This is a genomic window from Nostoc sp. (assembly GCF_036917655.1).
In the GTDB taxonomy this organism is placed as follows: Bacteria; Cyanobacteriota; Cyanobacteriia; order Cyanobacteriales; family Nostocaceae; genus Nostoc.
Genome location: NZ_JBALCY010000003.1, coordinates 1 through 57,671, shown reverse-complemented (window position 1 = coordinate 57,671; position 57,671 = coordinate 1). Strand labels below are relative to the sequence as shown.

At 42.1% G+C, this 57,671-nt stretch carries 44 protein-coding genes and 1 pseudogene (1 of these 45 running past the window's edge); 22 read left to right on the top strand and 23 right to left on the bottom strand.

The window, feature by feature from the left end:
* From V7K30_RS01795 to V7K30_RS01785, 3 genes are all read left to right on the top strand, one after another.
* Positions 1 to 276: the 3' portion of a zeta toxin family protein gene (locus V7K30_RS01795; RefSeq protein WP_334996526.1), read on the top strand. The gene continues 243 nt to the left of window position 1, outside the view; 276 of the gene's 519 nt are visible here — the last part of the coding sequence; its start codon lies beyond the left edge, outside the window; the stop codon is at positions 274 to 276.
* A gap of 69 nt (positions 277 to 345) precedes the next feature.
* Complete coding sequence (locus V7K30_RS01790; protein WP_334996524.1) at positions 346 to 534, top strand: hypothetical protein; 189 nt, start codon at positions 346 to 348, stop codon at positions 532 to 534.
* A 29-nt stretch (positions 535 to 563) separates the two neighbouring features.
* Positions 564 to 2,042 carry a class I SAM-dependent DNA methyltransferase gene (locus tag V7K30_RS01785; protein ID WP_334996522.1) on the top strand — a complete coding sequence of 493 codons (1,479 nt, stop codon included), beginning with the start codon at positions 564 to 566 and terminating at the stop codon, positions 2,040 to 2,042.
* 363 nt (positions 2,043 to 2,405) lie between these two features.
* Here the strand turns inward: V7K30_RS01785 and V7K30_RS01780 are convergent, their stop codons facing one another.
* From V7K30_RS01780 to V7K30_RS01765, 4 genes are all read right to left on the bottom strand, one after another.
* Positions 2,406 to 2,753, bottom strand: a complete 348-nt coding sequence (locus V7K30_RS01780) for a cupin domain-containing protein (RefSeq protein ID WP_334996520.1) — start codon at positions 2,751 to 2,753, stop codon at positions 2,406 to 2,408.
* Positions 2,750 to 5,668, bottom strand: a complete 2,919-nt coding sequence (locus tag V7K30_RS01775; protein WP_334996518.1) for a glycerol-3-phosphate acyltransferase — start codon at positions 5,666 to 5,668, stop codon at positions 2,750 to 2,752. Before V7K30_RS01775 ends, V7K30_RS01780 begins: the two co-directional genes overlap by 4 nt.
* 175 nt (positions 5,669 to 5,843) lie before the next feature.
* Positions 5,844 to 6,020: a hypothetical protein gene (locus V7K30_RS01770; protein WP_334804539.1), complete on the bottom strand. Its 177-nt coding sequence runs from the start codon at positions 6,018 to 6,020 to the stop codon at positions 5,844 to 5,846.
* A gap of 230 nt (positions 6,021 to 6,250) precedes the next feature.
* Positions 6,251 to 6,385, bottom strand: a complete 135-nt coding sequence (locus V7K30_RS01765) for a hypothetical protein (RefSeq protein ID WP_334996516.1) — start codon at positions 6,383 to 6,385, stop codon at positions 6,251 to 6,253.
* Here V7K30_RS01765 and gatA point away from each other — a divergent pair.
* Complete coding sequence (gene gatA, locus V7K30_RS01760) at positions 6,384 to 7,844, top strand: Asp-tRNA(Asn)/Glu-tRNA(Gln) amidotransferase subunit GatA (protein WP_334996514.1); 1,461 nt, start codon at positions 6,384 to 6,386, stop codon at positions 7,842 to 7,844. The two genes, V7K30_RS01765 and gatA, sit on opposite strands and share 2 nt — an antisense overlap.
* 190 nt (positions 7,845 to 8,034) lie before the next feature.
* Here the strand turns inward: gatA and V7K30_RS01755 are convergent, their stop codons facing one another.
* Positions 8,035 to 8,493: a helix-turn-helix domain-containing protein gene (locus V7K30_RS01755; RefSeq protein ID WP_334996511.1), complete on the bottom strand. Its 459-nt coding sequence runs from the start codon at positions 8,491 to 8,493 to the stop codon at positions 8,035 to 8,037.
* 194 nt (positions 8,494 to 8,687) lie between these two features.
* On the opposite strand from V7K30_RS01755, the gene V7K30_RS01750 reads away from it, so the two are divergent.
* Both V7K30_RS01750 and V7K30_RS01745 read left to right on the top strand, forming a co-directional pair.
* Positions 8,688 to 9,638 (top strand): alpha/beta hydrolase, encoded by a 951-nt coding sequence (locus V7K30_RS01750; protein ID WP_334996509.1) that lies wholly within the window; start codon positions 8,688 to 8,690, stop codon positions 9,636 to 9,638.
* A gap of 148 nt (positions 9,639 to 9,786) precedes the next feature.
* Positions 9,787 to 10,413, top strand: a complete 627-nt coding sequence (locus V7K30_RS01745; RefSeq protein WP_334996507.1) for a PadR family transcriptional regulator — start codon at positions 9,787 to 9,789, stop codon at positions 10,411 to 10,413.
* 213 nt (positions 10,414 to 10,626) lie between these two features.
* On the opposite strand, the gene V7K30_RS01740 is transcribed toward V7K30_RS01745, so the two are convergent.
* Positions 10,627 to 10,758 (bottom strand): hypothetical protein, encoded by a 132-nt coding sequence (locus tag V7K30_RS01740; RefSeq protein WP_334996505.1) that lies wholly within the window; start codon positions 10,756 to 10,758, stop codon positions 10,627 to 10,629.
* A gap of 44 nt (positions 10,759 to 10,802) precedes the next feature.
* Positions 10,803 to 11,489, bottom strand: coding sequence for an HAD family hydrolase (locus tag V7K30_RS01735; protein ID WP_334996503.1), 687 nt, complete (start codon positions 11,487 to 11,489; stop codon positions 10,803 to 10,805).
* Positions 11,490 to 11,703: 214 nt separating this feature from the next.
* Here V7K30_RS01735 and V7K30_RS01730 point away from each other — a divergent pair, with 214 nt between their 5' ends.
* Entirely contained in the window at positions 11,704 to 12,477 is a 774-nt protein-coding gene (locus tag V7K30_RS01730) for a glucosamine-6-phosphate deaminase (protein ID WP_334996501.1), read from the top strand.
* Positions 12,478 to 12,783: 306 nt separating this feature from the next.
* On the opposite strand, the gene V7K30_RS01725 is transcribed toward V7K30_RS01730, so the two are convergent.
* Positions 12,784 to 13,434, bottom strand: coding sequence for a pentapeptide repeat-containing protein (locus V7K30_RS01725; protein WP_334996499.1), 651 nt, complete (start codon positions 13,432 to 13,434; stop codon positions 12,784 to 12,786).
* A 123-nt stretch (positions 13,435 to 13,557) separates the two neighbouring features.
* On the opposite strand from V7K30_RS01725, the gene V7K30_RS01720 reads away from it, so the two are divergent.
* Entirely contained in the window at positions 13,558 to 15,618 is a 2,061-nt protein-coding gene (locus V7K30_RS01720; protein WP_334996497.1) for a potassium channel family protein, read from the top strand.
* Between the two features lie 296 nt (positions 15,619 to 15,914).
* On the opposite strand, the gene V7K30_RS34150 is transcribed toward V7K30_RS01720, so the two are convergent.
* Together V7K30_RS34150 and V7K30_RS01710 are read right to left on the bottom strand one after the other, a co-directional pair.
* A complete protein-coding gene (locus V7K30_RS34150; RefSeq protein ID WP_442941036.1) occupies positions 15,915 to 16,661 on the bottom strand; it encodes a WGxxGxxG-CTERM domain-containing protein in 747 nt (248 codons plus the stop codon).
* A 1,280-nt stretch (positions 16,662 to 17,941) separates the two neighbouring features.
* A pseudogene (locus V7K30_RS01710) lies at positions 17,942 to 18,037 on the bottom strand (ABC transporter ATP-binding protein); the annotation flags it as partial.
* Positions 18,038 to 18,649: 612 nt separating this feature from the next.
* Here V7K30_RS01710 and V7K30_RS34145 point away from each other — a divergent pair.
* From V7K30_RS34145 to V7K30_RS01685, 4 genes are all read left to right on the top strand, one after another.
* On the top strand, positions 18,650 to 20,605 hold the full coding sequence (locus V7K30_RS34145) for a PAS domain S-box protein (RefSeq protein ID WP_442941035.1): 1,956 nt from the start codon (positions 18,650 to 18,652) through the stop codon (positions 20,603 to 20,605).
* Between the two features lie 12 nt (positions 20,606 to 20,617).
* Positions 20,618 to 22,132, top strand: coding sequence for a hybrid sensor histidine kinase/response regulator (locus V7K30_RS01695; RefSeq protein WP_334996495.1), 1,515 nt, complete (start codon positions 20,618 to 20,620; stop codon positions 22,130 to 22,132).
* Between the two features lie 149 nt (positions 22,133 to 22,281).
* The gene (gene argJ / locus V7K30_RS01690; RefSeq protein WP_334996493.1) at positions 22,282 to 23,445 is read left to right on the top strand and encodes a bifunctional glutamate N-acetyltransferase/amino-acid acetyltransferase ArgJ; all 1,164 of its coding nucleotides are present in this window, start codon (positions 22,282 to 22,284) and stop codon (positions 23,443 to 23,445) included.
* A 640-nt stretch (positions 23,446 to 24,085) separates the two neighbouring features.
* Positions 24,086 to 25,288: an AAA family ATPase gene (locus V7K30_RS01685; protein WP_334996491.1), complete on the top strand. Its 1,203-nt coding sequence runs from the start codon at positions 24,086 to 24,088 to the stop codon at positions 25,286 to 25,288.
* 131 nt (positions 25,289 to 25,419) lie between these two features.
* On the opposite strand, the gene V7K30_RS01680 is transcribed toward V7K30_RS01685, so the two are convergent.
* Entirely contained in the window at positions 25,420 to 26,232 is an 813-nt protein-coding gene (locus V7K30_RS01680) for an SDR family NAD(P)-dependent oxidoreductase (protein WP_334996489.1), read from the bottom strand.
* 208 nt (positions 26,233 to 26,440) lie between these two features.
* Here V7K30_RS01680 and V7K30_RS01675 point away from each other — a divergent pair, with 208 nt between their 5' ends.
* On the top strand, positions 26,441 to 27,415 hold the full coding sequence (locus tag V7K30_RS01675) for a threo-3-hydroxy-L-aspartate ammonia-lyase (RefSeq protein WP_334996487.1): 975 nt from the start codon (positions 26,441 to 26,443) through the stop codon (positions 27,413 to 27,415).
* Between the two features lie 275 nt (positions 27,416 to 27,690).
* Here the strand turns inward: V7K30_RS01675 and V7K30_RS01670 are convergent, their stop codons facing one another.
* Positions 27,691 to 32,709, bottom strand: coding sequence for a CHAT domain-containing protein (locus V7K30_RS01670; RefSeq protein ID WP_334996485.1), 5,019 nt, complete (start codon positions 32,707 to 32,709; stop codon positions 27,691 to 27,693).
* A gap of 207 nt (positions 32,710 to 32,916) precedes the next feature.
* Here V7K30_RS01670 and V7K30_RS01665 point away from each other — a divergent pair, with 207 nt between their 5' ends.
* Positions 32,917 to 34,863, top strand: a complete 1,947-nt coding sequence (locus V7K30_RS01665) for a ShlB/FhaC/HecB family hemolysin secretion/activation protein (RefSeq protein WP_334996482.1) — start codon at positions 32,917 to 32,919, stop codon at positions 34,861 to 34,863.
* Positions 34,864 to 35,046: 183 nt separating this feature from the next.
* Positions 35,047 to 36,831 (top strand): diguanylate cyclase domain-containing protein, encoded by a 1,785-nt coding sequence (locus tag V7K30_RS01660; RefSeq protein ID WP_334996480.1) that lies wholly within the window; start codon positions 35,047 to 35,049, stop codon positions 36,829 to 36,831.
* Between the two features lie 462 nt (positions 36,832 to 37,293).
* Here V7K30_RS01660 and V7K30_RS01655 read toward each other — a convergent pair whose 3' ends face one another.
* From V7K30_RS01655 to fraC, 4 genes are all read right to left on the bottom strand, one after another.
* The gene (locus tag V7K30_RS01655; protein ID WP_334996478.1) at positions 37,294 to 37,950 is read right to left on the bottom strand and encodes a pentapeptide repeat-containing protein; all 657 of its coding nucleotides are present in this window, start codon (positions 37,948 to 37,950) and stop codon (positions 37,294 to 37,296) included.
* A 266-nt stretch (positions 37,951 to 38,216) separates the two neighbouring features.
* The gene (locus V7K30_RS01650) at positions 38,217 to 38,996 is read right to left on the bottom strand and encodes an ABC transporter permease (protein ID WP_334996476.1); all 780 of its coding nucleotides are present in this window, start codon (positions 38,994 to 38,996) and stop codon (positions 38,217 to 38,219) included.
* 100 nt (positions 38,997 to 39,096) lie between these two features.
* A complete protein-coding gene (gene fraD, locus V7K30_RS01645; RefSeq protein WP_334996474.1) occupies positions 39,097 to 40,104 on the bottom strand; it encodes a septal junction protein FraD in 1,008 nt (335 codons plus the stop codon).
* 64 nt (positions 40,105 to 40,168) lie between these two features.
* Positions 40,169 to 40,708 carry a filament integrity protein FraC gene (gene fraC, locus V7K30_RS01640; RefSeq protein WP_334996472.1) on the bottom strand — a complete coding sequence of 180 codons (540 nt, stop codon included), beginning with the start codon at positions 40,706 to 40,708 and terminating at the stop codon, positions 40,169 to 40,171.
* A 236-nt stretch (positions 40,709 to 40,944) separates the two neighbouring features.
* Here fraC and V7K30_RS01635 point away from each other — a divergent pair, with 236 nt between their 5' ends.
* The 3 genes from V7K30_RS01635 to V7K30_RS01625 all read left to right on the top strand — a co-directional run bounded on the left by V7K30_RS01635 (position 40,945) and on the right by V7K30_RS01625 (position 43,657).
* Entirely contained in the window at positions 40,945 to 42,081 is a 1,137-nt protein-coding gene (locus V7K30_RS01635) for a cob(I)yrinic acid a,c-diamide adenosyltransferase (RefSeq protein WP_334996470.1), read from the top strand.
* Between the two features lie 89 nt (positions 42,082 to 42,170).
* Positions 42,171 to 42,497 carry a type II toxin-antitoxin system RelE/ParE family toxin gene (locus V7K30_RS01630; protein ID WP_334996468.1) on the top strand — a complete coding sequence of 109 codons (327 nt, stop codon included), beginning with the start codon at positions 42,171 to 42,173 and terminating at the stop codon, positions 42,495 to 42,497.
* Positions 42,494 to 43,657 carry a helix-turn-helix domain-containing protein gene (locus tag V7K30_RS01625; protein ID WP_334996466.1) on the top strand — a complete coding sequence of 388 codons (1,164 nt, stop codon included), beginning with the start codon at positions 42,494 to 42,496 and terminating at the stop codon, positions 43,655 to 43,657. The genes V7K30_RS01630 and V7K30_RS01625 overlap by 4 nt, the downstream gene beginning before the upstream one ends.
* A gap of 4 nt (positions 43,658 to 43,661) precedes the next feature.
* Here the strand turns inward: V7K30_RS01625 and V7K30_RS01620 are convergent, their stop codons facing one another.
* The 3 genes from V7K30_RS01620 to V7K30_RS01610 form a co-directional block, all read right to left on the bottom strand.
* Positions 43,662 to 44,630: a PleD family two-component system response regulator gene (locus tag V7K30_RS01620; protein ID WP_334996464.1), complete on the bottom strand. Its 969-nt coding sequence runs from the start codon at positions 44,628 to 44,630 to the stop codon at positions 43,662 to 43,664.
* Complete coding sequence (locus V7K30_RS01615; RefSeq protein WP_334996462.1) at positions 44,627 to 48,736, bottom strand: PAS domain S-box protein; 4,110 nt, start codon at positions 48,734 to 48,736, stop codon at positions 44,627 to 44,629. Before V7K30_RS01615 ends, V7K30_RS01620 begins: the two co-directional genes overlap by 4 nt.
* 899 nt (positions 48,737 to 49,635) lie before the next feature.
* On the bottom strand, positions 49,636 to 49,872 hold the full coding sequence (locus V7K30_RS01610; protein ID WP_196523234.1) for a hypothetical protein: 237 nt from the start codon (positions 49,870 to 49,872) through the stop codon (positions 49,636 to 49,638).
* A gap of 701 nt (positions 49,873 to 50,573) precedes the next feature.
* Here V7K30_RS01610 and V7K30_RS01605 point away from each other — a divergent pair.
* Complete coding sequence (locus V7K30_RS01605) at positions 50,574 to 50,936, top strand: hypothetical protein (RefSeq protein WP_334996460.1); 363 nt, start codon at positions 50,574 to 50,576, stop codon at positions 50,934 to 50,936.
* Positions 50,937 to 51,001: 65 nt separating this feature from the next.
* Here V7K30_RS01605 and V7K30_RS01600 read toward each other — a convergent pair whose 3' ends face one another.
* From V7K30_RS01600 to V7K30_RS01585, 4 genes are all read right to left on the bottom strand, one after another.
* Entirely contained in the window at positions 51,002 to 51,352 is a 351-nt protein-coding gene (locus tag V7K30_RS01600; RefSeq protein ID WP_334996459.1) for a hypothetical protein, read from the bottom strand.
* A gap of 430 nt (positions 51,353 to 51,782) precedes the next feature.
* On the bottom strand, positions 51,783 to 52,292 hold the full coding sequence (locus V7K30_RS01595) for a PIN domain-containing protein (RefSeq protein ID WP_334996457.1): 510 nt from the start codon (positions 52,290 to 52,292) through the stop codon (positions 51,783 to 51,785).
* Positions 52,289 to 52,588, bottom strand: coding sequence for a hypothetical protein (locus V7K30_RS01590; RefSeq protein ID WP_334996455.1), 300 nt, complete (start codon positions 52,586 to 52,588; stop codon positions 52,289 to 52,291). Before V7K30_RS01590 ends, V7K30_RS01595 begins: the two co-directional genes overlap by 4 nt.
* A gap of 231 nt (positions 52,589 to 52,819) precedes the next feature.
* Entirely contained in the window at positions 52,820 to 53,332 is a 513-nt protein-coding gene (locus V7K30_RS01585) for a DNA topology modulation protein (RefSeq protein ID WP_334996453.1), read from the bottom strand.
* Positions 53,333 to 53,463: 131 nt separating this feature from the next.
* Here V7K30_RS01585 and gatB point away from each other — a divergent pair, with 131 nt between their 5' ends.
* From gatB to V7K30_RS01570, 3 genes are all read left to right on the top strand, one after another.
* Entirely contained in the window at positions 53,464 to 54,939 is a 1,476-nt protein-coding gene (gene gatB / locus V7K30_RS01580) for an Asp-tRNA(Asn)/Glu-tRNA(Gln) amidotransferase subunit GatB (RefSeq protein WP_334996451.1), read from the top strand.
* A 784-nt stretch (positions 54,940 to 55,723) separates the two neighbouring features.
* A complete protein-coding gene (argJ, locus tag V7K30_RS01575; RefSeq protein WP_334996449.1) occupies positions 55,724 to 56,986 on the top strand; it encodes a bifunctional ornithine acetyltransferase/N-acetylglutamate synthase in 1,263 nt (420 codons plus the stop codon).
* 400 nt (positions 56,987 to 57,386) lie between these two features.
* Positions 57,387 to 57,671 (top strand): FG-GAP repeat domain-containing protein (locus V7K30_RS01570; protein WP_334996447.1); only part of this gene is annotated, 285 nt, incomplete at its 3' end.

The window sequence follows — 57,671 nt, the reverse complement described above, 5'->3', positions numbered from 1 at the left end:
AATTTCGCCCGATTCTTAAGAGAATGTAAAATTAAAGGTTATATTATCAACTTAATTTACTTTTGGTTGCAAAGTCCCGAATTAGCGATCGCACGGGTCAAGAGACGTGTAGAAAGTGGCGGTCACAGCATCCCTGAAGAGACTATTCGCCGTCGCTACGAACGGGGAAGAAAGAACTTAATTAAATTATACTTACCCTTGTGCGATCGCCTCTGGCGGGCGCTCCGCGCCATCGCTGGATTGTTTACGATAACTCTAATCCCATTTTGCAGATAATAGCTGAACGCCCTTTAAATCAAGAGCCGATAATTTATCAACCCCAACTATGGAGCCAAATCACTACTAATGAATAAACCAATTCCTGAGAAATTATCTACCCAAATCGACGCAGGGGTTAAACTCGCTATGAAGAAAGCTATTGAAAGACACCGCCGTTTAGGAGAATCTATTAGCATTTGGCAAGATGGCCAAGTTGTTACATTAACCGCCGACCAAATTCCTCCTCTTGATTCAACTGTTACTCATAGCGAATGACAGTTAAACCTATCTACAGATTTAATTAAATGGCAAACGAATCTTCGACCATCGTCCAAAAACTCTGGAATTATTGCAACGTCCTCCGTGATGATGGCGTTAGCTACAATGACTATGTAGAACAGCTTACCTATTTGCTGTTTCTCAAGATGGTCGAAGAACAAAACCAACTTCCCCCACCTTTGGGTAAACGTTCCACTATTCCGACGGAATATAGCTGGGAGGCTTTGCGATCGCTTGATGGGGATGCTTTAGAAATCCAGTATCGCCACACCTTAGAAACTCTGGGGAAAGAAAAAGGACTTTTGGGTGTCATCTTTCGTAAATCCCAAAACAAAATTCAAGATCCAGCTAAATTAAAACGACTGGTAGAACTGATCAATTCAGAAACCTGGATTGGTTTAGATATTGATATCAAAGGTGAAATTTACGAAGGACTTTTACAAAAGAACGCCGAAGATGTTAAGGGCGGTGCAGGTCAGTATTTTACCCCAAGGGCATTAATTCAAGCCATTGTCGAAGTCATGCAACCCCAGTTAGGACAGCGCATTTGTGATCCCGCTTGTGGAACTGGTGGTTTTTTCTTGGTTGCTTACAACTTCATCAAAAATAACTATAAGCTGGATAAACACCAGAGGCATTTTCTCAATAATAAAACTTTTAAGGGCGCTGATGTTGCGGATGGGGTGGTGCGCTTGTGTGCAATGAATCTTTACTTGCACGGGATTGCAGGTGATGATAGTCCCGTAGAAGCTAAAGATAGCTTGATGGCAGATTCAGGCGATCGCTTTGAATTAATCTTAACTAATCCGCCTTTTGGTAAAAAAAGCAGTATCACTGTTTTCAACGAAAGCGGTAAAGCAGATAAAGAAAAAGTTTCCTATAGACGGGATGATTTTTGGGCTACCACTTCTAACAAACAGCTAAACTTCCTCCAGCACGTCAAAACTCTGCTGCAAATTAACGGGAAAGCTGCGGTGGTGGTTCCTGATAATGTTTTATTTGAAGGTGGTGCCGGGGAAATCATCCGCAAAAAGTTATTGCATGAATGCGATGTCCATACTTTACTCAGACTGCCTACAGGAATATTTTACGCCCAAGGTGTGAAAGCTAATGTTTTATTTTTTGACCGCAAACCCGCCAGTGCTACCCCTTGGACAAAGAAGCTTTGGATTTACGATTTTAGGACTAACCAACATTTCACTCTGAAAACTAACACACTGCGTTCCAAAAATCTGCAAGACTTTATTCAGTCATTTAATCCTGACAATCGTCATGAACGGCAAGAAAATGAGCGATTTAGAGTTTTTAGCTATGAGGAACTGATCCAACGGGATAAAGTCAGTTTAGATATTTTCTGGCTGAAAGATAACAGTTTAGAGGATTCAGATAATTTACCTGCACCAGATGTTTTGGCTTTGGAAATTTCTGAGGATTTAGGAGCAGCGTTGGAACTGTTCCAAGGTATTACTGAGAATTTGGAATTGAAATTAGAAGTTGAAGTTTAATCAGGCTATGGCCTTCCGATTACAAGTCATATCATGTCCGCTTGATTGCTTATTAAACCCGAAGAACCCCACCCCTTAATCCCCTCTCCGCTTGCGGGGAGGGGAGACAAAGCATAGCTTTGGCGGGGTGGGGTGCAATGACTGTGGGAATCGTAACTAATTATGCGGACATGATATCAGATGGTCGTCAGATAAAGTATAGCCAGAGAGCGTATAGCGGTTCTCACTTGAGTGAGGTACAAGAACCCCACCCCCAACCCCCTCCCCGCAAGCGAAGAGCTTGCTCTGATGTACTTCATGTCATTAAGAAAGGCTATAAGTCCTAAATTTATCTGGGATTCCTATATGTTGTATTCCTAATAATTACGCTGATTTTTCCACTCGCAAACCAAAATATATCAAAACAAGCTCAGTTGAGCCACTATTGACAACTTCATGGACTTCTCCCGGTTCTATCGCCACGCAGTTCCCTGGAAGCAGGGGGTATTCTTTACCATCAGTGTGAATTACTCCCGAACCAGCTTCCACAAAGAATACTTCGCACATATCTTGATGCGCGTGTGCTGGTGCGGTTTGTCCGGGAGCAAAACGTGCTTGAGAAAAGTTAGTTAGGTGAGGTAAATCGCCGAAGCGTAGCATCACCTTTTTCTTGATTTCGGGATTGTGAGAAACAGACTCTTCTGGCAAGTTTTTCAGGGAAGTGGTAATCATTCAGGTCTTAAATCGTTAGATAATTCCACAATACCCCTAGACCCATCAATCCTGACTCGTTGACCATCTTGCAAAAGCCATGTAGCGCCTCGAACATCCATCACAGCAGGAATACCATATTCACGAGCCACGATCGCACCGTGAGAAAGCCGTCCACCAACTTCGGCAATTAATCCTCCAGCCCTTAATAACAAAGGGGCCCAGCCGGAATCTGTGTAAGGTACTACCAGAATCGTATCTCGGTCAATCTCCGGCAGGTCTTGTAAATTTCGCAACACCTTCACCCTGCCTTCGGCTTGCCCCGGACTGGCTCCAATACCTTGTAAGATTTGGTCAGAGTAGAGCACAGAGGGAGCTAAGGGGTGAGGGGGTGTATTGCCGTAGACTAAAAGAGGTACTTGAATGATCTCGTTATCTTGCACGAATTGCGATCGCTTCAATTCCACTAACTTATCCAACTGCTCAATTAACCTGGAATCTTCACCCACGACTAAACGCCGCACTTCATCAAAGTCTAGAAAAAAGATATCTCCTGTTTTCTTGAGTAAGCCGGACTTTAACCAAATGTTCTCTAAAGCTACAAAACTCCAACGCAATTCAGCCAAAAGCCGTGAATAAACTTCGGTAACTCGTCCTTTAATATCCACACGCCGTTGCACAAAAGAGCGTTTGCGCTTACCACCAAAGATGCTATTAATCGCGTCTTTAGCGCCTGATTGTGGTTCGTTCCCCTGCATTAACTGCACAAACATCTGCTTAATCATCTGGGGATTCTCCCGCCAAGTAGGAACGGAAATATCAGTTCCCACTTCACTTAAATAGCCGTAATCCTGAAGCAATTCGTCAAATTCTTGCAGGATCTTCTCTCCTTCTGGGGTTTGCTTTAATTTCTCAAATACCTGCTGTGGCTCAAACTCAAGCAATACTTCCTTGGCATCTGTAGCTAAAGCACTCAGCGATCGCAATGCCGCTACCTCTGGAGTAACACTATTATCAATTTGCCCATCCTTCACCCGAAAAATCGCCTGCCGCAGGGCAGCACTTAAGGGAGCTAAAATGCTGTAGTATGTCCCATGACGTAGCAACTCTAGGATAAAGTCAATTCTTATTAGCAGCTTGGATGGTTCCAAGTTATCTATATCTTCCTGCGCCAACTGCGACAACCCAGGAATGAACCGTTGGTGATAATCCCGCTTGAAGTCTTTTTCTAAACTTAATTCCCGCTTCAGCAACTTCCCTAGTCCTGGCAAATTTTCCCAAGTTGACTCCCAAGACGGCTTACTTAATTTAGCTCCTCTGGTTAAAAATTCCAGACTTTCTGACGGCAGTCCCATGCGGAGAAAAATATCTCCTAAGAGGGATGCATTAAAATAGGCTCTGGAATAGTGCAGAGTTGCTGTTTCGGCGAAATCTAACCCCAAAGCGCGATCGCCCAAAACTAGAGTAAAAAATTCTCCCCAAACTCCACAAGTTAAGGGACGATTAATCGACCATGTTAAGGGGTGAATTACTCCGGGAATCACTTCGGCGGCGATTTTGCGTGTCCACATGGGCAACAGGGTGGTGATTGGTCGAGATTGCAACACCCAGAGTGTTTGACCGTCGTAGCTCCACTCTATATCTTGAGGAGTGCCATGATAACGTTTTTCCAGTCGGTAAGCTAAGTATGCGACTTGCTTGATTAATGCTTGTGGGACTCGTCCTTGACCCTCTAATTGCACAGCGGAAGAATTTTCTGTTTCAATGACAAAAGCGCGATATTGTTCTGGTGTGACTTTTCCCGAAACGACTTGCGTCGGGCTTCCTGGAAGGGCTTCAATGATGATTGCATCACCTTGCTGAGTAATGGGATCGCGGCTGAAAGCAACGCCAGAATATACACTCTGAACTTGTTGTTGAATCAACACAGCCATTGCTGAGTCATTTAAACCGCGATCGCGCCGATATTGCACGGCAGATGGCTGATTGTAAGAAGCTTGAACTTGGGCGATCGCTGACTGCAATGCCTCTGGGCTAGTAACATTTAAAATCGTTTCATACTGCCCAGCAGCAGAAGCCTGTTCTGAGTCTTCTCCAATGGCAGAAGAACGCACCACCAAGGGAGATAATTCTGATGGCTGGAGAAATTCTGTCAACAGTTCTGGATCGTCAATCGGGGCCAGTACCCACCCCTTCGGGACTGGATAGCCCCAGCGCTTAATTTGAGATAATGTCGCTGCCTTTTCTCCGACTATGGCAGCATCCAACTCTTCATCTAGAGAAACCATCGCGCGTTGGCGTAGCCCGTCGTAGACATCGCCGCGTAAAAATTCCAACATCGCTTGCGATTCTGTTTGCCCTTCTTCTTGGGCTGGCAGGTTCATATCATCAGGAATTTTTGTGTAAATCCAGCCCATTAAACCAGCTAAGGCGACAGCAGCAAGGATTCTGGGGATATCACTAATGTGCAGAAGTGCCACAAACAGAGGAAAGAGAAGCAAAACCCCAAATTTGACTACCTGTCTTGATTGCAGAATTGTAAAACTAATACCCGCAAAGAAAGATACAAATATTGCCACCAGTGGATCATGTACGACAAATCCCCAGACGACATTTGTCGTACCTGCCCCTCTGCCTATCCAATATCTACCTATTACCAAAGCGATCAGGGCAATCAATTCCCAAGACGATCCATCTGGGAAGAAAAGGCGGGTGAGTAAGACTGCTGCAACTCCTTTAAAAGCTTCAGACAAGACTGCCAGAATTCCTACAAACTTACCGCCGTGATAAAAGGCAGCTGATACACTAATGTTTCCTGTACCAACTTGTGATAATTGCTTATGCGTAAGTGCGTAAGTGATCCATGCAATCAGGGGTAATCCGCCCAAGAGGGGGCAGGCAATTAAAATAACTAAGACACCCCAAGGTTCAAACATTCTGGATTTTGGATTTTAGATTTAAATTTTCCATCTAAAACCTCAAATCTAAAATCTAAAGTTTTTCTGAAATTTTTGATGGTTAATAGGGCGTTTTTATTTACTAGTTGCTTAATGGACACTTGGCTACGACGGAAACCGTTTTTGCCAGTGTCCTTCTAGGCTACTAATGGTTTTAGTTTAGCGCATAGGCAGCTTGCAGCGCCCAGATTATGAGAGCAGCGATCGATCCCAGAAGCAACACGGTAGAGATAGTGACTACTTTTGGGGAATCTGCACCCTCAAATTTCATAATTCCTCGATTTAAGTCGGACACAGCTTTGTAATCCTCTCTTGTTGGAGCATGAAACATTTGTCCGTTTTGATTGTAGTCCTTCTATTTGCGGATGATGTTAAATTCCTAATATTATTTTGTTTAAGCTTGGCAATTTTTCCATCACCAGAATTACTTACTTCTTTAGAGGTATTAGTCTTATTTTTACAATGATGGGGACTGGGGAGTGGGGACTGGGGAGTGGGGAGTGGGGACTGGGGACTGAGGACTAGGGACTGGGGACTAGGGACTGGAAAACAACTCTTACCCTAATATCCAATGCCCAATGCCCAATGCCCAATGCCCAATGCCCAATGCCCAATGCCCAACACCCAATACCCAATACCCAATCTCGGCCAATATGTACTAAAATCAATGACTTGAGTCACAAAGAGAGCAATCATGGCATCCATCCGCGAGTTGCACCAACAACTGGTTAAAAAAGAACGTTCTGCCGTTGAAATTACCCAAGAAGCTTTAGAGCGCATTCAAGCGTTAGAGCCGAAATTGCACAGCTTTTTATGTGTGACCGCAGAACGGGCATTAGAGCAGGCGGGTGCTGTGGATGCTAAAATTGCTGCGGGAGAAGAAATTGGGCTGCTAGCAGGCATTCCTGTTGGCATTAAGGACAATTTATGTACTAAGGGAATCCCTACCACCTGCGCCTCCCGGATTTTGGAAAATTTCGTGCCGCCTTATGAATCAACAGCGACGCAAAAATTGGCAGATGTTGGGGCGGTAATGGTTGGCAAAACCAACTTGGATGAGTTTGCAATGGGTAGTTCTACAGAAAATTCTGCCTACCAAGTTACGGCTAATCCTTGGGATTTGTCACGAGTTCCAGGTGGTTCTTCGGGGGGTTCCGCTGCTGCGGTGTCGTCCCAAGAATGTGTGGTTGCTCTCGGTTCTGATACTGGCGGTTCGATTCGCCAACCTGCATCTTTTTGCGGTGTGGTGGGCATGAAACCGACTTATGGTTTGGTTTCCCGTTATGGTTTGGTGGCTTACGCTTCGTCTTTGGATCAAATTGGGCCATTTGCAAACACAGTGGAAGATGCGGCAATATTATTAAGTGCGATCGCAGGTCACGATCCCAAAGACTCTACCAGCCTCAAAGTTGCCATTCCCAATTACGCCGCCAGCTTAAAACCAGACTTAAAACCTAGAGGTCAGCTAAGAATTGGGATCATTAAAGAAACTTTTGGTGAAGGTTTAGACGCTGTAGTGGAACAAGCTGTTACCAAAGCAGTAGATCAACTACAAAGTTTGGGAGCGGAGATTCATATAGTTTCCTGTCCCCGCTTTCGCTATGGCTTACCCACCTACTACATCATCGCCCCATCAGAAGCGTCAGCAAACCTGGCTCGTTACGATGGCGTTAAATATGGGTACCGCGCTCCTAATGCCGATAATCTGCTATCTATGTACACTCGTACCCGTGCCACTGGTTTTGGTACAGAAGTCAAACGCCGGATTATGATCGGCACTTACGCCCTTTCGGCTGGTTATTACGATGCTTATTACCTGAAAGCGCAAAAAGTTCGCACCCTGATTAAGCAAGACTTTGAAAAGGCTTTTGGTGCGGTTGATGTGTTAGTTTGTCCCACATCCCCCACTACAGCATTCAAAGCAGGGGAAAAAACTACTGACCCCTTGAGTATGTATTTAACTGACTTGATGACTATTCCTGTGAATCTTGCTGGTTTACCTAGTTTAAGTTTGCCATGTGGTTTTGACGATCTAGGGCTACCGATAGGATTACAGCTAATTGGCAATGTGCTGCGAGAAGACCAACTATTTCAGGTAGCTTACGCTTATGAGCAATCTACTACTTGGCATCTGCGTAAACCGCAAATATCTTGAAAATTGTCATTGAGTATTAAGCATTGGGCACTTGTATTGAGCGAACGCGAGTGCGTCTCGTAGAGAAGCCGTTGGCGCAGCCTAAGAAGAGAAGTATTGGACATTGGGCATTGATTAATAATCAATAGTTCTTCTTCCCCTACTCCCCTGTTACTTAGCTTTTTTGCTCATTTATCAGTCTGATTACTGTTCACTGATTAGTGACCATTGACTGTTGACTATTGACTTCTGAAGTCAGGGATTCAGATGTAATTTGTGGTGGATTAAGTATATATAAAAGACCAGCAGATGCAGCTACTAATAATAGAATGTAGGTGATAACAAGAGGTATGTATGTATTTGGTTTTTTGTCTGAATTCTTATGATCATTCTTGGAGTCTTGGCGGACAACATTGCTAACAAAGGTGTATGATAGAGCATTTCCATCCAGTCCTAAAGCATCTCCATAGCGACGGATGAATCCTTGAACAAAAATAGGCTCAGGCAATTCTTCAAATCGTTCTTCTTCTAAAGCTTGCAAAACACCTGCTCGAATCATTGTTTGAGCAGCTATTTCTTCTATGCGGATGGATTTTTCTTGTCTTACTTGTCGCAAGTGTGTGGTTATTTCCTTTAGCTGCTCTACTTGAGCTTCGTTTAAGAGCGTCACAGTCTTCTCCTGTATGGGCTAATTCTACTATTCATTGAGAAGACTTGAAAGTGCATACGTAAATTTACTGAATATTTGATTTTGGGGAATTTTTTTTTGATAATGGTTGAAGCCTAGATTGGAAAATGCTAAAGCTGCTCAGACTAAGTATATTTTTTGTTAAAATACATACTTTATAATTAACAATTTTGGGCATGAAAGTTAATAACCTGCAATTTATAATACAAGTATTTTTCCAACTGCTACTCTGGGCTGCGATAATTGCAGCGTTCCCGCTTCTCCTGTCGGAGACGCTACGCGAACGGGTTGCCGTAGGCATCGCCTACTGTGCCATCTGTCTATTTCTTTTTATTGAGCAACCTCGATTCATTTTCTTTCCCTCTGCTGTCATTGAAAAGACACCAGAATTTTTTAATCTCCCTTACGAAGAGGTTTGGTTACCTGTAGCAGTTAAAACAGGCAAGGAAGAACACATTCACGGTTGGTGGATAGAGGCCAAGCAAGCCAATGCTAAGGTGTTGCTATACTTACACGGAAACGGTATCAATATTGGCGCAAACATAGCTCATGCGAATCGGTTTCATCAGCTAGGGTTTTCGGTGTTGCTGATTGATTATCGGGGTTATGGTCGCAGTGAGGGTATGTTTCCCAATGAAAAGCGGGTTTATGAAGATGCAGTCACAGCTTGGAATTACTTGGTGCAGCAACAAGAGATTCCACCCAGCCAAATTTTTCTTTATGGACATTCTCTTGGGGGTGCAATCGCCATTGACTTGGCACTGAAACAGCCAGAAGCTGCTGGTTTGATTGTGGAAAGCTCTTTTACATCCATCCGCGATTTAATAACTTATCGAAACATGTTTTGGATGTTTCCTGTGGATTTAATCTTGACACAGCGGTTTGAATCCATTAAAAAATTGCCAAAATTAAAAATGCCAGTTTTATTCATTCATGGCGCTGCTGATTCGACTGTACCCTCTTTTATGACCCAAAAACTGTATGCCGTTGCTCCCGAACCAAAGCAACTATTGTTGGTTCCAGGAGCAGATCATAACGACACAGCAGTAGTTGCCGGTTTGCAATATTTGCAATGGGTAGAGTCTTTCGTCGAACAAGTGCGAGCTAGTAGCTATTTAAATTCCTGAGCCTTCATCAGCTTCGACTAGCTTTGCGCTCGCTTGTGGTGTTGGCACAGTTGCCTACTTCAAAAATCTTCATAAAAATTCTATTCCGATATATCGCGATATATTCCGATATATCGTATAGTAGAGAAAGTTGATTTGAGATTCATTTATGTTTAGACACTTTCGGTCACGCTTTGGAACACCTGCATGGGCAGGAGTTAGCGAAGATGATTCATTGCTTGTTAGGTCTTGGTTTGGGCATGGCAAGCATCATGGTAGAGATCATGACAAACACTTCGGCAATGAAATGTTTGGTCGTGGTTGGGGAGATGAATATCGGACTCGTCGGGGTGACATCAAGTTCATCCTGCTGGAATTGTTATCAGAGCATCCTAGTCATGGTTACGACCTGATTAAAGAGATGGAAACTCGCTATGGTGGTTTCCGTCGCCTCAGTCCTGGCTCAGTGTATCCAACACTCCAATTACTGGAGGAAGGTGGTTATCTCAAGAGCGCACAGGAAGGTGGCAAGCGGATTTACACGATCACCGATGAGGGTAGACAATTATTGGCAGAACGTGCCCAACAGGAAACTTCAGACTCTCCTTGGGATACTGTCAAAAGTTTCGTGACAGGTAAGCCTCAAGAGTTTATTGAGTTACGGAATGCCGCAACAGAATTAGCTGCTGTTGTGGTGCAGGTTGCTCGTAGTGGCAATATGGAGCGAATAAATCGGGTGCGTGAGCTTTTAGAGCAAGTTAAACGGGAAATTTACGCGATTCTGGCTGAAAAATAAGTAGAGGCTCGTAGTAAGGACTTTAGTCCTTATTTTCTAAGCACTTTAGTGCTTACCCAACGGGAAAGTTAGTCGCTCATGGGGGAAACCCCCAGACGCTCGTTCGCCCTTGGCGTCTCCCTTTCTCTACGAGACGCTACGCGAAGGGAGAAGACCGCGCTAACTCACTACAAACCCTCATAAACTAGTACTTTGCCTACGCTGTTGATCGCATTAGCGATCGCTGTCCAGCATCTTCATCTGATCTTTGTCATAACGAGTGCCAGCGATCACTGATGCGGGAATTGCTGCTTCGATGCGGGTTAAGTCCTCTGGGGCGATCGCTCTGGCGATCAACTGGCTCAAATGGAACTACGAAAAACCATTTCAGATCGATCTCAGTTTTACGCTCAAAAATTAGAAGCGATCGCACTTAAATCTGGCTCGATGAGTGAGTTCAGCAATGTCCACAACTGCAAATCAGTAAAATCTGGAATTGCCATAAATGCCCCAACATCCTGTAAAATTTGGGGATCGTGGGTGGAGGCGATGCCAATAGTGCGGATATCTGCGCTTACCGCCGCCCGAATACCAGAGGGAGAGTCTTCTAAGGCGATCGCTTCCTCTGCTGAAATCCCCAACTTATTCAGCGCAACCTTGTAGGGCGCAGGGTCAGGTTTACCTGCAATACAATCATCCGCTAAAACAAGTGTATGGAAAGCTTCTTTTATTCCCAAAACCTCTAGCATAAATTCTGCATTTAATCTAGGGGCATTAGTTACTAATGCCCGCTTTAACTGATGTGTATCTGTCCATGCTAGTAGTTCAGAAAATCCATTCAGTGGTTTGAGATTCGAGGCGAGTTTACGGAAAAGCGCCTCTTTTTCGTCTGCAAATTTTTGCCCTTCTGCTGCTGATAATTGTGGCAGAATGTCCTTAACAATTTCTGGATTTAGCCCCCCACTAATTCGGGATTTATAAAATGTTTCGTCAATTTCTATGCTGTAATTTAACAGCATTTCCTGCCAAGCTCGGTAGTGGATAGGGTCAGTGTTGACAATAGTGCCGTCTAGGTCAAAGAGAATTGCAGCCAGCATGATTTTTGGGTAAAATGTAAATAATTGTTAACTTAATTTAAATAGTTTACATTGTTTTTTTGTCCTTAGTGATTGTTCCTTGGTCAAGACAGGGCAAAAAGTAGCGAATTAATCTGCTAAATCCTAAAATCTATACTGGATAGGGCATGTAAGGGCAGACAGATAGAGCCTCTCAACAAACTGCCGTATAATTGATAACCTTCTGTGTAAGCAAATGCTAGCCGCTACAAACTTTTTTCGCGTTGATGATCTACTAGTGCAGATTTACAACTCTGAAGTCGAAATCGCTCAGGATGTTGCCGAAATCGCGCAAAAGCATTTACAGCAAGTTCTCAAGCAACAGGATACAGCTGCTGTATTATTAGCAACAGGTAACTCCCAACTCAAATTTCTTGATGCTTTGATTGCATTGGGTGATGTAGATTGGTCACGAATTATTCTGTTCCATCTAGATGAATATTTGGGAATTCCTGCTGACCATTCTGCCAGTTTCCGGCGCTATATGCGAGAACGTGTAGAGAAGCGGATTGTTCCTAAGAAATTTCACTATATAGAAGGGGATGCATTGCAACCAGTGGCAGAGTGCGATCGCTATACTAAACTACTGGAAGCACAACCAATAGACTTATGCTGTCTTGGTGTTGGCGAAAATGGACATTTGGCTTTTAACGATCCAGCAGTAGCAAATTTTCAAGATCCTTATAGTGTGAAACTGGTGAAACTGGATGAGATGAACCGTCAGCAACAAGTAAGCACAGGTCACTTTCCGAATCTAGAAACTGTCCCACAATATGCTTTTACTGTTACCATCTCGACGATTTGTTCAGCAAAAAAAATTATCTGCCTGGCTCCAGAAAAACGTAAAGCGAATGTGGTAAAACAAATGTTGCAAGGAGCTATAAGTACAGACTGTCCGGCTTCTATTCTCCGCCAACAATCCCAAGCGACGTTATTTTTGGATGTTAATTCTGCCAGTTTGCTGTCATGAATTTCTCTCTGAATTCTCAGAGGATGTTTTAAAAGTATTTGGTAATGTATCAAAAATCAAGCTCGTGGAATTCACTATGAATTTTTGTTAAATGTTCCTAAATAAATTCAGGATATTATTGAAAAGCAACCCTTTACATGGTCAGAAAACGATCCAATTAATACATTTCCGATTTTGAATGCTAACCTTCTATAGCAATCCGATTTGATTTTTGAAAAAATCTAAGTATATGTAGGGTGTGTTATCGCGTAGCGTAACGCACCTAAAATCTGAAGTGGTGCGTAGCCTTTGGCGTAACGCACCCTACTAGCTATTCCGAATAGTACCATCTGACATAATGGTATTGCGGAAAGTAGTTCTATGCAGATTAGCTCCTTTCAAATTGGCTCCAGTCAAGTTAGCTTCCCAGAAATCGCATCCCCCCAAATCAGTTCCACTCAAGTTAGCCCCTATCAAATTAGCCCTATAGAAACGAGTTTTGTGGAATCTCGCTTGTCTAAGGTCGGCATTAGTCAGGTTAGCAACATCGAGACGAGCACGTCGCAAGTCAGCTCCTCTAAGATCGGCTTCGGTCAGATCAGTACCATCCAGGCAGGCTTCAAACAATTTGGCATTAACCAAACTAACTGCCTTCAAAATAGCACGAGCAAGATAGAATTCCTCCATATCATTCCCAGTCAAGTCAGCACCACTCAGGTCAATCCCGTCCAAGCCTGGATCGGAAAATTTAATTCCAGCGAAGTCACGTTCCCCAGCAGTATATCTTCTAATCAACTCATCACGATTCATAAATATTCTCCTGAACTTATTTACAAAATCAACAAAAGCGTATTCGACTTTTGGTCTACCCTCATCGACCCCACCTTCAACATCAATTTCCAAATCGAAGACCTTCCCACTGGACAACTTGCAGAAGCCCAAATCACCAAATACTAAACGCTGAGTGGGAAATCTCACTTCTTTACTAAGAACTCGAAACTGTTTTGCCCAATGCCCAATTCAAGCGATTACGTGAACGGTAAGATATAATCCTAGAAAACACGTACTGTTAGCAGTATTGAATGCTGCCATCAACAGAAAGTGCATCCCCCTCCCACCAGCAATCAAAAAAAACCTCAAGACCTTTTCTTAGTATGCGGACTCCAAAGTTTAGGGCAACATTGTGTTGCAGTCCTAAAGGAGTACGATGTCAAAGTCAGCGCCATTGACGATGTACAGTCCGAACATTGGGAAGTCCCAAAAGTACCAAGCTTACTAGAAAAGTTAATCATCGGAGACTGCCGCCAACCAAGTGTTTTAGAGCAGGCAGGTATAAGGCAATGTCGTTCAATACTTTTAGTGACAAGAAATGAGCGGATAAATATAGAAGCTGCGTTTGCAGCACGGCGACTTAATCCGCACGTTCGCCTGATTGTACGTTCTGACAAACAAAATTTCAACAAACTTTTGTGCGAAAATTTAGGTAATTTTGTTGCCTTTGAGCCAACTCATCTCTCAGCTCATGCCTTCGCTCTGACAGCCCTCGGCTCTGAAGCTATTGGGTATTTCACCTTAGAGGGGCAACTATTGCAAGTAATCAAGCACCAAGTACAAGCGAAGGATAGCTGGTGCAATGGCAAACCAGTACATAGACTCAATCTCACAACTCGCCGCATCTTGAGTCACACAACTGTTTCATCTGACCCACTCAAAGAATTGTTTGGATGGAACCCAGAAGCAGAAGTGCAGGTAGGAGACACACTCGTTTACATTGATGTTGCATACGAACTGGCTTTATCTGAGGAATATACAAATAAATCTCACCGCCAAGGTTGGCAGTGGCAAGAGTTTGTTCAAGGGATCACAGCGAAGAATCTTAAGCAGAAAATAGTACAATTTTGGCAATCTTACTACCAAAGCCAAAATCAAATCCGGCGAATTGCGACAATCTATGCTATTACTGTACTTGTTCTGTGGCTGGTTGGAATAGTTCTTTACCGCTTATATTATCCTCACATCTCCCTCGAAGAAGCTTTCTATGCAACAGGAGTCTTGCTGTTGGGAGGATACGGAGATTTATTTGGCGCTGTTGAGTTTAAATCGCAACCAGAACCTTCAAACCAGATGCCTTGGTGGTTGCGGTTGTTTAGTCTGGGAATGACGTTGACAGGTCAAGCTTTCGTAGGAGTATTATATGCACTGGTGACTGATGCTCTTGTCACTTCCAGATTCCAGTTTTTTAATTCTCGTCCTCCGATGCCACAACGCAACCATGTGGTGATTATTGGCTTAAATCGCTTGGGACAGAGAGTGGCTGCTCTTTTGCAAGAACTCAATCAGCCGTTAGTAGGAATTCATCCTACCACTCTCGACCAAGACACTTTACCAGATATGCCCCTGATCGTTGGCAATGCTACCGAAGCACTCGCTAAGGTGAATCTCTCCCGTGCCAAAAGCATCGTTTTAGTTGGGGACGATAACATGGAAAATCTGGAAATTGGTTTGATGGCTCATGCAATGAACCCCGCCACTACCTTGATTATCCGCTCTCAAGACCGCCAATTTAGTGATAATGTCGCCCCTCTGTTTCCCTATGCTCAAGTTCTGTGTGGCGCGGCTTTGTCGGCGGAAGTCTTTGCTTGTGCTGCCTTTGGAGAAAATGTTCTGAGCTTGTTTCACTTAAGCGAGCAAATAGTCATGGTGACGGAATACAAGATTGAAGATGGTGATACTCTCAATGGGTTGCTTCTATCTGAAATAGCCTATGGCTACAGTGTTGTGCCGATTCTCTACCAGAAATATCAGCGAGATAATTATTCGTTGATGCCCTGGTATGATGTTAAGCTTTATGCTGGCGATCGCTTGATTGTTTTAGCTACAAGCAGTAGTTTGCAGCGAATTGAATGGGGTGAAATGCTGCCTCGCCTTTGGCAGGTGCAGATTGAAAAAGCTCTGACTACAAATGCTATTATCTATGGCGCTGAAGAAATAGTCTTAATTACGGGATGTAGTTCTGCTACTGCTAGGCAATGGATGAATAATTTGCCTAGAGTGTTGCCAATACCACTTTATAAACATCAAGCTCAACGTCTCGTGCGCGAGTTAACAAAAGTACAAGTTTTGGCAAATGTAATCTTCATTGGGCAACCATCAAATAGCTAAATTACCTTAAGCCAAGACTTTTAAAATAATATCAATATATATAGATAGCGGTTTTCAATTGCGTGGAATACAGACCATCCGTAGCGACACAGCAATACCGTGCCTCTACTGTGTGTTGTATCCAAAGGAGAACCGCTATATTGTGCCCCTACGTGTGTGGTTTATTCAATTGAAAACCACTGTAATAGCAAGAGGCTCTTAACGAGGTAATCTCTCAAAGCCTCTTCTGGACTAGCTTTGTCCAGAAGTTGACATAAATGACGGCTGTACGCCTGCCTCCTAGAATGTGGTGAATACTATCTAGAGCGAGGAGAACCTGTTACTTCATTAGGATCGCTATAAGCCCGGACTTTATCGCGATTACGAGCTAGACCTGCTAAACCAGCTAGACCAAGTAAACCTAGCCAACCCCAATCGAAACCGCGATCGCTAGTTCTTTGGGAAGTTGCGATGCCTGCATTCCTGTTAGTACCTGTTGTGTCAGTGCTTGTAGAATCAGTACCTGTAGTTCCAGTGCCTGTAGTTCCAGTGCTTGTAGAATCAGTACCTGTAGTTCCACTTCCTGTTGTGTCAGTGCCTGTAGTTCCAGTGCCTGTAGCTCCACTTCCTGTAGCTCCACTTCCTGTTGTGTCAGTGCCAGTACCCGTGCCAGTACCTGTACCAGTGCCTGTTCCTGTACCTGTAGTTCCAGTGCCTGTACCCGTACCTGTAGTACCAGTTCCTGTAGTGCCAGTGCCAGTACCCATGCCTGTAGTGCCAGTTCCTGTACCCGTGCCTGTAGTTCCAGTGCCTGTACCTGTAGTTCCAGTTCCTGTAGTTCCAGTTCCTGTAGTGCCAGTGCCTGTAGTTCCAGTTCCTGTAGTGCCAGTGCCTGTAGTTCCAGTGCCTGTAGTTCCAGTGCCTGTACCCGTGCCAGTACCTGAGCTAGTGCCACCACTGGAGCCTCCGCTTTGGGCAGAAACAGAATGAGGTAAGGACATAGAAGCGAAACTCATGGCAAAGACAGTAGCCAAAACGGCTTTAGATAAATCAAAACGCTTCATGATTATGGTTCCTTTTATGCTCTAGATTTGTGTGGTTGATTGATTTTCAAAACCGATATTGTCTACTCAATCCACTGCTAAATTAGGTAAAGTTTGACAAGACAGATTGAGAAGTCTTTCACTTAGTTTCTTTTGGAATAATTGAAAGCGTTGGAAGCTTCCACAACAACTGACTATTCGTCAGAGTAAAACTAATTCATAACAAGTAATTCCTAATTTATGATTATGAACCTACGAGCAAAGCCGCTTGTTCACAATAAACAAGGAACAATAAGATTTATTCATCATGAAAAATTACATTCCCTTGCTATCATAATTTGTAATTACTTGTTGTGAATTGTTTCGTCAGTTCTTATTTAGAATAACTGTTAATTTTTTTCTAGACTTCTACCATAAGAGTAAAACCACTTATATCGCAGGAATGAATTTGCCATTAAAGTTAGTTTATGAACGTGAAGATAATGAAAAGTTTTCGAGCTTGCAATTAGATAAGCAGACCTCAAGATAAACACAATCTTCACACTGGGGGTTTTGCCCTGGATTGGCACATCCACAGGGAGGGTTCACAAAACATTCAGAAGGATCTTTATGTGTCCGATATTTTTTGAATATAAAGTATAAAGCTGCTTCTTGTAGACAAAAAATAAAATCTTCAACCATAAAATTTAGTACCAATCATTATGAATATAACGATGTTTGAGGTTTGAGTTACTTATTTAGATGTGTTAACTAAGTAGGCAAGAATATATCAAACTATGTTATCCAATAATATATATTTGATTAAATTGGCTCCTAATAGGGGCTAAAGCCATCTTTAGTAGATGTTTCGCGTAGATTACTTACCCAAAGGGGTACATTACAAACCTTTAATTATTCACACCCACCTACTTAATAAGTATAAGCGATCGCTAAGTTAAACAAGATTTTTACCTCAATAAATATAATGACTTTATTGACATTAGGTTTTAGTTATTTAGATATCAATAAAGTATAAACTAAAAGCAGCCAGATACTGCCAGCGTTTGAGACTGTATTAACCATACTCTCCAATCATATTTCACCTGAGAAATTATAACTTCATACTCCAGGTGTGTCTTACTTTAAACTTAAGGAGTATTTTGAGTGTCAGTTAGTTTGTTATCTCATTTCAGTTAATGACTGATGTAGATTCTTTCCCCTGTGCTTCTCTGCTGGCTATTTGTAACAATATTAAACTCAAATAGTATTCCCAAGGATATACACAGAATGTACAGGCGTTTAGTTCTCATCCATTTGGTATATCACGAAACTTCTTTGACCAGATAACCATCTTCCATATGAATTATGCGATCTGCAATATCTAAAATTCTCTGGTTGTGAGTGACCATTAAGATAGATTACCACGATACATTTACAAAAGCATTCTTGAAATTGTTGTGAGATAATTTCAAGAATGCTTTTTGGCTTGGATAAAATCAGTTGCCCAAATAACAGATGGTGAAATTGTTAGAAAGTAGACATGCTCATCAAGTTAGGAAGATTTCGCCTGGAAAATTGTCAGGGATATAATGAGCGATCGCAAGCAATACACGTTAAAATAAGTACACTATACTTAGTATTTATACTTAAAAATAAATTTGTACTACATTTAAGTAAGCGAAATATTACTGTGATTTTTGAAGGTTTTTATATATGTAAATGATTCATTTCAGAGGATCTACGGTAACAAAAACCAAAGCGATCGCGGTACTTTAATTTCAATAAATTTTACATTCTCAGCTTAAAAAACTCAGAAAGGATGACAGATACAGGATGTAAAAGCCCCAGATGCTACTCGATCTTAACCTACGGCTAGTACGAGAAAACTCTGACGAACGCCGAAGGTGTTCTCCTTTAGAGGATGAGAAATCCGGGTTTAGGCGGGTATGCGCGTCTACTGAGGTCTTGGCTAAAAACCTCTTCCTTCGCACTTCGGGCTTTGGTAAGACTTTTACAGTGTATAGGTTTTGATGATGGAAATTTTAAATAATTTTTTCTCTACTAGCCAGTTTATTCCCCACGGACATTGCTACCTCTGGAAACCAGAATTGGTGTGGTTGCATCTGGTTTCAGATGTGTTAACTGGACTTGCTTATTATTCAATTCCAGTGATGTTGGTTTATTTTGTCCGTAAACGGCGAGATGTGCCTTTCGGCTGGATGTTCCTGATGTTTGGCATATTCATCGTTGCTTGTGGCACAACCCATTTAATGGATGTGTGGACGCTTTGGTACCCTACCTATTGGCTATCAGGGTTAATTAAAGCTATCACCGCTTTTGTCTCCATATTGACGGCCATAAAACTTGTGCCATTAATACCCCTGGCACTGGCTATACCGAGTCCTGCCCAACTAGAGGCTGCAAACTACCAACTAGCAAAGGAAGTTGCTGAACGCATACGGACTGAGGAGGTGTTGAGAGAAAGTGAACAACGCTGGCAATTAGCTTTGCGCGGCAATAATGATGGAATTTGGGACTGGAATGTTAAGACCAATGAAGTTTTCTTCTCACCTCGCTGGAAGGAAATGCTGGGTTACGAAAACCACGAAATTTCTAACCAGTTAGATGAAAGGCTGAGACGAGTGCATCCAGATGATCTTGACTGGGTGACACAAGCAGTTCAAGAGCATTTTGCTCAGAAAACACCGTTTTACATTACTGAGCATCGAGTTTTATGTAAAGAGGGCACATACAAATGGATTTTAGATCGAGGTCAAGCACTGTGGGATGAAGATGGTAACGTAGTGCGGATGGCAGGTTCACATACTGATATCACTGAGCGCAAGCAAGCAGAGGAGGCATTAAGTAGCCTACTTAACCAACTAGAAAGCAAGGTTGAGGAACGGACAGCAGAGTTAACAAGAATCAACGAATCACTACAGGCAGAAATTACTGAGCGCCAACGAATAGAAGAAGCATTGCGGGAAAGTGAACAGCGATTCCGCGCTGCATTCCATCAAGCTGCTGTTGGCATCGCTCATTTAGCAATAGATGGAAGCTGGTTGTTAGTTAATCAGAAGCTTTGCGATATTCTCGGTTATACACCTGAAGAACTACAGCTGCTAACTTTCCAAGATATTACTCACCCAGACGATCTTAACGCCGACCTGAAATATATTGACCAGATATTAGCAGATAATATTCAAACTTATTCGATGGAAAAGCGCTATTTTCGCAAAGATAGTTCCATAGTCTGGGTTAATCTCACTGTGTCTTTAATGCGTGAAGTTTCTGGGGAGCCAAAGTATTTTATTTCTGTGAGCGAAGATATTAGCGAACGCAAGCAGTGGGAGGAGCAAATCCAAGCATCACTCTTAGAAAAAGAGGTGTTATTAAAAGAAATTTACCATCGGGTCAAAAATAATTTACAGGTTATTTCTAGTCTACTAAGCTTGCAATCTGCTTATATCAAAGACAAGCACGATTTGGCAATATTCCAACAAAGCCAGCAACGGATTGCATCAATGGCTCTAGTTCACGAAAAATTGTATCAGTCTCAAGACTTAGCAAGGATTAATTTTGGTGAATATATTAGAGATTTAGTAGCAAGTTTATTTACTGCATACGAAGTCGATGAAGATGCGATCGCTCTAACCACAAATATCGACGAGCAAGTGTTTCTCGGCTTGGATACAGCAATTCCTTGTAGCTTAATTATCCATGAGCTTGTATCTAATTCCTTGAAATATGCATTTCCAGCAGGAAAAAAGGGTACAATTTATATTGAAATTTACAAAAATAATAACCATCAGGTTACACTTACAGTTAGTGATGATGGAATTGGTTTACCATCCAATTTTAATTTCAAAAAGATAGCTTCTTTAGGCTGGCAGCTAGTAGACGCTTTAACCAATCAACTTTCAGGAAATCTCAATATCCAAGGTGCTATGGGAGTAGAGTGTCAGGTGACATTTACATTAATATAAAATAACTAAAATATGACAAACGCAAAAATTTTAGTTGTGGAAGATGAAGCTATTGTTGCTAAAGATTTACAGTATCGACTTATAAAATTCGGTTACACGGTTCCTGCTATCGCTTCTTCAGGAGAAGAAGCAATTAATAAAGCAGTAGAAATGTCTCCAGATTTAGTGCTAATGGATATTAAGCTAAAAGGGTCAATGGACGGGATAGAAGCTGCCCAAGAAATCTATAAGCGTTTGGATATTCCAGTAATTTATTTGACTGCTTATGCAGATGAAAACACATTGGAACGAGCCAAAATAACTGAGCCTTTTGGCTACCTTCTCAAACCTTTTAAAGAAAGAGAACTACAAATAAATATTGAAATTACTCTGAGTAAACATAGTTTAGAAAGGCAATTAAAAGTAAATAAAAAATGGCTGGATGCACTTTTAAGAAGTATCAGCGATGGTGTGATTGCTAGCGATCTCCAAGAATTGGTAATTTTTATGAATCCTGTTGCTGAAAATCTGACTGGATGGAAACAAGAAGAAGCTTGTGGACGAAATTCATCAGAAGTATTCAATATTGCCAATGCAGAAACTCATAACCCGATTGAAAGTCCGCTCATCAAAGTATTTCAAGACGGTACTATAGTTGAGCTACCGACAGAAACTATTCTGATTACTAAAGATGGTGTAGAAATACCAATTGATAACAGCACTGCACCAATTAAAGATGATAAAGATAATATTACAGGTGCTGTGTTAGTTTTTCGAGATATTACTGAGCGCAAACGAGCGATTGAGGCGCGTCAAAAGCAAAGAGAGCAAGAGCAAATCGTGGTGCAATGGGAGGAGATAAATCAACTAAAAAATGACTTTTTGAATTTAGTTTCCCATGAACTGCGATCGCCTCTGAGTAATATGAAGGTAATGATTCAAATGCTCCAATTATCTACTAGTAGTGAGGAATCTCAACGCTATCTAGAAGTGATGGAAGCCGAGTGCGATCGCGAGCTAGGATTAATTAACGATCTACTAGATTTACAACGGCTGGAAAGCTCATCCTATCCAGTTATTACACCTGATGCGTTGTTCTTACAACAGTGGTTACCTTGGGTTATTGAGCCGTTTCAAATCCGTGTTCAAGAACATCAGCAAACTCTACAGCTGAATCTCCCTGCAAATCTCCCGTCGCTGTTCTCAGATGGCATTAGCTTGGAGCGAATCTTAGTAGAATTGCTCAATAACGCCTGTAAATACACACCTGCTGGTGGTGAAATTGTCCTAAGTGTAAGTCACAATTCCTCGGAAGCGCTTGCAAAAACTATTATTACTACCAGTAATTCAGCAGAAATTCCGGTAACAGAGTTACCACGAATCTTTGAGAAATTTTATCGCGTTCCCAATGCAGACATCTGGAATCAAGGTGGTTCGGGATTAGGTTTACCTATAGTACAGGAATTAGTCGAACAACTGCAAGGAAACATTCAAGTAGAAAGCAGCAACGGATGGACAACATTCACCCTCACATTAACTGATTTATAGGTTTTTATTAGATTAAAATTTCATGAAATTTCTGCTATAGATACGTTGCTAAGGGCGTACAGATGTACGCCCCTATAGCCGATTCATGGATCACAAAAATTTTTGGAAATGGTATGAGATAATTAAAGTAAATTATTAAATTTAGAAAAATGTCATTAACTACATCTTCCGCACCTCAAGGTTTTAGTGCATTTATTACTAATTTGGGAATCCGAGATACAACAGATGATTTTGTATTTATTAAATCATCTGTTCCTTGTGTTGCTGATGGAGTCTTCACTCAAAGTCTTTTTGCTGGGCCAAGTGTTACTATTAGCCGCGATAACTTAAAAGATTCACAAGCACAAGGAATTGTCGTTATATCTAAAAATGCCAATGTAGCTAATGGTTCAGTTGGCATCGCTGATGCCCAAGAGGTTCTACAATTAGTTGCAACTGAAACTGGAATTGCTACACATAATCTTGTGATAGCTTCTACAGGTGTCATTGGTAGACGTTACCCAATTGAAAAAATCCGAGCAGGTTTATTAGGATTGGGGAAAAAATTGACTGCTGCTGATTTTCATGCCGCAGCCCGTGGTATTATGACCACCGATACAGTAGCGAAACTAGCTACACGGCAAATAGGAAATACCAAGCTGGTAGGAATTGCCAAAGGTGTTGGCATGATTGAGCCTAATATGGCTACCCTCCTAACTTTCTTTTTTACTGACGCTGCAATTTCTGCAAATAGCCTTCGTTCTATTTTTCGCTCTACTATAGATAAAACCTTTAACTGTCTGAGTGTAGACACTGACACTTCTACTAGTGACTCCGCCGTGATTCTAGCTAATGGTTTAGCAGGTGAAGTTTCAGAACCAGATTTTGCTAGTGCATTGCAAGAAGTTGCACAAGAATTGGTGCTGAAAATTGCCAGAGATGCAGAAGGTGCTACCAAGATTATTGAGGTGACTGTAGATTCGGCGATTAACTATGCACAAGCTAAAACAGTAGCTAAAGCAATTGTGAATTCACCATTAGTAAAAACTGCTGTCTATGGAGCAGATCCGAATTGGGGACGAGTTGCGATGGCTATAGGCAAATGTGAAAATGAACAGCAGATAAATCCAGAACAAGTTGTTATCAGTTTTGATCACGTAAAAGTTTATCCTAATAGCTTAACTGATGAAAATCTGGAACAGTTGCGGCAAATTATGTCCAAAGATAAAGTAGATATCCATGTTAGCCTCAATATTGGTGAAGGCTCTGCAACTGTATGGGGTTGCGATCTTTCAGAGGGTTATATAGAAATTAATGGCAAATACTCAACTTGATTAAAATAATTTGTAATTGATAATGCAATACACTTGGGTTAAAGCTTGATCCTCCCTAACCCTCCTTAAAAAGGAGGGAATTAGAGCAAGTCTTTTTAAGGGGAGCCAGTTCGCACAACTGGGGAACCCCGCAAGCGACTGGCGCGTAGTAAGGGCTGAAGTCCTTACTACGAGCCGAGCCAGCAAAGAGAGGAACTTTTGCATCAGCCAAAAATGGGGTTAGGTGCTTTATCTTATGGGCAATTCAACGGGCGTGATATTAGTCCTCATCTAGAGATGGATAAGTGGCGCAGGTACATCAATAGTTAAAAGTAAACCCCCACTTAGCGATTGCTTTGTCAAAAAAGTTGACACAAGTAGTCATCAATGTATTATACTATATTACATAAGTAATGAGTTAGATTAAAAAGACTTCCTAACTAGTACAGCTTGGCGTAAATCTAGCTACCATCTCAATTAAATAGACTTGGGGCAAAATCCCCTTGTTAAAGGTAGGCAAACTGACGCCACAGTGTACTAATACAGCACGGTGGAAATAAAATTACCATTTGTACCCAGTTAGTTTATATTACAAGAAAACTTTTTCATAATCTCCTACTTCACACAAAATAACTCGATTAACGCTGTATAACGAACAAATATGGATTTTGACTATTTTAGAAGCAACGAAGGCACTCCTACAAATAATACCCGCCAAAGCTTGCTTACTAGCGGTTGGCGACCGTTTAACCGAGAATTAGACTGGGGGTTTTTGTGGCAACTTTTGTACAGCGACTCCCGCGAATTAAGTCAAAAAAGTTTGAATTTAGCGAGTAATGTTGCTGATATTTTAGGACGAAATAATTATGCTTGGTGGGCTAATTTATTAAGTGTTGTATCTGATAATACCCGCTATGAAATTGAAAAGTTTTGGAATTATATCACGCCAGATCCTCAATCACCAGATCATCGCTACAAAGATGTTTTGAGTACGGAAACGCCCATCGTCCAATTTGTCAGTCGTAGTAGCATTCCCATTGATTATGTTCTCAACCGACTGCAAGAAATTACTGTACTGCGAGTTTTACATGTGTTGGGTAGTCCCGACATTATTACCCAGTATTACTCAGAAAGAGATTTTTATTTTCCTATAGATAAATTTGTTAGTTGGGAACGCTTAGATGTTATCAATACTGTTTATGCTTACTGGTCGAAGTATGACATTTGGTTGCAAATTGACCCCTACGATCGCGGGCGACGACAATATAGTTTGATGGCGAAAAATCTCGCGCCACTAATTAACAAAGCGACTTACGACTTAGCAGTTATGCTGAGTGGATATCAAAGTCGTGTAGGCAAAGTTCACAGTCAATTTCCCATTCGGACATTTCCCGCAGATATACAAAACTTTACTGATTCTGTACAGCAAGCGATTCTTAATCAAAACCAGTTAGCGGTTGTTGTGCATGGGCAACCAGGTACAGGTAAAACAGTCTGGACACAGGCAGTAGCAAAAGAAATTCTTGTACCTTTAGGGTATGTAATTTTTATTTTAGATCATGATGCGATCGCTAACTTTGTCCCACCGACTTACATAGAGCGGATTTGTATCGTTATTAATGAAGCTGATAATCTAGCGCAAAATCGTGCTTCCGAGGTGGCGCAATACAATAACAAAACTGAACACATTCTGAGTTTGCTGGATGGCACTTTGTATCAGAGTGTAATTGATGAGTCTGGTATTCAGATGCAGCAACGGTTAGTTGTCTTCATGACTTGCAACACTACTGAAAGATTAGATCCAGCCATGTTACGTAAGGGCAGGGTGGATTTAATATATGAGTTTACGCAACTATTTATTTGAATTGGTTGACACTCTCACGGCGATGAAAACATCGCTACCGCTCGTTTTCACAAAAAAAGCCTCTCCCCTTAGCCTAAAAGGGGAGAGGAATGGAAGTGAGGTTTCTTAAGAGTGAAAAGTCAGATATCGGGCTACCTATTTTTTTTGAGTTCGTGCATACTTCTGACAATTTTTGTTACTAAATTTCTGGGTGTAAATCTGACGCTTTCAGTCAATATCTTATTTCTCATCCCAGGAACGATAACAGTTTTGTTTGTCATTAAGCCCCGATAACCAATCCTAGCAACGGTTTCTGTCTCCATCATTCTCTTAATGCGAGCAATCTTTGAATCTTCCATTGCAGCAGTTTTTTGAAATTCCGATGCTGGTGGCCCTGGACAAAGAACAGTCACGCTGACACCTGTGCCCTCTAATTCATTAGCGATCGCTTCTGAAAATGATAAGACATAGGCTTTAGTAGCGAAATAAACTGCCATTAGAGGGCCTGGTTGAAAAGCAGCAGATGAGGCTACGTTTAATATTTTTCCATAGTTTTGCTCCACCATATCCTTGAGGAATAACTTAGTTAAATGAGTCAGACTCACTATATTTAGCTGTAGCATTTTCAGTTCAATGGTGAGATCTGTTTCGTTAAATGCTCCATAAGTACTAAAGCCAGCATTGTTAATCAGCACATCAATTTTGATGGATGCTTGCTGTAGTTCTGTGAAAATTTCTTCTGGGGATGTTGGGATAGATAAATCCTTAACAAAAATTTTGACAAAAATGCCAAATTTTTGCGGAAATTCATCTATAATTTCACTAAGTTTTTCTTCATTATTATCAACTAACACAAGATTATAACTATGACGAGCAAAAATCTGGGTTAATTGATAGCCTATCCCACTAGCTGCTCCTGTAATTAGAGCAGTTTTTTTTTGCCGACTTTCGGATATTTTATTCATGTGACAAAAATGACTAACTTGAGTTAATTAGTTTAATTTTTATAAATTTAGCTACAGCAATATATAATGTTTGCTGTAGCTAAATTTATGGGAACAAAAAATGATGCTATCCACCTGAAATGAGTATGCTTAAATCCAGGATATTAGGCGCAAATATAAAAATCTGTATCTATATAAACAAGAGCAAGAATATTTCATATCGTCATCAATGCCACAGCATAATTCCGTTGCTATAACTGACGTGCAAGCAGCACAAGAGCGGATTTTGGGGATTGCCCACCGCACACCTGTGCTGACTTCTAGAATCGTTAACGATCGCACCAATAGTCAAGTGTTTTTTAAGTGCGAAAACTTTCAACGCACGGGGGCATTTAAATTTAGAGGTGCGTACAATGCCCTAGCCCAACTATCGGTAGCAGAAAAACAAACAGGCGTTCTCACCTATTCATCGGGAAATCATGCCCAAGCGATCGCTTTAGCTGGAAAACTCCTAAAGATTCCCACCACTATTGTCATGCCTGATGATGCACCCGTTGTCAAACAAACTGCTACTCGTGGTTATGGTGCAGAGATAATTTTATACAATCGCCAAGAAACAAACCGAGAAGAATTAGCCCAAAATTTAGCACGCCATCGCTCTCTCACTCTGATTCCTCCTTACGATCATCCCCATGTAATCGCTGGACAGGGGACAACTGCTTTAGAAATGATCCAAGAAGTTGGTCAATTGGACTTACTATTAGTTTGTTGTGGCGGTGGCGGATTAGTTTCAGGTTGTGCGATCGCAGCCAAAGCACTTTTACCCAATTGTAAAGTAATCGGGGTAGAACCAGCACTTGCCGACGATGCTACCCGCTCCTTTCACACCAAAACGCTGCAAACTGTCAAGAATCCTGATACCATCGCCGATGGTGCCCGGACTCCTAGCCTTGGTCAAATTACTTTCCCCTTAGTGCTGCATTACGTCGATGATATGGTAACGGTATCTGAAGAAGCGATTCTTCGCACCATGTTTTTTTTGTGGGAACGTCTGAAAATTGTCGTTGAACCCACCGGAGTACTTGCAGCAGCAGCATTACTCGAAGGTGTGGTGACAGCGCCAGAGGCGAGGGTTGGTGTGATCATTAGCGGTGGGAATGTAGATTTGGCGCAAGTTGGTAAATTGTTTTCTGTGGGATTGTAATCAAGTCTTTGTTAGCCCACCCAGAAAAGCCCTGTTTGTGTAGCCGCGAATTCCATTCGCTTACTTAATGGACTTCCAGGAAATAAAATATCCAGTTAATGAAAATCATAATCATTACATATGAGGGAGGGATTTAGGTGAGGGCTTTTGATTCATGCAAGAAGTCTATTCTATAGGTTCAACGGGTTGCAGCGATCGCCCAGCAGTGCGGACAGGTGTTTTTCATCGCTAAAGTGAAACGATAAAGGGATAAGAGTAAGGTTACTTTCCCTCCTTCACCAAGGATTACCAACCATTGTGAATCCAGCCCAATAATAAGGATGCATAAGGGATTGTTCAGCTTCATCAACACTGTCAGTAGGTAAAGGCAAGTTCCCGACTAGTCCCAAACCTTGTATTTGACCATTTTTTACGTAAATTTGCCCTTTGGCCATAGCAACCTGAGCCTGTCTGAGAGCTTCTGCCTTAATAGGGGCTGTCTTCAAGTTCTGATAAAATTTCGTCATCAACGCTGCTGTACCAGCATCGCTGACCGACCAAAGACTGGCAACAGTAGTTTTCACACCTGCCAGCACTGCTAAACCAGCAAATCCAAGCTCGGACTCTTCATCCCCTAAGGCTGTTCTACAAGCACTCAGCACCAGCATTTCAACTTGGGGTTCATTCAAGCGCAACTGTCGTAATTGGTTCAAGTGTAATTTGTCCTCCCATAGTTGAATATAGGAATTACTCAAAGCGCCAGTAGCAAAATCGGCATGGGTTGCCATGTGAATAATCCCAAAAGGTTGTTGGCGGCGGATAGTTTTGAGATTTTCTAAGGTGGCTTGTTTGTCTAACAATAATTTGCCCTGCCAGAGTTTAGACACTAGTGTTGATAACTCAAGGGGGACTGCTGGTAAAGGCTCTTGTCCCTGAGTACTCTGGGAAACCCCCAACGCTAAAATTTGAGATTTTTTGATGTCTTTATAAAGGGTGTTAGTCAAGCTGAGACTGGGCATCAAGCCAATACTATATTTTTCTACTAGAAACCCCTTACCATCGTGAAGTGCTGCCATTGGGGTTGAACGTAACCCAATGTCTGGTAAAAAGACTAGATTATTGATTCCTCTCGCCTGTAAATCTGCCTCTAGTGGTGCAATAATCCAGCGATAAAGTTGTTGAGATGAACGCAAATAACCGGTGCGGCGACGGTTTTGTGGACTAACGATTTGGTCACGAAATTCCTGAGCTACTTGAAGAACTTTGGCTCTGGTCGTTTCTGGGATGCGCTTGCGGATAGGATCACCTTTTCCAGTTACTACTACTAGTTCCAGTTGGTCGCTATCTTGCTCTGGTATGGTATTCAACTGTTTAGTAATTTTTTTAGCTTTGCCAAAATTTACTGGTGGTTTAATCTCCACAGGGACAAAACTGGTGTAGATAAATGCAGGTTTAACACCCGTAGCTTCTTCAATTTTGCGAGCAATTTCTTTGGCATCATCTAGTGTTTTGATTCTAGGAGTGGGGATGCCTAAATGGTCGGCAAAATCATCTGTGAAATCGCCTTCGGGAGTGGCATCAGTATTAATAACAGGGTCATTAATCTTAGGATTATCAGGGCCAGGGTTAACTGGTTTAACTGGATTGCATTGGAATGTGCAGGGGGGAGGATCTGGCCTGTCGATTGGTGGCGTGTCGTTTGGTCTGATGTTGATTGCTACCTGTATAGGTGTTGAGGATGAAACAACATCGCTAGCTCTGACTGTAAAAGCATTGATTAGCCCTGTGCTACCAATTGGTGGTGTGTAATTTAGTGTTTCACCTACAACTATTGTGTCTCCCGCAGCTAAAACCGTATCGCCTCGTCTCAGAGTTCCTGCTTGGACAGTATCAATTAAAACGGAGGTGTTATCTAGATTGACATCGCTAGTGTTGGCGGTAAATGTGAAGGTAAAGGGTTGATTAGCTTGAGCATTGGATGAGAGGAGCGGGTTTGTCGTCAGTGTAGGGGGTGTGTTGACGGAAGTAATGGTGATGCCGGTTGGAGTGCCGATCGCATCTCCACCATTAGGTAAAACTGGAAAGCTAGCCAAAGAGGTGATTGAACTTCCTCCGGTATTAATTGACCCTGCTGTGCCATTAACACTCGCATTACCTACGATAAATGGCACATTGTTTGGCCCACCATCATGTCGAATTTTAACAGTACCTCCCGCTAAAGGTTGAACGGTAGAAGCTCCTTCGCCAGTAAAAAATCCACCAGTTGCGATCGTTTCACCCGCTCCTATTCCTTGAATTACTCCGTTGGTCAAAACTTGCACATTGCCACCTTGAACAGTGTTACCATTCGCAAGGTCTGCTATGGACTGTGTATTGATGGTGGTAAAACGAATATTGCTACCAGCGGTATTGGTGGTCTGTAAAGTAACGTTTCCACCTGTAACACTTCCAGTACCATCGACTCCAATGGCGATCGCTGAGGCGTTAATGCCGTCATTAACGGTGATATTATCTCTAGCAGTTAAGCTGACTGCACCAGCCGCCCCGGTAAAATCGCCACCTCCGTTCTTGACTACAGACGAGTTTATTGCCTTTGTGGTAATACTACCTGCGGTGGTTGTTACTTGTACATTGCCACCTGTACCTAAGCCACCAGCATCACTGGAAGAGGAATTAATGGTATCTGTGAGGATATTGCCTGCCGCAGTCAAAGTTACCGTTCCCCCCGTGGCATTACCAATCCCTCCACTATCGCTGGTGTTGATCTGATTCAGGGTAATTCCACCATTGCTGCTGATGACTTGAACATTACCTGCTGAGTAGCCCTGTCCACTGGCAATAATGTTGCCTGCACTAATGTTTCCACTCGCAGACAAGTTTACATCCCCACTTCTACTGAAATCACGAGTTGTGTCTAGATTTCCTAGTGATAGGCTGGCTCCAGAAATGTTTATTGCTCCTCCGGTTGTGCCGATTGTGTTGGTGGGATTAACAAAGTTTACAGAACCATTTTGTGAAGTTAAGCTGAAGCTACCACCGCCTAAGTTTAATGTAGCGACACCAGGGGTAGTTACTCCGGGCGTAGCTCCGGTGATGTTATTGATGGTAATATTCCCTGTGGCTTGTAAGTTGATATTTGCACCCGACGCGGCGATCGCACCCCAAGAAACGTTATTAGCCCCAATATCTGCATCGTTAAAAGCAATGTTGCCAGCTGTGGCATCAAAATCACCTGTCCCTGCTGCACCATCGATAATAGTTAATGTGCTGGGGTCTAGTAATAAAGTGCCAAAACTGCCATTGGGGGCTGAAGTATTTACCACACCTCTAAAGGTCAAGAAATTTTTGCCTGATACTTCTACAAAACCACCATTCCCGGCATTTGCTCCTCCACGAGCCGAAATGTTACCAAAAAATTGAGTTGTATCGTTACCCCAAACAATGACGCGTCCACCGTTTCCATTCAAATTGCTATCGGCATTAATGACGGAGTTTGAGTCAACATAAGTCTGATCTGCATTGGGCAAAGTCCCCTTACCTTGATAATCACCGCCAATTAGCACAGTGCCACCGCCATTGGTTCCAGAGGCGTTAATCTTGACATCAACCACTGCAACTTTTTTACCCAAAGCTGTTACCGTACCGCCTGTTTTACTTGATACATTCACTTTGCCAGAAACAATCGTTGTACCTGGAGTTGTCGGAATCGTGACATTAGAGCCTGTCAGTTGCACAGTCCCATCGGGATTGGCAGTTAACCCAGCGCTACCAACTGTGAGCAATTCGGGTAAAGATGCAATGGGAATTGTCCAGTTATTGGGTTGGTTGCTACTAGAGGCGAGGGGCTGAATTTCCAGACTCAACAAATTTCCTGGCTGACTGAGACGCACCCAATTTTCCCCTGGTACGGATGTGACAGAAATCTGTCCTTCCGGTGCCGAAAGTTGCCCAGTATTTACCACCGTACCGCCTAATAAATTCAAATTCTGCCCAGCCCCGACTGCCAAATTTCCAGCATTCACGATCGCTCCTGGCTGGTTCGTACTAAAGCCAAATCCGTTGGGGTTTCCAACTAAACGAGTGTAGTCATTAACACCGATGGCGTTGAACCAACTGCTGCCAAAACCAATACCATTGGCTGTTGTTGCCGTGAAAGCACCAGGCACATTTAAGCTGGCGTTTGATCCAAAAATAAATCCGGCAGGATTCATCAAGAAAAGGTTAGCATTGCCACCTGTTACCTGAATTAAGCCATTAATAATGGAGGCATTCCCGCCTGTGATTCGACCAAGGATATTTTGCAGCGCTGGACTGGTTTGAAAGTTGGCGATTTGTTCTGGTTGAATCCCAAATTGTTGAAAGCTGTGGAAGAGGTTAACACCATCCCTAGAAGTTGTACCACCACTGATATCAAGTCGATTGCCGTTGGGAGTAACAATTGTGTTTGTACCATCAGTAGCAGGGACAATTTTTTGTGCTTGGGCTAATCCTGCACTCATAGCTGTCACCAACGGCACAATAGCTAGCACTGAAGCGGCGATGCTGGGCAGTAGAGGTTTTTTGCGCCGCAATATGAAGCGACCTGTGGGGAATTCTACATCGATTTGTAACTTCTCTGCTAGTCTGCGTCGCCAAAGTGCTTGAGCGATCGCCTTACCAGACCAGAGTATTTGTTCTTTTTTTCTAGTAGTAGAGATGCTTTGAGAATGAATCCGGTAGAGGTAGAGTGGCTCTTTAACTCGGCGCACCTGGGCTACTTCTGAAAGTCGTAGACATAGGTCGTAATCTTCGGCAGAGTGGAACGACTTGTTAACACCTCCCACCTGGTCGTAAACCGACCGCCGAATCAAGCGGAAGTGAAACGTCATGAAGTCTACTAACAGCCGTTCTTTGGAGTAGGGAATGTCACAGCGATGACTGTAGCCGATGACTTTGCCTTCTTGATCAATATTTAAGTAGTCGGTGTAAACAAATCCTGTTTCGGGATGGCTGTTGAGTACGGTAGCAGTTTTTGCGAGGGCGGTAGGGGCTAGGATATCATCACTGTCTACCAAACCGATGTAAGCGCCACTGGTTAGGTTGATTGCTGCCTTACAAGCCGCAGCAACTCCCTGATGGTGTGCTTGGAATACCCGCACTCGCCCATCTTGTTGAGCATATTCGTGAGCGATCGCCACTGATCCATCTGTGGAGCCATCATCCCAAATTAGTAGCTCAAAGTCCTGCCATGTCTGCGCTAAGACACTAGCGATCGCTTCTCTAAGGTAAGACTCCCGGTTGTAATTGACGATGACAATGGAGATCAGTGGTGACATCGAAGTATTCCCAAGTTTTTTACCTGTTACCACAATATAATGCTAGGGACTATCACTTAGAATAAATCGCTGTTAATTATAGTTTTAGTTACAAATCTTCTGAAATCTGCATGTCAAAAATATGATATTGAAATATTCATGCACCCATAGCATACTCAAAAACCAAAATCAGCCAAGTCGGAAGATAAGGCATCCCACTGAGGATAAATGAGAAAAGAAACAGAAACTGATGTTAAGCCTCGAACGACGACTCAGCAACGAATTGTCTGTTTCTCTCATCAGTTACACATTTGGCGGAGTTTGGCAACTAGTAAGTTGAGTAAGCACAGTTTCAGTTTTCAGTGCAGCTTGCTAATTCTGTCTGCGGTCTGGATTGTAACTGCAAATGGACTTAGAGCTACGGCGAATATCGGCGTTGTAGAACAGTGGGATGAATTGGGGCAAGCAGGGGGAGCAGGGGGAGCAGGGGGGGAATTTTGGAAGTTGCTAAATCATTCCGCAAATATGCAACGCCTGAATATCTTTACACCTGACTCGGCTCAAAATAGCAGTCAGGCACAGTTACAAATAGTACAGACACCAGAACCTTCGCCAACAACTGACCCCAATCAACTAGAACCGAATCCCCAATCATCTCCACCACAACGCATTCGGGTTCGCAAAATCCAGGTTGTAGATAGCACAGTCTTTAGTGAAAAGGACTTTAATCCAGTTGTGAAACCGTTTGAAGAACGGGACTTGACTTTAGAAGAAATCAGACAAGCCGCAGATGCCATTACCCAGCTTTACCTAAATAAAGGCTATTTAAATTCCAGAGCGATTCCAGACACTCAACAACCTATTACCGCAGATGGTGTTGTGGTAATTCGGGTCATCGAAGGGCGTTTGACAGAGATTGACATCGAAGGGACGCGGCGATTAAACCCATCTTATATTCGTAGTCGCATCCAACTAGGTGCCGGCATCCCTCTCAATACTGGTAAGCTCGAAGAACAACTGAAACTGTTGCGACTCGATCCCTTATTTACAAATGTGGAAGCGCGGCTGCGTCCAACGGGTAAGGTTGGTCAAAGTATTCTCATTGTCAGAGTTGAAGAGGCAAAGCCTTTAACTGGTAGCTTGGGTGTAGATAATTATTCGCCTCCGAGTATTGGGGCGGAAAGATTGGGTGTTGAACTGCGCGATCGCAATTTAACTGGTATGGGAGATGAATTAGCTGGTTCATATTACCACACGCTCTCTGGTGGTTCCGATGCCTTTGATTTTAGCTATCAAGTTCCCGTTAACGCCATGAACGGTAAGGTGCAGATTAGAGCGGCATTTAATCGCAACGAAATCACTGAGCCACCCTTTGATGTGTTTGGCATTCGGGCCAACCAGGATCTTTATGAAATCAATTATCGTCAACCATTGATGCGATCGCCAAGAGAAGAATTTGCCCTATCCTTGGGATTTACCTATGAAGATGGTCAAACCTTCCTTTTCGATAACCTTGCAACCCCCTTTGGCATTGGGCCTGATGCCAATGGAGTTAGCCGTACCAGTGTAATTAAATTTGGTCAAGACTATATCAGGCGCGAACCTCAAGGAGCCTGGTTTTTGCGATCGCAATTTAGTTTTGGCCTTGGCATATTAGATGCAACTATCAACAACGATCCCATACCTGATGGTCGCTTTTTCAGTTGGTTGGGTCAAGTCCAGCGAGTACAGCAACTTAGCAACGATCAGCTGTTGCTCATCCAAGCAGACTTGCAGTTAACACCAGATAGCCTTTTACCTTCACAACAATTCGTCATTGGCGGTGGCCAATCTGTACGGGGATATCGCCAAAATATCCGCTCTGGGGATAATGGATTTCGTGTAGCGATCGAAGATCGGATCACAGTCCAGCGCAATGAATCTGGATTATCTACGGTTCAACTTGCGCCATTTGTAGACATGGGAGCCGTCTGGAATCAGTCTAATAATCCCAATCAGCTACCCGATCAAACTTTTTTGGTGGGCGCAGGCTTAGGATTTTTGTGGAATCAGGCAATGGGAATTGATAATCTGTTTTTGCGGCTCGATTATGGATTTCCATTTATCGATCTGAGCGATCGTGGTAATAACGCCCAGGATGATGGCTTTTACTTCAGCCTTCGCTATCAACCCTAGTGAAGTGGTGCGTTAGCCTTTGGCGTAACTACCAAAATCTGACTTTTCACATCATGTGGAAAAGCTAAGGCAAAACCTAACCTCTTAACCCCTTTCCCGCACGCAATTTTCATTTTCATTAAAACTAATTTGGATATTTTAACTGATTTACAAATCTCTAATATTACTGAAATTATCTTTCTAATGTTATACAAAACTTTACATATCATCACGAAAGTATTTGCTAATCTACTCTGTAAGCTTTTAGGACAGCCTAGTGTTAGTAATTTAGAAACTCAACTGCATGATAAACACGTTCAAATTCAGCAGCTAGAAGAGCAAGAAAGGGCGCTTTACCGAGTTATTAGCAAAATCCGAGCTTCTCTTGAGTTAGAAACAATTTTTCGTACAGCCACTAAGGAAACTTGCAAGTTACTCCGCGTCGAGCGGATTGCCGTCTATCGTTTCTATGAAAACTGGGGTGGAGAATTTGTCAGCGACTTTGAGTTTGTAGAGACTGGATGGGATGATGTAGACACATTAGGAAAAAATACAGTTTGGAATGACTCTTATCTACAAGAACATCAAGGTGGACGGTATCGTAATAATGAAACTTTAGTTGTTTCAGATGTCTACGCAACAGGCTTGTCTCAATGCCATTTAGAAATTTTAGAACAGTTCCATATTCGAGCTTATGCAACTGCACCAATTTTTGTTGGAAAAAAACTGTGGGGAGTGCTTGCTGCTTATCAGCACTCACAGCTACATGAATGGAAAAAATTAGAAATTCGGTTTCTGTCTCAGATTGCAACGCAGTTAGGATTTGCAGTTAAACAAGCAGAATTTTTAGCTCAAGCAGAACAAAAAGCAGCAGAACTGTATAAAGCGAATCAGCAGCAGGATATTCTGTTTAATTTAGTTGCTGAAATTCGTGAATCTCTTAATCTAGACACCTTGTTTAAGACTACTGCACGAGAAATTCGTAAAGCTCTCCGTACTGATCGCGTCAGTATATTTCGATTTGACCTGGGATCGAACTATACCTCTGGTGAATTTGTCTCCGAGAATGTATTACCTGACTACGATTCTACGATCACCATAAAGTTGAAGGATAATTGTTTTGGTGAAAAATATGCAGTTACTTATCACCAAGGGCGGATACAAGTATTATCAGATGTTTATCAAGCTGGGCTAAAGGATTGCCACCTTCAACTGTTAGAGCAATTTCAAATCAAGGCGCAAATTGTTGCACCTCTAATGAAAGGAAAAACTTTATGGGGATTACTATGTGTTCATCAGTGCCGTTGTTCACGCGAATGGAAAACGTCTGAAATTCAATTTATCCGACAGTTAGCAGCTCAGTTTAATGTAGCTTTAGAACATTCCGAATTATTAGAGCAATCCCGCTCTCAAGCTAATCAACTTGCTGAAGCGAACCATGCTTTAGAAGTCGCAAATTCTCAGCTAGAAAAACTTAGTAAGCTAGATGCTCTAACCCAAATCGCAAACCGTCATTGTTTTGATGAATTTTTAGAGCAGGAATGGAATCGACTAAGACTAACTGAAAATTATTTATCTTTAGTTCTATTTGATATTGACTATTTCAAGGATTATAACGATTCTTATGGACACCTAGCTGGGGATGAATGCTTAATACAAGTTGCTCGTGCAGCACAAGCTGTATTAAAGCGTCCTACTGATCTACTAGCTCGTTATGGTGGTGAAGAATTTATTGTCATTTTACCAAATACGAGCGAATCAGGTGCTATTAAAGTAACTAAGTTGATTCAAAAGTCTATTCAAGAATTAAAGATTCCCCATATGAAGAAGAATAACTTTCAATATTTTGTGACCGTCAGTTTAGGTGTGGCAATTCAAAGACCAACAGCTAAAAGTTCAGCTCAAGACTTGATTAACGCAGCCGACAAAGCTTTGTATAAAGCTAAAGAACAAGGACGCAATAGGTGGGTTTTTGCTGCAAAACTCTAAGTCTGGTGGGGATGAATAGGGGTTCAGCCAGGATACCTATAAAAGTGTGATTCGTTCGCTCGAAATGAGTAGTAATTCTTAAAAGATAAGCGGCAGGTTGAAAATTAACAAGGAGGATAAAAAATATCTCAACCTGATACCATTTCAGGAAAACCTTGATACACATAGATTTATCGTAGGCGCATGGTATTGCCATGCGTGTCAACTTAAGCTAAAACCCTTTTAAAACCTCGTTTACAGCCTCTGGCTGGAAATGCTGTTTCATTGCGGCTCTGCCGCAAGTCTTGAGGCGGCAGCCCCCCCATTAGGCATTCCCAGTCTGAGACTGGGAATGAGACAACGAGACAATCTCTAAAAGCTGGCTCTAGACTGGCTTTCAAGTTAAGTTGACACCAATGGGCATTGCCATGCCCTTACCAACGTATTTGTATCATTATTAAAGTGAAATGGTATGACACCTGACTAATAAATCACTATCTGAGGTTGCTCAATTGTGCCATCGGGCATGATAGTATCCCGAAACTTCGCATAAATCAGCTTTGTCTCCCAAAGGTTTGCCTTACTCAAGTTTGCCTTGGTTAAATTTGCCCATGTCAGGTCTGCACCAGTTAAGTTGGCCTCAGTCAAATTAGCTTCTAGTAATTTTGCTCCACATAGCTTTGCTCCTGCAAGATTTGCAAAATTTAAGTTAGCTTCAATCAGCGATGCTTCAATTAAGTTGGCTTTACTTAGGTCTGCTTCTCTTAAATCCGCATCACATAAAGAAGCACCCCAAAGATTACTACTTGTGAATTTCACCCGCCATAAAAAAGTTCCGCACAAATTTGCTCGTGTTAAATCAGCATTAGTCAAATTAGCTTCACACAAAGATGCTTCATACAAATTAGCTTCACGTAAGCTAGCTTCCATCAAATTTGCGCCACTTAAATTAGCACGAGTGAGGACACAGCCACACAGATTTGCACCACGCAAATCCGCTCCTATGAAGTTAACACCACTTAAATCAATTCCTTCCAGGTCGATTTCACTCAAGTCACATCCACTGAAATCTCGGCGCTGAAAATATTTATTTGTGATTTGACTTAATATAAATTCTTGTTTATCGGCATAATTTTTCATGGTATTCACCTCTGGGTGTAATTTATCTCAAAGGTCGAGTGTGGTAGTTACCGTATATTGAGATTACACCCCAAATGGAGATAAGCTGAGTAAATAATCAAAAATAAATTCCCAAAAAATCGCCAATCACCTGAAAATAGGCTTTTGAAGTAGTTTTAAAACAAAAAATGCTGACATAGGTCAGGAAATATTCATACAACAGGAGTCATTCAATTTTAGATTTTGGATTATGGTGAAGCAGCGCGGTGGCTCCCCCATGCCCAAGATTAAAATTCGCGTTGTGAAAAGATAAAAATAGCGATCGCTAACAACATGGCACTATAAAGTAAGCCATAGCCAGTATTTGTAATCAGTGCAGTTGTGTCAGGTAGTGCTTGCAGACCATAAACAGCATCATTTTTCAAATCTAATCGAGATAAATCTGGCAAGATGAGAAACAAAGCTTGAGTTAGACGTTCCATACCAGGGTTGCGGCTAAGACGCCCAAGTTGTACTAAATCTTGAGTAATATTTCCGATTAAATATACCGCAAAGGTTAAAACAGTCGCTAGCAGAGAACCAGTAAAAACACCGAAAGTAATAGATACAGCGGTGATTAATGACAACTGCAAAAATAAGAAAATTGCAGCAATTAGAATGCTCACGGTTGGATGAGGAATGTTACCAAATTGCAGAAATACCAGATAAATTGCTGTCATCGTGGCAACAAGTACAGCTAGGACTGCGGATAAACCCAAGTATTTGCCGACGATAATTTCGCTGCGGCTGACAGGTTTAGCAATTAGCATCAAGATAGTGCGTTTTTCAATTTCTTTATTAACCAGTCCCGTACCAACAAATATCGTAATAATTAACCCGATGGCATTCATCGCCGCCATCCCAAAGTCTAAAAACATTTTGTCTTCAGTGGTAGCTGCAAATTCAGGAAGGACGCGGAAGGCAGTGGCGAGTATTAGCGCATAAAAACCAATAATATATAGGATGCGATCGCGTACCACTTCCTGAAACACATTCTTTGCCAATACAAAAATTCTGTTAATAGTCATTTTTTATTGGGGTATGGGGTATGGGGTATTGGGCATTGGGTATGGGGAATTGGGAATTGGGAATTGGGTATTGGGCATTGGTTATTTCCCCCCTGCTCCCTCACTGCTGCGGAGGCGGTGATCCAGAAATAAATTTACTGAGGCGATCGCATTCAATTTCTGCAACTGTAATCTTATTCCCTGAATTGCTGGTTGCTGCAACTGGTTCAATCCGACAAGATTTTTTCAAGTAATAGCCCCGTGGGTTAGAACTCGGGCCTATCCAAATACTTAATAAATCTAATATATATCCAGATTTAGTATTAGCTACACGCGGTTCAACGCGCCATAGTTCCTTCTCTTCATATTTACCCAAGTTCTTTTGAATTACTCCTCTACCCAGAGTTCCTACCTGCTGTTTCGCATCTAGCAACCATTTCTCGACTTCCGACCAAGGTGTTTGGGCTATTTGATCTACTACTAGTGGTTGAAGTTTCTCTAGAATTACAACGCCATTTGTGGGGATTTTTACTGGTTGTTCTGTTCTGACAACAAAGGTACTACGTTTAAAAGTATCTGCCTGCAAACTGGGATATTGTCGTAACCAATTATCCATCACAAAGTAAAACTGAATCCAGCAACTTAGCAGCATACTACTAGCAACTAAAATTATGATTCTTTGGCGGTCTTCTGGCTTAGGAATTCGAGCTTTAGCATCGGTGTCATTTCCTTCAATAAATTCTGGGATTGCCGTAATTAGTGCTGAAATTGTCGGCCAAAAAACTATTGTTCTTGGTGTAATTACATCTTCTTGATTTCCAAATGCAAAAACACTCACTAAAAATCCAGTGATTACTGCCCCGACTGGCATAAAAGTACCAGGAACCCTCAAAGGATCTTCAGTTGTATACCAAGCTGTGCCGGCAATTAAAAATAACCAACCGAAAAAGGCAATAATATCTTTGATATAACCTGTAGCACAATATGAAAGTATCCAAGAGAAAACACTCAAATAAATAAATGTCTGCCAAGAATAAGCTTTGGGTGGAACTAATACCTTTCTAATTCCCGCATAAAGCCCTTCAGCAAATTTAAAAACCCCAAATACATCTTTAAATAGCGTATTCATGTTCCTCCTTCCACCTGATTAATCAATCACTAATTATCCTCTGGATTAAACAAGTCAATTCTTGCTATTTTGAGCGAACCAATAAAATAATTGTAATCACACTATAACTCAGAGAATTGGCTATTAATGTTGTAGTGACTAAATTGCCACTTTGTAGTCTAAGATTACTAAAGGTATGCAATTTTCGTCGTTGAAATGTTTTAGGTTCTTCTTCTTTTTTAGCAATTGGCTCATCTAATAATAGTAGTAATCCCCTTAATAGGAAATATTTCATCAAAAAAGTAGCAAAGAAAATTATAAAGGCAGTTAAAATAATTAGAGTTTGTGTGTTCGGTGATTTAAAATTATTAAAAAACATATAGTTAATTAATTCTGATTTTACTTGTATCGGCAACATTGGTTCTGATACAAAAAACATGAACCAACCAATTACACTAGAAAACAGATTGATAGAAATAGCATAAAAAGTGCTGGATTTTTTGTCAAATTTTAGTCGTTTGTGGAAAACATATGCTTCGATGGGGATGGCAATCAGTACAAATAAAAAGTCAAACAGAATTCCACCAATGGGAAAAATCCTGGGAAGCATCCAATTTTCAGGCATAAATGATCAAGGCTAAGGGTTAACTGTAGAGAGTATAACTGGGATAGTGAGGGTGATGGGGGAAATTATCCCATTGTTGTTATCCTTTACTATGCTGGTGTGCCAGTATTCCTCTATTGATATTGTTAATACATCAAGCTGACCCTTGTACGGTCGCGCAAGAGGGGCAGTTTCTAAGATCAGAGTACAAGACGTTAGGTAAGATTAAAGACTGCCACGTTATAGCTTTTCGAGAGATGACAAGGAACGGTATTGGGATTCGCACGGCGCAAGTGCGTCAAGAACGGCTCATTGGTCAAATTCACGTCTACGATGGCGTAGGGAAAGGTAAGTCTCAAGCGGCTTTGGGGGTGGTTTTGCGCTCCATTGGCTTGGGGATAAATACGCCTAGCAATTCTAACCGGGTTTTACTACTGCGGTTTTTAAAAGGGCCGGAACGTGATTATGACGAAGATGGAGCGATCGCAGCTTTGCAGCGCGGTTTTCCCCATTTAATTGACCAGGTTCGGACTGGGAGAGCCGAATTTTTTGGACATGAGGAAATTACCATCTTTGACCGAGATGAAGCGGGGCGGGGTTGGGATGTAGCTAAAGGTGCGATCGCCAGTGGTTTATATTCAGTTGTCGTCTTAGATGAAATTAACCCCGTTCTGGATCTAGGTTTGCTACCGGTGGATGAAGTGGTGCGGACATTAAAATCCAAACCCCAAGAGTTGGAAATCATTGCTACCGGACGCGCCGCACCGCAAAAGTTGCTCGATATTGCAGATTTGCACTCAGAAATGAAACCTCATCACCACCCAACAGCCAAAGCCCTCTTGCTTGAAGGGATTGAAATTTATACTGGTGCTGGTAAAGGCAAGTCTACTAGTGCTTTGGGCAAAGCCTTACAGGCAATTGGTAGGGGAATCAATCATCCAGGGTCTACCCGTGTGTTGATTATGCAGTGGCTTAAAGGTGGTAGTGGCTACACAGAAGACGCAGCGATCGCCGCCTTGCAGCAGTCATATCCAGAAGTGGTGGATCATCAGCGCTGCGGTCGAGATGCGATCGTCTGGCGAAATTCCCGGCAAGAATTAGACTACGTAGAAGCCGAACGGGGTTGGGAAATAGCTAAGGTTGCGATCGCCTCTGGTCTGTATAAAACTATTATTCTCGATGAACTAAATCCCACCGTTGACTTAGAACTACTCCCCGTTGAACCTATTGTCCAAGCTTTACTCCGCAAACCCCGCGACACCGAAATTATTATCACTGGCCGCTGCCAAAATCCACCCGCGTACTTCGACTTGGCTAGCGTCCACTCAGAGGTCTACTGCCACAAACACTATGCCAATCAAGGTGTGGAACTTAAACGAGGCGTAGACTTCTAGGCGTTGCTGATTAGTTTATATGCTAGATTTTCTAGGAAAATAAGAAATTTGTTTACCAAAATGGTAAACTTATATTAGTGTAGGAACGCATGGAAATCACCTTCGCTGACGGTAAACTGCAAAACCTATGCGAACAACAAAACTTAGCGCAAAGAAAATTGGGTGCAAACTGTGCCAAGAAATTAACAGCCCGATTGGCTGACCTTGAAGCTGTTAGCTGTGTCAAGGAATTATTTGCAGGTCGTCCCCATCCCTTAAAAGGAGATCGGGCAGGTGAATTTGCAGTAGACCTAGAAGGTGGTAAACGACTTTTATTTAAGCCAGATAACGACCCCATCCCCCTTACCCAGGATGGAAGCATTGATTGGTCAAAAGTTACTGCTGTTTGTATTGAATTCAATTGGAGATTACCATGATTGAGACAACCCGAACATTCGCTCCAGATTGGGTATCTCCTCCGGGTGATACCATCGCTGATATCTTAGAAGAGCGTGATTGGACACAAGTACAGTTAGCAGACCGATTAGGCTACACTACCAAACATATCAGCCTACTGCTCAACGGCAAAGCACCTATCAATGAAGAAACAGCCCTGAAGCTAGAACGAGTTTTAGGGAGTACAACAGCATTTTGGCTTAATCGTGAAGCCCAATATCGCGCCGGTTTAGCACGGATAGAAGAAGAAAGCCGCTTAAAGGGGTGGACATCTTGGTTAGATCAGTTACCAGTCAAAGAATTGATGAACCAAGGTGTAATTCCTAAGTGGCGTTTAATTGCTAAGAATAAGCCTGGTTTGGTAAAAAAGTTACTGCAATTTTTCGGTGTTGCCTCGCCGCAAGATTGGCAGAATTATTATGCAGGTATGGAAGTTGCTTTTCGTCGTACACGCGAAGAGCAAAGTGATGTTGGTGCTATTTCCACTTGGTTACGATTGGGGGAAATAAGAGCAGAACAATTAGACTCTCCCAAGTACAGTAAACCAAAATTTGAAAAGGCGGTGCGGGAAATTCGCACTTTGACGGTGTTACCGCCAGAGGAATTTGAACTACAGATGCAAAAGTTGTGCTTGGAAGCAGGGGTTGTGTTTGTATTAGTACCATCAATTAAGAAAGCGCACGTCAGTGGTGTTGCCCGGTGGTTAAACCCCCATAAGGCACTGATTCAACTTTCACTTTTCGGTAAAACCAATGACCGCTTCTGGTTTAATTTTTTCCATGAAGCAGCACATATCTTGCTACATGATAAGGAAAACATTTTTCTCGATGAATGGGATAGTGGGGAAAGTTTGAAATCGGAGCAGGAGGGCGAAGCAGATCAATGGTCGCGGGAATTTTTGATCCCACCTGAGTATGAGGGGGAATTAGCAAAGCTCAAATATGAAACTGATGTGATTGATTTTGCAGAACGTATCGGTATTCATCCTGCTATTGTTGTAGGTCGGCTGCAACACGATCATCTAATTGGTCCCTCTTGGATGAATGGTTTAAAGGTGAGTTTGCATTTTCAAGACATAGAAAAAGCAGACGATAATATAAACCGATACGTTGAAAATAGGGTAGAAATGTGTGAAGTTTAGCGCACTACCGAGACTTTTTACTTCTGGGTAGTAGAATATTTTGCACAAAGCGATCGCGTCCTGCTGCCTTTGCTTGATATAATGCCCGATCTGCTGCGGCAATCATTTCTTCCAAGTCAGAATTTGGCTGAGGAATTTCTGTCGTAAACCCGACACTAATGGTTACATGAGGACTAACTTGGGAATTTTTATGAGGAATTGCTAGGGTTCGGACAGTATGGCAAATTTTGTCGGCAACATGAGTCGCCCCCTCGGTGTCTGTGTTAGGTAAAATCACAGCAAATTCTTCCCCACCATAACGGGCAACTAAATCTCCGGGACGTTTAATAATATCTTTGATGGCTTTAGCAATTTCTTGAAGACAGCGATCGCCTACCCGATGACCATAGGTATCGTTATATAATTTGAAGAAATCAACATCGCAAAGAATCAGGGAGAGCGGAAGTTGCTCGCGTTTCAGGCGCTGCCACTCTTGGTTAAAATACTCTTCAAACCGTCGGCGGTTAGCTACTTGAGTTAATCCATCGATAGTAACTAATCGCTGCAATTCCAAATTAACGGCTTCCAGTTTTTGCTGTAACTGAGATTGCTGAATCAAGCGTTTTACCCGTTGTCGCAAAACTGGCCAGTGAATCGGTTTGTTAACATAATCCATTGCCCCCACTTCAAATGCACGGTCAACTGACTCTTGATCTTCAAGTCCTGTAATCATTAAAACTGGAGTGTGCTTGCTACAATCAAGACGCTGTAACTCAGTGCAACACTCGAACCCATCCATATCCGGCATTATGGCATCAAGGAGTACTATATCGGGGTGCAGTTGGTTAAAAACTGTTATTGCCTCTATACCATTTTGAGCTTCTGCTATTTGATATCCTTCCCGCTCCAAGAAATGTCGTAATATCAGGCGGATAAAAGGTTCATCATCAACAATTAGAACTAAATATTGACTTTCTTGAGCATTGGCTTTCATGGTACTTCCTTCGCAAGTTCTTTTTGTAAGGCTGTTTTAACTTGTTCATATTCCTGATATAGTTGTGAAAGCAATTCTAGGTTGTTTTCTAATTTACTGCTGCGCCCCTGTGCTTCTAACACCTTGCAAAGCTGCGCCAGAGCGATCGCTCCAACAGAGGCACTGCTGGACTTGAGTTGATGGGCTGTCTTCCATATAGTCTGAGTATCCTGAGTTGTGATAGCTGTGCTAATATCTTGCACCAGTCTAGGTGTCTCTGTAAGATAACACTCAATCAGTTGAGCAAATACCACACGATCTCCTCTGACCATATTCCGCAAGGATTGGAGAATTTTGGCATCCATTTTGGCGATTTTTAATGTCTGGTTTTGCCCTGACTGGAGGATATTTTGTGAAGGTTGCAATTCTTTGGACACTACTTTACCAAGTTTTACTATGGAAGTGAATTCAGAACTTCTTTGGGGTGGACATTTGCTGAGTGCCTCAGCTAACTCTTGAAGCTGAATAGGTTTGCTAATGTAGTTATCCATACCAGCAGCAAGACAGACTTCGCGATCGCCCCGCATTGCATTGGCAGTTATGGCGATGATATGAGGACGAAAACCCACTTCCCATTCTTGACAGATTTTCCGAGTTGCTTCTAACCCATCCATTTCAGGCATATGGACATCCATCAACACTAAGTCATAGGGCTGTTTTTGCAAAGCCTTGAGCACTTCTAGCCCATTGGTTACTACATCTGCCGCATAACCCATTTTCTGTAGCATCAGTAAGACAACTTTCTGATTGACAACTGTGTCCTCTGCCAGAAGAATCCGTAGTGGCAGTCGATGGGCCAAATGCCGATCAACCAAGGGAAAATGAGAAATACTGGCTTGGATTGGCTGATTACCCAAAACACGGGTAATAACATCGTAGAGTTGAGACTGTTTGATGGGTTTACTCAAAGAAGCAGCAAACTGGACATCATTAAAGTCAGAGGAAATTTCTCGTCTACCCAAAGAGGTCATAATCACCAAAGGCAGATTTTCAGAACCAGATTGCTTGCGGATTTGACGAGCCAGGGTTATGCCATCCATTTCCGGCATTTGCATATCTAAAATGGCAATATCAAACTGCGTTCCCTGAGCAAGTTCAGCTAAAGCTTCTTTACCAGATTTGGCAGCATAAGTTTCCATCTTCCAAGACTCTGCTTGCAAGCTGAGAATTTGGCGATTCGTCAGATTGTCATCCACAATCAACAGTCGCTTGGACGCAAGCTGTACTAGCGAAGTCCTTAATTCAGCTTGTTCTGACTGAGCAGCCACTTTGGTAGTAATGGTGAAGTAAAATGTTGAACCTTGGGAAAATTTTCCACTTTTCCATCTAGCGCTAGGATTACCACCGACAAACCCCTGGCTTTCCACCCAAAGAGTGCCGCCCATCATCTTACTGAGCCGCTTGCTGATAACCAGTCCCAGCCCTGTGCCGCCATATCGTCGAGTCATGGAGACATCAGCCTGAGTGAAGGGTTGAAATAACCGCTCTATCTTCTCTGGTGCGATGCCAATACCTGTATCTTTGATGGCAAATTGAATTTGGACTGGGGACAGGGGACTAGGGACTAGGGATTGGGAAGAAGTTTCTTGAGTTAAATCCCCAGTCCCCAGTTCAACAGAGAGTACCACTTCTCCGTTTTCAGTAAACTTAATGGCATTGTTGAGGAGGTTCATCAGGACTTGGCGCAGACGAGTCAAATCGCCGATGATCTGAATGGGAACTTGCGGCTGGATCAGGTAAGCTAGTTCGATATCCTTTTGGGCAGCTTTCGGAGCTAAAAGGGAAATAGCCTGCTCCACACAAGCTCTCAAATCAAAAGGCTGTTCTTCTAATTCCAGTTTGCCCGACTCAATTTTGGAGAAATCTAGAATATCGTTGATGATGGTGAGCAAAGCATCTCCGCTACTGCGAACTGTTTCCACAAAGTCTTGCTGTTGAGGCGTGAGGTCAGTATCCAGCAGTAGATCAGTCATGCCAATAACAGCATTCATTGGAGTCCGAATTTCGTGGCTCATCATCGCCAAAAACTCACTTTTTGCTCGATTCGCGGCTTCTGCCTGACGTTTTGCCCGCTCCAAGGCAAAGTTTTTCAAGGTCAGTTCTTCACGTTGGCGCGTTTCTTGTTCCAGTAAGTTAGCCTGTGCTAGAGCAATACCCAGTTGAGCCGCCACTGCTTCTAGTAATTCGATTTCGTCTTGTGTCCACTGGCGAAAATAGCTGCACTGATGTAAGCCGATCGCACCATTTGGTTCTCCTTGATAGGAGGTGCGGATTGCCAGCATAGACTTCAGCCCAATTCGTCGGCAAATAGGTTCAACCACCTGGAGTAAAGGATCAATGTACACATCTGGAGAAGCGATCGCACTTTCTTGGGACATCATCTGCTCAACATGAGGATTGTTAGTCATGGGAACTTCCAATTTCAACATTGAGCAGGAGTTTAGTAGTATATTATACTCTGCGACTAAGGGAATTCGGGGTGTGGGGTTGGTAATGTAAGAATGAATCAGACAGCGTTCAGCTCCAAATGCTTGTCCAATTTGGGTAGCAGCCGTCTCAAAGATTTTCCTGGTATCAAGACTTTGACGAATTTCCTGAGTAATTTGTTCAAGTAGTAGGGTGCGATGCAATTGCCTTTGCAGCGCTTCTTTAGCTCGTTTGTTTTCGGTAATATCGTGATTGATGCCAACAGTGGCAACAGTTTGCCCCTGCTCATCCTGTAAAGATATTACAGTTGTTTCGGAAATTCCCTCACTGCCATCTTTGCGAATAAAGTGTATTTCCCCTGACCAGCGTCCTTGCTGATTGATTCTTTCAAGAATTTTGGCGCTTAATATTGCAGCTACTTCCGGCTGATGCAAAATACTGGGATGTTTAGTCAAAATTTCGGCTTTGGTATAGCCAAACATGCTTTCGGCAGCAGGATTGCAGTCAATAATATTTCCAGTTAAATCTGTGATAATTACGCCATCATGCATGTTTTCAAAGGTGAGGGCTTGCCGACGCAGACTGGCTTCGGCAAGCTTACGATCGCTAATATCTGTCTGAATGCCAACGAAGTGGCTTAACTTGCCATTTTCGTCATGGATCGGAGAAATACTCAATTCATTCCAAAACAAAGTGCCATCTTTGCGATAGTTGCGGAGAATAACTTTGCAACTTGTTCCAGCTTGAATAGATGATTGCAATTGATTGAGTGCTGGTTGCTGGCTATCTGTGCGTTGCAAAAATCGACAGTTTTGCCCAATCACATCAGTAGCACTGTAGCCTGTTATTTGCTCAAACGCAGCGTTGACGTAAATAACCGGATTATAGGGGAGTCTAGCATCAGCAATAATAATTCCATTACTGGTAGCAGCAAGTGCCCTCTCCCTCAGTCTCAAGGTTTCTTCAACCAGCTTCAAATCAGTAATATCAAACATAAACCCCCTTAGCATGGTAGGAGTTCCTGCTTGGTGAACTACGCTAACAACGTCTCGCAGCCAAACAACTCGCCCGTCGGCTGCTAACATCCGGTATTCCAATTCGTGATTCTCGCACCTAGCAGTTGGTTCTTGGCAAAAACGAACAGACCTTTCTCGATCATGTGGATGTAAATGATTAACCCAAAAATTTTCCTCATACCACAGTGCGATCGGATAATTTAGCAAGTCTACCGCTTGCGGCCCAACGTAAATAAATCGCCAAGTCTTCAAGTCTAATTCCCAAGGGATGACTTTGACAGTTTCCAGCAACTGTCGCAAATGATTTTCACTAGCGCGGAGGGCAATTTCTACCTGTTTCTGTTCAAAAATCCTGTGATTTAACTCCTGATTTATTGCTGTTATCTGTTGGTTACTTGCTTTCATCACCAGGGCAAAATAGATTGATAATATCAGCGTGACAACAACCAAGAACCCCGCAATCAATACTACTTGTGTTGATAACCCCGGAATTTGGATTAAAAGTCTCTGCCAGAGTAAGACTACAGAGATTAAGAAGAAAATCCCCAGCAATAGCGCTAGTAATTCTCGTTTGCGGAAAAATTTCACAGCTTTGAACCAGTCATATCGGTGCTGTTTGACCACTTATTAACCTTCCAGCACTTTCAGGGCTTATTGCTCTAACTTTTACTTTTAAGTAATTTAAAATATCAATAGCAAGGGGGCAATTACGGAATTGATTTTTAAGTAAAATATTTGTATCTAATTTTGGCAGAAATTTTAATAACTTCTGGTTATAATTAGCGTTTTTTTATAGCAGCAAATTGTCTGTACTAGTAACACTGTGCCGGAAGTTTGTCTACCTTTAACCAGTTGCTCAAGCGCCAAGTCTTGTTAATTGAGATGGTAGGTGGATTTACGCTGTGCCATACTAGGCTTCTCTACCAGACGCACTCGCGTTCGCTAATGTGCCGCTGACGCGAATAAACTTGAAGTTACTGGCTCACCAACATAGACACGCAAACGCTTACTGTTTGGTAAATTGGCAAGGGTGGGTCGGAAACTCAGATTTGAAAAGGTACAATATCAAGGATAAAGGTCTATATGCTTGTTGGCAACATCCAGAATTTTTAAGTGAAGCGCGAATTGCAATCTGGAGTTGTAAGCGATGTCTAAGGGCGGCCTATTCGGCATCGCATTTTTAATTCTTTATATCATGCCTTAACTTTACCACAAGTGCGTAGACACCCAGAGGCAGGCTTGCTGTATCTCTCTTTTAAGCAATCTACGCCCATGATCACAAGAAAAGGGTAGTGGGGATTAAGAGCAAGAGTTAAAGGGATTGAATGTTCCTTTCCCCTTAACCCTTCCCTTTCCACCACAAGAGTGCAAAAATCTCTTTTGCAAAAGACGCCCATGAACAGAGTAAGCACAAAGCGCCCGCTATCCGAGCACAATTTAGAACGAAAATCTCTTTCTCTGTTTCCTCTCACTTGTAAGCTGTTGCCTATTTTCAAGATAGGTCTATTGCCTATACTTATGCTTTAAATGACAGCTTCTTGGCGTTGACAATCAAAAACAACCATGTAGGAAGCATTTGGTATTTCCTGGGGGAGGTGCCGCATATAGCCATCGGCATCAGAACGACTGCGGAAGCGAGCAACAATCTCCCGTTGCGTATTAGGAAGTAGACGAGCGATCGCCCAAGAATTGAGGCGTTCTTTATAAGCAATAGCCTGATTGTCTGATTTTGAAGCTTTGTTATCCGTATTTTCTGGCATAATTATGTTATCCGTATGAAGTTTCATGAAGGGCGTTAATTAGTTTCTACGTAGGAATGCACTAACGCTTTTTTTTATGCTGCTGCCACCTTGTTATTCGATTATTTATAGATTGTCAACACTTAGCGCTATATTTTAGACCAACTAGGTTAGAATTTTCAGGTTGCTATGAATCTTAAAGCCTTGATTTGCAATTGTTTCCAGGATACAACAATGCTCAAGCAGAAAGTTTGGTAATTATTGGGTTTGCATGATTTGTATGCATACACATAAGTAAAGACCGTATCAGTGGTAAAACGAACATCAATGTAAAAACCAGTCTAGACAAAGCTTTGATAGATTCCCTCGTCAAGAGTCTCCGACTGGGAATGCCTAATGGGGGGCTGCCGCCTCAAGACTAGCGGCAGAGCCGCAATTGAAGAGCATTTCCAGCCTCTGGCTGGAAACGAGGTTTTAAAGGGGTTTGCGTTTAAGTTGAGACCAATGGGCATTGCCATGCCCTTACCAACGTTATTTGTATCATTATTAAAGTGAAATGGTATTACTGAAGGAAAAACATTTTTTAGTGAAGAATTATGCGAAGAAATAGCTAATCCCAGGAATCTAATCTTTTGGAACTTATGCAACAGAAATAGGAAAGTTTTATCAAAAATGGTAAAAAAGGAATTATAGATTTTGAAGATTATAGAATCAAAAAAAACTTGCGGAAACGGAAGCCAAATTTTAATAGTGTTATACCCAAAAATAATATAGTATATCTTTTAGACAATGCAAATTTATCGACTGGAGGCGAGGCAATAGACTTCAATGAAAATATCCATCCAGACTTTCACAAATTAGCAGTAAGTATTACAAAAGATATGGAATTAAGATTAGCAGGTGTGGATATTCTTACTAGTGATATAACGTCACCAATACTAGATTATACGGTCATTGAAGTAAATGGCGCTCCTAATTTAACTCACTATGCTTCATTTGGTGAAGTTCAGACGAAAAGAGGAGAAAATTTATATCTCAAAGTTCTCAAAGCACTTGAAAACGAGAATAATAGAGAAAAGCATTGATTTTGACTGGAGGCGGAGCAACTCCTGCTCCGCTCCTGAATTCTTTTTCAATTCTACCTATATCTTCACCACTTCTTATCTAATAGGGATTCAAATTCAGCTTGTAAAGCGGTTATATCCGCCAATCTTGCGACTAGTAAATTATCCTTACCAGCATCATTTAAACGTACTTTCCAATAACGAATACTGTCTGAGTTATTCAACCAAAACTGAATCACGGTATCCACCACTTGATCTAGATTCCAACCCCACTTGACTGGAACTGATTCCACCGATTCTAGAAACGTATCTAGTGTACACGTATACATCCCTAAGTATTCCACGCCTTGGTGGGGTGGTTTTTGCCCATTTTGCTGTTGGTGATTAAAAAACTGCAAAAGTGGAGATACTCCGACAATATCAAAAGTGTATTTCATGCTAGTACTCCCAGTTGTAAATTACTTGCAGGAAAGCTTTAGTTTTTTCTAATATAATGCCTGATAAGTAACTAAAGCATCTAGAAAAAGTATAGTTTTGGTCTATATCATAGGCATTAAACCTCAGTCAAAAATTAGCACTTACAAGCCGAGAGTGCTAATATTTAATTAGCAGTTTGATTTCTTATTAAAGAGTTTCAGGCATTAATTAAGAGGTGTATATATTTTTAATAATTATTTAATTAATTACCTTACGGATTGTAAAGGCTTGATTCTCCCTAACCCTCGTTAAAAATGAGGGAATTAGAGTCAGCCGTGTGTGAGTTTCCCCTGTTAAGCAGACTAGCGTAGGTAGGTTGGGGGTAACTTTGGGGCTAATTATCACTAACCCAAGCGTATTGCTTTAGGTGTAGGGTTGAATTTCATATTTTTACTTCCAGTTAAAGATCCGAATATTGTTAAAATTAATCACGTCAACTTCTACACTCTGAAGATAATTTGCCAGCTTGAAGTCATCAGTTAGTACAAGATACTTCTCTTTAGATAAAGTCAGAATTCCACTGTCAGTAAGTCCGAATTTGACAAATTTCTCAGTATTAACAGCATCTAAACTCTTTACATAGTGTTCATCCAGAAGAGCAACATTTTGAGCAAATTGAGCAAATATTGCAAAGCACTGAGAACGTTCAGGTTCACCAAGTTGATTTGCGAGGCTATTAACTTCTGTCAGAATATTCGGAGTTGTTACAAGCTTTTGAAATTTTGCAATAAATGCTAGCAGAAGCTCATAATCTTCTGGTAGAAATTGCTGGGTTCGATTAAATTTAGTTATTCGTTCTTGATTAACGCTCCCAATTAAGAAGAGAAGCAGGATATTTGTATCAATTAAAACCCCTTTTTGGCAATAACGACGAATAAGGGAAGGAATCAAATCTTTCATACTTGTCTAATTTTCATTGCTTCTACTTCGCCAGTTTGAGAATTTACTTTAAAAAGTTTATATTCTCGTTCATACAAGACAGAGGTAGAAGCAAGAGAGGTAGGAATTAAATCTTCCAATCGGCTTTTAGGAGCTTTTTTAGGAATATCAAACCCTAAAGTAATCAACCAGAAGATTTTATCCTCAGAAAGTTCAACTTCTTCAAGTCTCAAATCTGTTAATGAAGAACCCATCATTTCTTGGATGGATTTTATGTATTCATAGGCAGCATTCACTGCTGTTTTGACATCAATCATAATCTTGGTTATTCTCTGATATAATTTGTCAATTTAATACTTTATTATAGTAGTTTAACCTTGGTTACTGGTAATTGGTTATTACATAACTAGCAATATCCACTTTACTGCCAGATGAGGTATAAATCGAAATCTGAAAGGATTATGAATCATGATCTATGATGTACCTTATACGAATAGAAAACGCTATATTCTTTCAGATAATATTAATAAAAATCAGTTGAGTAAATCTTAATAGTGGGATTTTTTTTGTAAAAAATCTCTGACTTCTGTTGGTTTGCAGAGAATAATAACTTGCTGGTTTGGTGTTAATTGACTAAGTTTTTCTATAATTCCTGGACGACGAATAATTGGGTATGACCATACATATTTAAGAAATTCCCAGTTCAATCTTTCAGGACAATCGGATGCCATATCAGGTCTGGATTGTCCAGCAAATATGAAGCGACGCTTAATCACTCGCGACAAACATAAAATCCGGGGAAAATCCAAAAAAATTACCGTATCTGCAACCGATAAACGAATGTCGAGAGTACCGCCATAGTTACCATCCATAATCCAAGATTCTCGTAAGGTTAGGTCTTGGATAATACTTTGCCATTCAGCTTTTGGAGTCTCAACCCAACCAGGATTCCAGTACCAAGCATCCAAGTGAATCACTTCTAAGCCTAAGATGGTTCCCAGTTCGCGGGCTAGGGTAGATTTACCAGCACCCCCAGAACCAATGATTAAGATTTTCTTCACCTTAGGTTTGCATCTCCCTTTTACAAGCTCAAGAGGGTAAGCATTGCTCACCCAAATAACCGTCTTCAGGGCAACTCAATACGCCGCTACAATAGTACCACTAGAAGGATTATTGCTCCAATATTGATATTATGACCACTGCTACAACTGTAAAAACTGAGTATGAAGCGATTATTGGTTTAGAAACCCATTGTCAGCTGAGTACCAACACCAAAATTTTCTCTAATAGCTCCACGGCATTTGGTGCTGACCCAAATACTAACATTGACCCGGTTTGTATGGGTTTACCTGGGGTCTTACCTGTACTCAATGAAAAAGTATTAGAATACGCCGTCAAGGCTGGTTTGGCACTAAATTGTCAAATCGCTAGATATAGCAAGTTTGACCGCAAACAGTATTTTTATCCTGATTTACCCAAAAATTACCAAATTTCTCAATATGATCTACCGATCGCTGAACATGGTTGGTTAGAAATTGAGTTGGTAGATGCTGAGGGTAATCCTACTCGCAAACGCATTGGCATTACGCGTCTGCACATGGAAGAAGATGCTGGAAAATTGGTACACGCTGGTAGCGATCGCCTCTCCGGTTCTTCTTATTCTCTGGTAGACTACAATCGCGCAGGTATACCTTTAGTGGAAATTGTCTCGGAACCTGACTTGCGTTCGGGACTAGAAGCTGCTGAATATGCCGAAGAGTTGCGTCGGATTGTGCGGTATCTCGGTGTGAGTGACGGCAATATGCAAGAAGGATCTCTGCGCTGCGATGTCAACATTTCCGTGCGTCCAGTGGGACGAGAGGAGTTTGGCACTAAGGTAGAAATTAAAAACATGAACTCGTTCAGCGCCATCCAACGGGCGATTGACTACGAAATTGAGCGCCAAATTGCCGCCATCGAAGCAGGCGCGAGCATTATCCAAGAAACTCGTCTGTGGGAAGAAGGTGCTCAACGCACAAGTAGTATGCGAGTGAAGGAAGGTTCTAGCGATTACCGCTATTTCCCCGAACCAGATTTAGCACCAATTGAGGTATCAGATGCCCAATTAGAGCAATGGCGCAGCGAATTACCAGAATTACCAGCCCAAAAACGCCATCATTATGAAAGTGAGTTGGGGCTTTCGGCTTATGATGCACGAGTGTTGACAGAAGATCATCCAGTAGCAGAATATTTTGAAACTGCGATCGCATCTGGAGCAAATGCCAAAGCTGCTGCAAACTGGATTACTCAAGATATCGCAGCCCACCTCAATAAGCAAAAACTCAGTATTACTGAAATCGCCCTGACTCCCACCAATCTTGCAGATATCATCACTCGCATTGAAACGGGCAAAATTAGCAATGCTCAAGCTAAAGAAAAGTTGCCAGATTTGCTCAGTGGGATTTCTCCTGAGAAAGCCTTTGCCGGTCAAGAGTTAATCACCGATCCTAGTGTACTGGAACCGATCGTTGATGAAGTTATAGCCGCCAATCCCAAAGAACTAGAAAAGTATCGCAACGGTAATACTAACCTCAAAGGCTTCTTTGTCGGACAAGTTTTGAAAAAGACAGGCAAACGTGCTGATCCTAAGCTGACTAACGAATTGGTGGAGAAAAAACTGAACGCCTAGTAGTCTGTCAAGTGAACTTTGCTGAGTGAAAGGGGCGGGGGAAGCAGGGGGACAAGGGAGAATAGGGAGAATTCTTGAACAAGTTTCTTCTTTGTCTTCCCCATCTTCCTTGTCTCTTCCCAATGCCCAATACAACTCTTGGAGAGGCTGCGCCTTAAGCGAAGCTATGCCGCAGGCTTTACGGCTTCTCTACAAGACGCACTCGCGTTCGCTCAGTACAAGTGCCCAATACCGAATGCTCAATGCCCCAAGTAAGTATTTTCCCGGTGCTTCTTCACAGAATCTTCACATAAAAATTAGTAGTAACCCGCATACCTAAAATGATATGCTGTGGTAAGTAGATGCACCCTGATGATCTGGAGAGCTGCCTAAGTGGCTCTCTTTTTTATTTTATTTTAGTGGTATTTACGGATAACCTGATAATATTATTAGAAATAATTTAAATAAATAAGTATTAACCCTTAGAAAAGAAATGATAAAATGTAGTAAGTAGATGCACCCTGATGATCTGGAGAGTGACCTAAGTGGCTCTCCTTTTTTGCTTTTGTCTTTCGTCATAAGAAAGGTAAAAACAATTATGCCAATCGCCAACTAGTGCATTATTATTGCCATCAGCAAATAAACTCACAAGAAAAGGGATTGGGGAGCAGGGGAAGAATAATAACTCTTAACTTCTAACTCCTAACTTCTAACTCCTAACTCCTAACTCCTAACTCCTAACTCCTAACTCAGCACTTTTCCAAAGCACAAATTGAATCCAACTTGATAGTTGTAAGGAAGAATAATGGCAGATTGGCAAAAAATAACAGGTGGCATCACAGCACCAAGGGGGTATCAGGCGGCGGGAATTACCGCAGGGTTAAAACCTTCGGGGTTGCCAGATTTAGCTTTGATATTCTCAGAGGTGGAAGCGATCGCAGCCGGTGTGTTCACCACCAGCCAAGTTAAAGCTGCCTGTGTAGAATATTGTCGCCAACGCTTACAAGCCAAACATAGCGCTCGTGCCATTCTGTGCAACGCTGGGCAAGCAAATGCCGCTACTGGGACTCAAGGCTACCTTGATACCCTAGAATCTGCTATGGCAATAGGCCAAGCACTGAACATCCCATCTGAATCTGTGTTATTGGCTTCCACTGGCGTGATTGGTCAAAGAATTAAGATGGATGCTTTGCGAAGCGGGATTCCCAAGGTAGTAGCAGCACTATCAGAAACAGGCTCAGATGCCGCCGCCGGGGCGATTATCACTACAGACTTGGTAACAAAATCCATTGCCCTAGAGACAACTATAGGCGATGTCTCAGGCGGGCTGCGCCAACGCCCGGTACGAATTGGCGGCATTGCCAAAGGTTCCGGCATGATTCATCCCAACATGGCAACCATGCTGGCATTTGTTACTTGTGATGCAGCCGTTTCATCAGCCCTTTGGCAGCAAATGTTAGCAAGGGCAGCTGATAGAAGCTTTAATTCCATTACCGTGGATGGTGATACCAGTACCAACGACAGCTTAATTGCCTTGGCAAATGGTCAATCTCGCACCCCAGCAATTACAGAATGGGGCGCAGAAGCAGAGAAATTAGAGGCGATGTTAACAGCAGTTTGCCAGCATTTAGCCAAAGCGATCGCTCGTGATGGTGAAGGCGCAACCTGCCTAATTGAAGTGGAAGTAACAGGGGCCCATGATGAACTCTCAGCCCGACAAATAGCCAAAACCATCGCTGGTTCATCCTTAGTTAAATCTGCAATCTTTGGACGTGATCCCAACTGGGGACGCATCGCCGCCGCCGCTGGACGTGCAGGTGTGCCCTTTGAGCAAGAAAACCTGCAAATTAAGTTAGGGAATTTCTTAATGTTAGAAAATGGGCAACCTCTGCAATTTGACCGTTCAGCAGCGAGTGCTTATTTGAAAAAAGCAACGACTGGTGTTTATCTCCAAGAGGATACAGTGTTAATCTCCGTTAATGTGGGCAATGGTTATGGTTTAGGTAAAGCTTGGGGTTGTGATTTGAGTTACGACTACGTGAGAATTAACGCCGAGTATACTACTTGACATTTACCCCACGGCTGAAGCTGGGGGATTCTAAGAAGTTGTCTTCTGAGATTTTCTGCTTCCCGAAGTCGGCTTACTTGGAGGGATTTCTCCACCCACGCAGAGGTCGGTTTCATCCCCAGACCTTGGGTGGTAAGGCATGAGAGTATAATCTGGGAGCAATTATTGAGAAGTTACAAGTTTTCCCTGTGCAAACAGCCTCTAATTGTGTTGTGTAGATTTCTTAAAAAACTGTATATTCAGCAGCATTTAACAGTATCTTTACTATAGCTTTTTATGAATTCACCAGTATCTTTTACTTAATGGATAACCGATGAAAAAGAAAAGTGTAAAATTAACTGCTGTTTTTCTGTTGTCAATGTTTGCTGCTGTTTTTCTGTCGTTAACGTTTGTAACTACCGTGCAAGCGCAGTTTACAAAATTTGCTCAGAATGAGTCGTGGACACAGAATCCTTACTACGGCAGTCTTGGAACATACTTCGCTGATGTGACTGGTGATGGCAAGGCTGATGCTATCGTTGTTAACAACGATAAAGTTACTGTCCGCCGCTCTAACGGGTTTAGTTTTAATCCGAATGAGTCGTGGACGGAGAATCCTTACTACGGCAGTCTTGGAACATACTTCGCTGATGTGACTGGTGATGGCAAGGCTGATGCTATCGTTGTTAACAACGATAAAGTTACT

Excerpts from the sequence above, each read along its gene's own strand:
- V7K30_RS01765 (WP_334996516.1), bottom strand. The coding sequence starts at position 6,385 with ATGATTGCTCTCTTTGTGACTCAAGTCATTGATTTTAGTACATATTGG.
- V7K30_RS01650 (WP_334996476.1), bottom strand. The coding sequence starts at position 38,996 with ATGACTATTAACAGAATTTTTGTATTGGCAAAGAATGTGTTTCAGGAA.
- V7K30_RS01660 (WP_334996480.1), top strand. The coding sequence starts at position 35,047 with ATGTTATACAAAACTTTACATATCATCACGAAAGTATTTGCTAATCTA.
- argJ (WP_334996449.1), top strand. The coding sequence starts at position 55,724 with ATGGCAGATTGGCAAAAAATAACAGGTGGCATCACAGCACCAAGGGGG.
- V7K30_RS01635 (WP_334996470.1), top strand. The coding sequence starts at position 40,945 with ATGACAAGGAACGGTATTGGGATTCGCACGGCGCAAGTGCGTCAAGAA.
- V7K30_RS01630 (WP_334996468.1), top strand. The coding sequence starts at position 42,171 with ATGGAAATCACCTTCGCTGACGGTAAACTGCAAAACCTATGCGAACAA.
- V7K30_RS34145 (WP_442941035.1), top strand. The coding sequence starts at position 18,650 with ATGATGGAAATTTTAAATAATTTTTTCTCTACTAGCCAGTTTATTCCC.
- gatB (WP_334996451.1), top strand. The coding sequence starts at position 53,464 with ATGACCACTGCTACAACTGTAAAAACTGAGTATGAAGCGATTATTGGT.
- V7K30_RS01770 (WP_334804539.1), bottom strand. The coding sequence starts at position 6,020 with ATGTTTCATGCTCCAACAAGAGAGGATTACAAAGCTGTGTCCGACTTA.
- V7K30_RS01680 (WP_334996489.1), bottom strand. The coding sequence starts at position 26,232 with ATGAATAAAATATCCGAAAGTCGGCAAAAAAAAACTGCTCTAATTACA.
- V7K30_RS01600 (WP_334996459.1), bottom strand. The coding sequence starts at position 51,352 with ATGAAATACACTTTTGATATTGTCGGAGTATCTCCACTTTTGCAGTTT.
- V7K30_RS01665 (WP_334996482.1), top strand. The coding sequence starts at position 32,917 with ATGAGAAAAGAAACAGAAACTGATGTTAAGCCTCGAACGACGACTCAG.
- V7K30_RS34150 (WP_442941036.1), bottom strand. The coding sequence starts at position 16,661 with ATGAAGCGTTTTGATTTATCTAAAGCCGTTTTGGCTACTGTCTTTGCC.
- V7K30_RS01685 (WP_334996491.1), top strand. The coding sequence starts at position 24,086 with ATGGATTTTGACTATTTTAGAAGCAACGAAGGCACTCCTACAAATAAT.
- fraD (WP_334996474.1), bottom strand. The coding sequence starts at position 40,104 with ATGAATACGCTATTTAAAGATGTATTTGGGGTTTTTAAATTTGCTGAA.
- V7K30_RS01695 (WP_334996495.1), top strand. The coding sequence starts at position 20,618 with ATGACAAACGCAAAAATTTTAGTTGTGGAAGATGAAGCTATTGTTGCT.
- V7K30_RS01785 (WP_334996522.1), top strand. The coding sequence starts at position 564 with ATGGCAAACGAATCTTCGACCATCGTCCAAAAACTCTGGAATTATTGC.
- V7K30_RS01675 (WP_334996487.1), top strand. The coding sequence starts at position 26,441 with ATGCCACAGCATAATTCCGTTGCTATAACTGACGTGCAAGCAGCACAA.
- V7K30_RS01790 (WP_334996524.1), top strand. The coding sequence starts at position 346 with ATGAATAAACCAATTCCTGAGAAATTATCTACCCAAATCGACGCAGGG.
- V7K30_RS01590 (WP_334996455.1), bottom strand. The coding sequence starts at position 52,588 with ATGATTGATGTCAAAACAGCAGTGAATGCTGCCTATGAATACATAAAA.
- V7K30_RS01595 (WP_334996457.1), bottom strand. The coding sequence starts at position 52,292 with ATGAAAGATTTGATTCCTTCCCTTATTCGTCGTTATTGCCAAAAAGGG.
- V7K30_RS01745 (WP_334996507.1), top strand. The coding sequence starts at position 9,787 with ATGTTTAGACACTTTCGGTCACGCTTTGGAACACCTGCATGGGCAGGA.
- V7K30_RS01730 (WP_334996501.1), top strand. The coding sequence starts at position 11,704 with ATGCTAGCCGCTACAAACTTTTTTCGCGTTGATGATCTACTAGTGCAG.
- gatA (WP_334996514.1), top strand. The coding sequence starts at position 6,384 with ATGGCATCCATCCGCGAGTTGCACCAACAACTGGTTAAAAAAGAACGT.
- V7K30_RS01620 (WP_334996464.1), bottom strand. The coding sequence starts at position 44,630 with ATGAAAGCCAATGCTCAAGAAAGTCAATATTTAGTTCTAATTGTTGAT.
- fraC (WP_334996472.1), bottom strand. The coding sequence starts at position 40,708 with ATGCCTGAAAATTGGATGCTTCCCAGGATTTTTCCCATTGGTGGAATT.
- argJ (WP_334996493.1), top strand. The coding sequence starts at position 22,282 with ATGTCATTAACTACATCTTCCGCACCTCAAGGTTTTAGTGCATTTATT.
- V7K30_RS01735 (WP_334996503.1), bottom strand. The coding sequence starts at position 11,489 with ATGCTGGCTGCAATTCTCTTTGACCTAGACGGCACTATTGTCAACACT.
- V7K30_RS01775 (WP_334996518.1), bottom strand. The coding sequence starts at position 5,668 with ATGTTTGAACCTTGGGGTGTCTTAGTTATTTTAATTGCCTGCCCCCTC.
- V7K30_RS01610 (WP_196523234.1), bottom strand. The coding sequence starts at position 49,872 with ATGCCAGAAAATACGGATAACAAAGCTTCAAAATCAGACAATCAGGCT.
- V7K30_RS01780 (WP_334996520.1), bottom strand. The coding sequence starts at position 2,753 with ATGATTACCACTTCCCTGAAAAACTTGCCAGAAGAGTCTGTTTCTCAC.
- V7K30_RS01670 (WP_334996485.1), bottom strand. The coding sequence starts at position 32,709 with ATGTCACCACTGATCTCCATTGTCATCGTCAATTACAACCGGGAGTCT.
- V7K30_RS01625 (WP_334996466.1), top strand. The coding sequence starts at position 42,494 with ATGATTGAGACAACCCGAACATTCGCTCCAGATTGGGTATCTCCTCCG.
- V7K30_RS01655 (WP_334996478.1), bottom strand. The coding sequence starts at position 37,950 with ATGAAAAATTATGCCGATAAACAAGAATTTATATTAAGTCAAATCACA.
- V7K30_RS01750 (WP_334996509.1), top strand. The coding sequence starts at position 8,688 with ATGAAAGTTAATAACCTGCAATTTATAATACAAGTATTTTTCCAACTG.